Here is a 45087-nt window from a genome sequence, read left to right as displayed (position 1 = left end):
AGGAGGTGTCCACGGCCTCCGGGGACGCGCGCAACCTGGTGGGCCGCATCGCCTACGAGAGCTTCCGCCGCGTGCGTCAGCAGTTCTACGAGCTGGTGCTCAAGGCCGACACCGGCACCGTGGACGTGGCCTTCAGCCGCACGCAGGACAACGCGGCCACCATCCAGAAGATCGCCAAGGAGAAGAGCGACGCCCTGCGCGCGCTCGACGCCGAGTTCCGGGACGTCCTGTCGACCGAAGGGGGGGACTGAAGCGCCATGCGCCGCCCCCTCCTCGCCCTCCTGCTGACCCTGGCCCCCATGGCCCCCATGCCCGTCCACGCCGCGCCCGCGAAGGCGAAGGCCCGGACGCCGAAGGCCAAGGCCGCACCGCAGGCTCCCGCCGAAGCGCCGAAGAAGAACACCCCGCTGCCTGCCCCCGTCGCCGCGCCCGCGCCCCGCTACCTGGACGGCCTGGGCCACACGCCCGAACAGGAGAAGCTGCTGGGCGAGGTGAGCCGCGCGCTGGAGGCCTACGAAGCGGAGTCGCGCGACTTCCACCGGGAGGTGAAGCAGTTGGTGGAGCGCCGCTACAACCAGAAGCGCGCCGCGCTCTCCAACTCCTACGAGAAGTCGCTCACCACGCTGGAGTCGCAGGAGCGCACCAACCGGCTGGATGCCATCTCCCGGTTCGAGGACTTCCTCCGCCGCTACCCGAACGAGCCGCGCGCCACGCCGGACGTGATGTTTCGACTGGCGGAGCTGTACTACGAGCGCTCCGCGGACGAGCACCAGCTCGCGCGCAAGGACTACACGGACCGCGTGCGGACGCTGTCGGACGAAGCGGTGGCGGACCTGCCGCCGGAGCCGGAGGTGGACTTCACGCCGTCCATCGGGCTGTACCGCAAGCTGCTCGCGCAGTTCCCGGACTACAAGCTCAACGACGGCTCCCTGTACCTGCTGGCCTACTGCCTCTCCGAACAGCACAAGGACGAGGAGAGCCTCGCCACCTACCAGCAGCTCACCACGCGCTACCCGACCAGCCGCTTCGCCACCGACGCGTGGACGCGCATTGGCGAGTATTGGTTCGACGACGACACGGACCCCGCGGCGCTGCGCAAGGCCGCCGACGCCTACACCGCTGCCACGCGCGACACCGGGCACCGGTTCTACGACAAGGCCCGCTACAAGCTCGCCTGGACGTACTACCGGATGGACTGGTTCGAGGAGTCCGTGGACAGCTTCCTGCTGCTCTTGGACCACTACCAGTCGCACCAGCAATCCGGTGACAAGAAGGACGAGGGCGACCTGCGCTCGGAGGCGCTCCAGTACATCGCGCTGTCGCTGGCCGACGAGTCCTGGGGCGGCATGGCGCGGGCCCGGGAGCTCTTCGCGAAGCGCGGTGGACGCCCCTACGAGGCGGAGGTGTACCGCCGCCTGGGCAACGTCTACTTCGATCAGCTGCGCAACGCGGACGCCATCGCCGCGTACCAGCAGGTGCTGACCACGGAGCCGCTGACCGCGGACGCGCCGCGCCTCCAGCAGCGCATCGTCCAGGCCTACGAGCGCGACCGGCGCATGGACCTGTACGCCCTCGAATCCGAGAAGCTGGCCAACAACTACCTGCCCGGCGGCGCGTGGTTCGAGAAGAACAAGAACGACCCGAACGCGCTGTCCAACGCGCAGACGCTCGCCGAACAGAGCCTGTTCTCCGCCGCCTCCTACCAGCACCAGCAGGCGCAGGTGTTCCAGAAGGACGGCAAGACGGAGCAGGCCCAGGCCACCTACGCCGCCGCCGCTCGCGCGTACGGCACGTACCTGGAGCGCTTCCCGCGCAGCAAGAACGCGTACGCGATGCGCTTCTTCTACGCGGAGAGCCTCTTCAATTCGGACCAGTTCGACGCGGCGGCGCGTTCGTACGAGCTGGTGCGCGACTCCAACCAGGACGACACCTACCGCCACGTGTCCGCGCACAACGCGGTGCTCGCGTGGAAGGCCCAGCTCGACCGGGACGTGAAGGAGGGCCGCGTGCCGGAGCGCAAGCCGCTGCGCTCCTCCGAGCGTCCGAAGGACAGCGCGCACGCGCCCGTGGCCCTGGCGGAGACGGAGGCGCGGCTGGTGAAGGCGTCCGACGCCTACGTCACCCTGCTGCCGAAGGAGGAGGCCGCGCCGGCCATCGCCTACCAGGCCGCGGAGCTGTTCTACACGCACGACGACTTCGCCCAGGCCCGGCCGCGCTTCGAGCGCGTGGTCCAGGCGTACCCGAAGCACGCGGTGGCCGGCTACGCCACCAACCTCATCATCGAGTCCTTCCTCGTCGACCAGGATTGGAAGAGCGTGGAGGAGGTCAGCGCGCGGCTCGCGAGCAACGCGCAGGTGGTGGAGCCGAACAGCGACCAGCACCGCGAGCTGATGCGCTTCAAGCTCGCCGGCCGCTTCAACCTGGCTGAACAGCTGGCGGCGCAGAAGCGCTACGAGGAGGCGGCGAAGAAGTACCTCCAGTTGGTGGACGAGGCCCCCCGCCACGAGTTCGCCGACAAGGCGCTCAACAACGCGGCCGTGTCCTACGAGGAGCTGCGCCGGTTCGACTCGGCGATGAAGCTCTACGAGCGCGTGTACCGCGACTATCCGAAGTCGCCGTGGGCGCACACCGCGCTGTTCCGCGTGGCCATCAACGCGCACAAGTCCTACGACTTCGACAAGGCCGTCACCAGCTACCAGAAGCTGGTGAAGGACTACCCGGCGGCGGAGGAGCGCGAGGCGGCGCTCTTCAACGCAGCGGCCCTGCTCGACGGCCAGCAGCGCTACGCGGAGGCCGCGGCCGCCTTCCAGCGCTGCGTGGAGCTCTTCCCCAACAGCAAGAACGCGCCACAGAACCAGTACAAAGCGGCCCGCATCCTGGAGAAGCAGGGCGACACGAAGGGCGAAATCAAGGCGCTGGAGGCGTTCGTCCGCAAGTTCGCGAGCAAGCCGGAACAGGTGGAGCTGGTGGTGGACGCGAAGCGGCGCATGGGCAATGCGTGGGCGAAGCAGGGCAACGCGAAGGAGGCCCAGCGCGCGTACGCCGCCGCGGCCGACGAGTTCGACCGACGACGCCTGAAGCCCGACACGCAGCTGCTCGCCGCCGAGGCCGCCGCCTACAGCCGTTTCCAGTTGGCGGAGGCCGTGTTCCAGCGGTTCGACGCGATGAAGCTCTCCGGTTCGGGAAAGGCGTTGGAGAAGAGCTTCACGAAGAAGACGGAGTCGTTGAAGTCGGTGAACGAGGCGTACACGAAGGTGCTCCCGTACAAGCAGCTCGAATGGTCCCTGGCCGCGTTCTACCGGCAGGGGTACGCGCTGGAGCGCTTCGGCAACACGCTGCTGGAGGCCCCGGTGCCGCCCGAGGTGAAGCGCCTGGGAGATGAAGGCGTGGCGGCGTACCAGGGCATGCTCACCGACCGCACCGTGGAGCTGGAGGATCGCGCGGTGCAGAGCTACGCGGAGACGCTCAAGGAGGCGCGCAAGCACCGCGTCTCCAACGAGTGGACCCGCCGCACGCTCGAAGCGCTCAACCGCTTCCGTCCCAAGGAGTACCCGGTCCTCAAGGAAGCCAAGGGCGCCATCGCGCTGGAGACCGTGTACCCGGAGGGCCTCGTGGGCAGCCTCACCCCACCCGTGGCGCCCGCGCCCATCGACTCGGTCCAGGCCCCCCGGCTGACGGAAGAAGGCGCGCGATGATCCACGCCAGACGCTTCGCGCTCACCGGCCTCGCGCTCTGGCTGTCCGCCTGCGCCTCCGGCCCCGAGACGCGCACCGCGCCCACGCCCACCGGCCCCACGACGGACCCGCTCGCGAGCACGAGCACCGCCGAGAAGCCCGCCCCCGAAACGGCGCCCGAGCAGAAGCTCCAGGCGGAGGCGGCGCCGGCGCCCCGGTCGCTCTCCGGACAGGAGAAGGACTTCACGCGCGCGGTGGAGATCGCCCGGCGGGGCGAGCTGAGCATGGCGGAGACCGCGCTCAAGGCCCTGCTGGAGAAGTCGCCCAAGCTCGCGCCCGCATGGACGAACCTGGGCATCGTGCAGGAGCGACAGGGCCGCCTTCCTGACGCGGAGCGCTCCTACCGGCAGGCCCTGACGTTGGACCCCTCCCTGGAGTCCGCCTGGGACTGCCTCGTGCGGCTGGCCGCGCGCACCGGCCGCGCGGCGTCCCTGGAAGCGGAGCTGCGCGAGTCGCTGACGAAGCAGGACGCGGTGGCCCGGCGCACGGCGCTCGCGCTGTCGCTCATGCTGCAGAAGAAGCACGCGCCCGCCGTCGCCGAGGCCCGCCGCGCGCTCCAGACGGACGAGCAGTACGTGCCCGCCATGCAGGTGCTCGCGCAGGTGTACGCCCGCGAGGGCAAGTACGAGCTGGCGGCCATGGTGCTGGGCAACGCGCTCGCCATCGACGCACAGGACGCGGCCACGCTCAACGCGCTGGGGCTCGTGCACCTGGGCCTCAAGGAGCGCCCGCTGGCGCTGGAGCGCTTCCGTCAGGCCATCGCCCTGCGTCCGGACTTCGCCGAGGCGCGCAACAACCTGGGCACCCTGCTCAACGAGGGCGAGGACTACCCCGCCGCCCGCGTGGAGCTGGAGGTCGCCGTGCGCGCCGCGCCGGACTTCGCCTCCGCCCACCTCAACCTGGGCAACGCCCTGCGGGGTGAAGGCGACTTCGCCCGGGCCCTGGCCGAGTACGAGCGCGTGCTCCAGCTCCAGCCCGACAGCAAGGACCCGTACTTCAACCTGGCCATCCTCCACCTGGACCTGGAGCCCGCCGGCATGGACACGCTGGAGCGACTCCAGAAGGCCGTGTCCTACCTGGCCCAGTACCAGGCCCGGGGCGGCTCGGACGAGCGCACCGCCCAGTACGTGAAGGACGCGAACAAGGGCATCGACCGGGAGACGCGCCGCCGCGAACGCGAGCGCAAGGAAGGGCTGCGCAAGGCCGCCGAAGCCGCCGCGAAGCCCCCGGAGGCTCCCGCGAAGCCCCCCGAGGCCCCCGCGCCCACCCCGCCCCCGGGGCCCCCTGCCGCCCAGCCCGCTCCCTCGGCTAAGGTGCCCTCCGAAGTCCGGTAGACCCGCCCATGCGCCCCGCCCTCCTCCTCCTGCTGCTCGTCGCCGCCGGTCCGTCCCGGGCGGAGGATCCCGCGTCCGCCCCGAAGTCCGAGGGCAGCGCGCAAGCCGCCACGACGAAGAAGGCGCCCAAGGCCATCCACCTGGACGCCATCACCGTTGAAGGCCGCATCCAGAAACCGGAAGCCTTCTACTTTCTCGACCGCTCCAAACCGAGCTTCGACGACCTGAACCGCACCGAGAGCTTCGTGCCCAAGGTGGTCCAGAGCGTGGATCAGGACCCCTTCTAGCTCCATGGCCCTTCAAACCGCCCACAAGCTGCTGCGCGTCGGCGTCATCCAGGATGGCCGCATCGTCGAGGAGCATCACGTCCTCCACGACTCCGTCACCATCGGCGATGACGCCCGCAACACCATCGTCCTGCCCGCAACGCAGGAGCGCCCCGGGCGCTTCAAGGTGTTGGAGAACCGCGCCAACCAGTTCCACCTCATCATCGACGAGCACATGCAGGGCCGCGTCAACCTGGGCTCGTCCGACGTGGACTTCGACGCGCTGCGCACCCAGGGACTGGCCACCCGCCGCGAGGACGACACCTTCGACTTGCCCCTGCAGGAGAGCGCCCGCGGCAAGGTGGAGCTCACCGACGCCACGCTCTTCTTCCACTTCGTCCCCGCGCCCCCGGAAGGCTCGAAGCCCACGCTCCCGCCGGAGCTGAAGTCCAGCTCGTGGAGAACGCTGGACCAGCTCTTCTTCCTCATCCTCGCGGCGATGCTGGTGCTCTACGTCATCAGCGTCGCGTTCATCGTCACCCGGCCCAAGCCGGTGGAGGCGGAGGTCGAACTGGAGCAGTTGGAGGACCGCTTCGTGCGCGCCTTCATCCCGCCGCAGGCCCCCGTGAAGGAAGCGCCCAAGGACACCGGCGCCGCCCCGGACAAGAAGCCGGATGAGACCAAGGCCCCGCCGAAGAAGACCGCCGCCGCTGCCACCCCGTCCACGCCCACCAGCGCCGCGGAGCAGCGCCAGCAACTGGCCGCGAAGGTGTCCGGCACGGGCCTGCTCAAGATTCTTGGCAGCAAGGGCGAAGGCGGAGCCCTGGAGAACGTGCTCGGCGCTAGCATGGGCGGCACCAACGTGGCGGAGGCGCTCTCCGGCGCGCAGGCCGGCGGCGCGCTCACGGTCGGCTCGGGCGGCAATGGCCTGGCCAACCCCCAGGGCGACACCGGCGGCAAGGCCGCGGCCATCGGCGCCCAGGTCACCCAGGGTGCGGGCAAGGTGGACACCGGCAGCAAGCAGGCCATCAAGGTGCCCCAGGTGGCGGACGCGGCGGCGGAGGTGGACAGCGCCGAGGTCAACCCGAAGGCCATGGCGCGCTTCATCCAAAGCATGAAGGCGTCCATCCAGCGCTGCTACGAGAAGGAGCTCAAGCGCGACCCCACCCTCAAGGGTCGGGTGATGGTCCGCTTCAACCTCAAGCCCAACGGTCGCGCGGACAACATCGAGGTGGACGAAAGCACCCTGCGCTCCGAGGGCGTCAGCAGTTGCATCATCACCACCATCCGGGGCTGGAAGTTCCCTTTCACACCAAGTGACGACGTCCCCGTCTCCTACCCGTTCATCTTCTCGTCAGGAGATTAGGCTCGACCGTCCGGAGCCTCCGGATACGCCGGACCCGCGGGGAACACATGGAGAAGCTGGCCGTCATCGCCACATCCCCCCTCTTCGAGATGCTCGCGCCCCCGGAGCTGGCGCGGCTGGCGGAGCTGGCGCGGCTGTACCGGTACGCGCACGGCGAAGTGGTCTTCGAGGAGGGCGACCTGGGCGACAGCCTCTTCGTCATCGTTCGAGGCCAGGTGGAGGTGGTGCGCGGCAGCCCCGGCAACGGCAACAAGCCCCTCACCGTGCTGGGCCCCCCGGAGTTCTTCGGGGAGATGGGTCTCATCGACAAGGACCACCGCTCCGCCACCGTACGCGCCCTGGGCGAGGTGGAGCTGCTCCAGCTCACCGCACAGGATTTACGCACCTTCCGACTTGCTCACGCGGAGGGGTTCACCTTCATCGTGGTGAACATCGCGCGCAGCCTCTCCGAGCGGCTGCGGGACGCCAACGCCCGGCTGGCTCCACCGGACTGAGCTTCGTACGGCAGGACAATGGGGCATTGCGTTGACACCCCTCCCCCCCGCTCCTACGCTCGACGGCTGGAAGAGAAGGGGCCGGAAGGACTCGTGAGGCACATGCGCACCGTCGGAATGCTCGTCGTGGTGATGACCACCGGGATGGCGTTCGCGCAAGCACCCGCGCCAGCGCCCACCCCCGCCCGCCCGCCCGCCCCCGCCCTGGACAAGGCCAGCGACGTGCCGGACAGCGAGAAGGTGGCTCGCAGCACCCAGGCGTTGGGCGGCATGCGCGAAGCGCTGCGCCAGGTGCTGGAGAAGGTGGAGGAGGCGCGGGGCACCAAGGACGTGGTGAAGCTCAACTGCGCCAACGAGAAGCTCACGCAGATCAAGGGCCTCTTGCGCATCTCCGAACAGGCGGACGTGGCGCTCCAGGAGGCCGTCAGCAAGCAGGAGGCGGCGCCCGGTGAGCACGAATTCACCAAGGTGATGATCGCCCAGCAGAAGGTGGGGCAGCTGCGCTCGGCGGCCGAGGAGTGCATCGGCCAGCTCGCCTTCCGCACCGACGAGAACCTCTTCGTGGAAGTGGAGGAGCCCGACAACCTGCCCGGTGGCGACCCCACGCGCCCCGCGCCGCCGCCGGATCTCGTGGTGCGGCCCCCGCCCGCGAGCCCCATCGACTGAGTGTCTGGCCCGTCCTCACGCAGCGCATCACCGACCGTGGAGCGTTTGTTCCCGGTGGGGAAAATCGCGTGCTATGCCGGCCGCCTCCTCTTCCGGAACGCCTCTGACCTCATGACGCAGCCTGGGACATTCCGTCTGGCCCTCACGGCCCTGGTGCTCGCGGCGCTGCTGCCGCTGACCGCCCAGGCCCAGGTCATGGGCGGACGTGCCCCGGGTGGCAACGGCATCAAGGTGGGCAACGGGCGGCTGCACCCGACGCTGGACCTGGAGACGCGGCTGGACAGCGGCGTGGGCTACTTCCGCGACCAGGGCACCGGCCCGCTGTCACCGGACCTGTCCGGGGAGCTGGCCCTGCACGTGCGCCCCGGACTGATGCTGGACGTGCCGTCGCAGAAGCTGGCACTCTCGCTGCGCGGCAACCTGGACTACGTCGCCTACACCGGCCTGCTGACGGCGGGCTCCAGCGCGGCGTCCTACCTGGGAGGCCAGGCGGACCTAGCGCTGCGCTTCGATCCGGAGGGCACGCTGTCCGTGGAGGTTGGCGACCAGCTCACCCGTTCGGACCGCACGCGACAGGTGGCGCTGGGCGCGGGCATCCTGTCGCTCTACAACGAGGCGCGCGTCCGGGCGCAGTGGAAGCCCGGCGGTGGCGCGTTGGAGCTGACGCCCGCGCTCGTGTACGCGATGGAGTTCTTCGAACCCCTGGGCGGCCTGCCCGCGGTGGGCTGCACCGAGGCGGAGTGTGATCCGCTCGCCGCCAGCCAGTTCAACTACGGCAACCTGCGGCTGGGCGTGGAGGGCCGCTGGCGCTTCCTGCCCAAGACGGCGCTGGTGGCGGACACGGGCCTGACGTACCGGGGCTACTTCAACGACACCACCACCCCCAGCGCGGCCCTGCTGCATGCGATGGCGGGCGTCGCGGGGCTCGTGTCGCCGCGCATCACGCTGACGGCGAAGGCGGGCTGGAGCCAGAACCTGGGCGCGGGCGGAGGCGGCACCGTGGTGGCGATGGCGGAGGGCACGTACCTGTGGGGCCCGACGCTCACCTTGAAGGGCGGCTATCTGCGCGCCTTCGAACCCGTGGCCGCCTACGGCACCTTCCGCGACGACCGCATCTACGCGGAGGCCCGTTCGCTGATGGGCGCGCGGCTGGCGCTGCACGCGGCGGGCGCGGTGGACTTCCTCTCGTTCGCGGGCGACCGGGGCGACACGGTGGTGTCGCTGGACCTGGGGCCGGAGTACCAGCTCCGCCCGTGGCTGATGGGCTCGGCGGGTTACATGCTGACCAGCCGCTCCTCCTCCCTGGAGGCCAGCGGCCTCAATTACACCCGCAACGAAGTCTATGCGCGGCTGTCCGCCACGTACTGAGGCCGAGCGCATGCGCTCCCCGCGGACCGGCTCGCCCCTCGCTTCACGCCTGCTCGTCCCGGGACTGCTGGCCCTCCTCGTGGCCTGCCACGCGGAGACGCGCCCGCCCCCGCCCGCCCCCACGCCGGCCTCCGCGGCGGAGCGCGCGAAGACGGCCGGCGGAAGCCTGGGCCCCGGCGACGTGGTGGAGGTGCGCGTCTTCCAGGAGCCTGAGCACTCCGGCACCTGGCGCGTGTCGCCGGAAGGCACCATCGACTATCCGCTGTGCGGCAAGGTGCCGCTGTCGGGGCGCACCGCCAGCTCCGCGGCGGACGTGCTGCGCGACTGCCTGACGCGCTACCTGCGCCGGCCCCAGGTGGCGGTGCTGGTGCGGGAGTACAACTCGCAAAAGATTTTCGTCTTCGGGGAGGTGCAGAAGCCCGGCACGTTCCCGGTGGACGGCGAGGTGTCCATCATCCAGGCCATTACGCTGGCGGGTGGCTTCACCAAGCTGGCGGCGAAGAACAACACGCTCGTCACGCGCGTGGTGGACGGACAGGAGCGCAAGATTCGCGTGCCCGTGGAGGACATCGGCGTGGGCCGCGAACGCAACTTCCTGCTCCAGGCCGGCGACATCGTCTTCGTGCCGGAGAGCTTCTTCTAGTCGCGCGACGTCCAGTGCAGCTCCCCCAGGAAGCGCTTCGCCTGGGCCAGCAGCAGCGGGTGCAGCGCCGCGCCGCTCGCGAGCACGTCGCCCTTGAGCACGTCGAAGGGCCGCCCGTCGATGTGCACGATGACGCCGCCGGCCTCCGCCACCAGCAGGCCGCCCGCGGCGATGTCCCACGGCTTCAACCCGAACTCGAAGTAGCCGTCGAAGCGACCGGCCGCGACGTACGCCAGGTCCAACGCGGCACTGCCGGTGCGGCGCATGCCCTGCGCCAGGAGGATGAGCTGGGTGAAGAGGCCCACGGGCAGGTCCGGGCGCTCGCGCACGTCGTAGGGGAAGCCCGTGCACAGCAGGGCCCGCTCCAGGTGCTCCGCGGGGCTGGCCTGCATGGGCCGGCCGTTGAGGGTGGCGCCCTCCCCCTTCGCGGCGGAGAAGAGCTCGTCCAGCATCGGGTCATAGACGGCGCCGGCAATCACCCCTTCGGGCCCCTCCACCGCGACGCTGACGCAGAAGTGCGGCACCTGGTGGGCGTAGTTGGTGGTGCCGTCCAGCGGATCCACCAGCCAGCGGAAGGTGTCGGTGCCCTGCCACGCGCCGCTCTCCTCCGCGAGGATGGCGTGGTGCGGGTGGCGCTCGCGGAGGAAGTCCAGGAGCGCGGCCTCGGAGGCGCGGTCCGCGTCCGTGACCAGGTCGATGCCGCCCTTGAACTCGATGGTGCGGTGCAGGGGGAAGCGCTCCCGGAGGATGCGGCCGGCCATCCGGGCGCCCTCCTCCGCGGTGCGGCGCAAGGCGGCGGGCGTGTCGGAGTCCTGGGCCATGTGAAGGCATTCCCTCGGGGGTGGAGGTCAGCGGCCCTGGAGGGCCATCAGGGCGCGGGCTCGGCGAGCAGCGCTTCGATTTCCGTCTGGAACCGCTGGAGGAATTCCTCTGCGAACCCTTCGTGCACGTGCCGCACGACGCCCTTGCGGTCAATCAGGAAGGTGGTGGGCATCAGCCGGACCTTCAGCAGGCGCTCGGACACCAGCGCATTGGCGTCCAGGAGGATGGGCACCTCCACCTTCGCCTCCTCCAGGAAGGGCGGAATGGCGCGCATGTCCTCGTCCACGTTGAGGGCGTAGGCCTTGAAGCCGCGCGGGCCGTATTCCTTCTGGAGCGCCGCGTACATGGGCAGCGCGTCCTTGCAGGGCTCGCACCACGTGGCCCACACGTCCAGGAGGACGACCTGGCCCCGGTCGCTCTTCAAATCGTAGGGGCTGTTGTCCGGGTAGCGCTTCACCTGGAAGTCGAGCGGTGTGTTCGGACGGCGCTCCGACTCCAGGGCCGAAGCGCTGGAGCGAGGCCCACCGGCGCCCTGCGAGTCGGTGAGCGACGGAAGCGGCTTGGGGGCGGAGCAGCCGGCGACGAGCGTCAGCAGCCCCAGCGAGGTGATGAACGGAAGGCGCATGGGTTCAGGTCCCCTTCCCGGCCCGGGCCTTCAGGGCGGTGAGCAGCTTGTCGATGAAGCCGCCAAAGGCGCCGTTGCTCATGACGAGCAGCACGTCGCCAGCCTTCGCCTCGGAGGCCACGCGCTCCACCAGCGTGGGCACGTCGGTGGCGCCATCCGCGGCGATGCCCTGGGCCTTGAGCGCCTCGATGAGCTTCGGGACGTTGAGCTCCTCGCCCTCGGGCACCTTGTCATGGCGCTCAGGCACCTTGAGGCTGGCGCGCGTGGCGCCAGGGAAGGCGTGCGCGTAGTCCTCCTGGTGGATGTTGCGGCGGCTGGTGTTGGAGCGCGGCTCGAAGATGGCCCACAGGCGCCGGTCCGGGTAGCGGTGGCGGATGGCGGAGATGGTCTCGCGCACGGCGGTGGGGTGGTGCGCGAAGTCGTCCACCACGAGCACGCCGTCCACGTCGGCGCGCACCTCCTGCCGGCGCTTCACGCCCTGGAAGGTGGACAGGCCCTGCTGGATTTCAGCGAAGGTGAGGCCCAGGCCGCGCGCCGCGGCGATGACGCCCAGCGCGTTCTCCACGTTGTGCGCGCCGGACATCGGCAGCGTCACGGTGCCCAGCACCTGGCCGCGCTCCACCACGTCGAAGCGGGCGCCGTCCGGACCGAAGGAGAGGTTCTTCGGGGTGAAGTCCGCGTCCGCGCCCTCCTTCGCCACGTAGGTGACGACGGGCGCGGTGCCGCCGGCCCGCGCGATGCGCACGGCGTTGGGGTACGCGGCGCAGACGACGAGCTGGCCGTCCTGGGGCACCATGCGCACGAACTTCTCGAACGTGGCCTCGTAGTGGGGCAGGTCGCGGAAGATGTCCGCGTGGTCGAACTCCACGCTGGTGAGGATGGCGGTGCGCGGGCGGTAGTGGAGGAACTTGGAGCCCTTGTCCCAGTAGGCGGTGTCGTACTCGTCGCCTTCGACGACGAAGTGCGGTCCCTTGCCGACGCGGTAGTTGCCCGCGTAGTTCTGGGTGACGCCGCCCACGAGGAAGGAAGGGTCCTTCCCGGCGGCCACCAGCACGTGGGCCATGAGCGAGGACGTCGTCGTCTTGCCGTGGGTGCCGGCGACGACGACGGAGTGCGAGCGGTCCAGGAAGAGCGTGCCCAGGGCGGCGGGGAAGCTCATCTGCTTCAGGCCGCGCTCGCGCACGGAGGTGGCTTCCGGGTTCACGCGGCGGATGACGTTGCCGATGATGACGAGGTCCGGGTTGGCCGCGTCCAGGTTGGCGGGCGCGTACGGGGTGCGCACGGGGATGCCCCACGCCTGGAGCATGTCGCTCATGGGCGGGTAGACGTTCTCGTCGCTGCCGGTGACGTCGTAGCCAGCGGCCTTGAGCATGCCGGCGAAGGAGCCCATGCCGGTGCCGGCCACGCCCACCAGGTGGATGCGGCGCACGGACTTCGGGTCGAGGGTGTCGAGGACGTTGCCGTTGTCGTCAGCCATGCTGTCCCTTAAGGGAGTGCGGTGAGGTCGAGCGCCTCCACGACCAGTTCGTGGAAGGCGGGGCGGAAGTCGCGGATGCGCAGGTCCTGACGACCCTGGGCGACGCGGTTGGTGATGAGGGCGACGACGAGCGAGCGCCGCAGGTCCACCCAGAGGCTGGTGCCGGTGAAGCCCAGGTGGCCCACGGCGCCCGGGGGCGTGTCGCCGATGAAGCGGCCCGCGCTGGAGTGGCCCTTCGACGGCGAGTCGAAGCCCATGGAGCGGGTGCTGCCCGTGAGGAGCGGATCCGTGGCGAGCAGGCGGTGCCACAGGGGCGCGGGGGCCAGCGCGGCGTGCGTGCCCGCGCAACCTTCGAGCACGGCCTGACCGAAGCGGGCCACGTCCACGGCGGTGCCGAAGAGGCCCGCGTGCCCCGCGACGCCATCCAGCACCCAGGCGTTGTCGTCGTCCACCTCGCCGAGGCGGGAAGGCTTCGACGGCACGTCCTTCCACAGCGACTCCTGGCCGGGAGCGGGCTCGCGGGGGCGCATCGCGCCGGTGTGCGCGGTGGTGCCGTCCACGGGGAAGTCGGTGAGGCGGTGGAAGCGGGCGTTGAGGCCCAGCGGTTCCGCGACGTGGCGGGAGAACAGCGTGTCCAGGGGGGATTCCGCAGCGCGGGAGAGGATGTCGCCCAGGAGGATGAAGCCCACGTCGCTGTACGCGGTGCGAGTGCGCACGGGCGCTTCCAGCGGCGTGGCGGCGGCGGCGCGCAGCACGTCCTCACGGGCCTGGGTGCGCACGTTCGCGGAGCAGCCCGCGTCGAGCAGCTCCGGCCGGGCCTTGAGGGCGTCCGCGAAGAACGGCACGAAGGGGGGCAGCCCGGAGCGGTGGTAGAGCAGGTCCGCGACGGTGACGCCCGCGTCGCCGGCAGGGGTGCCGGGGTGGTAGCGGGACACGAGCGTGTTCGGGCCCACCTTACCCTCGGTCCACAGGCGCAGGAAGAGCGCGGTGGTGGAGAGGACCTTGGTGAGGGAGGCGAGGTCGAAGCGTGTGTCGCCGGTGGCGTTGCCCGCGACCCCGCCGAAGACCTGCATCCCCTTGTGGAGCACCACCGCCTGGGCGGCGGGGAAGATGCCCAGCTCCACGCCGTCATCGAGCACGGCCTGGAGGTTGGCGATGGGATGCGGGTTCATCCGGGGCTCACCGCGCCTTCGAGGAAGGTGAGGCGTGCGGCGTCGGCATCCAGGCGCACGTGCGTGCCGAACGCCACGGGGTAGTTGATGGCCCCGTGACCGATGGGGAAGCCCGCGGCGCAGGGAAGCTTCGCGTCCCGGGCCAGCTCGCGCAGCACGTCGGCGCTGGAGTACGGGGCGTCCTTCTCCTCGCAGGCGGTGAAGTCGCCCAGGACGATGCCGCGCACGCGAGCGAAGACGCCGGCGAGGCGCAGGTGGGTCCACATGCGGTCGATGCGGTAGGGGCGCTCGGTGACGTCCTCCAGGAGGAGCACGGCGCCGTCGAGCGGCGGCATGTAGGGCGTGCCCAGCAGCCGGGAGAAGACGGACAGGTTGCCACCCACGAGGACGCCCTCGGCGGTGCCGGGCACGTAGGTGGCGTTGCCCGTCAGGGGCGGCGGGGCTTCGGAGGATTCGAGGAGGCGGAAGAGGTAGTCGTGGACCTGGGACGACTGCCGTCCGAGCTGCGTGAGGACGGGCGCGTGGAAGGAGACGCGGCCCAGGGCCTGGAGCGCGCAGTGGATGGACGTGAGGTCGGAGAAGCCGGTGAAGGCGACGGGCCCGGCCTTGTCGAGCGGCAGTTCGGGTAGCAGCCGCGAGCTGCCGTAGCCGCCCCGGGCGCAGAAGATGGCGCGGGAGGCGCGGTCGAGGAACGCGTGGGACAGCTCCTCCTGGCGGCGGGCATCGTCACCGGCGAGGTAGCGGTGCGAGGCGCCCAGGTCGGGCCGGAGCACCGGCGAGTAGCGCTCGGAGAGGATCCGGAGGCCGGCCTCGAAGGGGGCCTGTTCGAAGGGCCCCGCGGGAGCGACGACATGCACCGTGTCGCGGGGACGAAGTGGAAGGGGCTTGAGCCAACGCACGCTGCGCTTCATAGCACCGGGGGCGGAGGCGACACGGTGATTCAGGAAGGGCCCGGCCCGAAGCGTTGAGTACCGCTGCCAGGCGGAACGAGGCCCCATGGAGCGCTCGGCCGGCTGCTTCCCATGAATCAGTCGGAGGGTGCCCTACCCCACCGGATCCGCGCGTTCGAGCACGGCGGCGAAGAAGGCATCCGTGCCGTGCCGGTGCGGCGTGACGAAGAGGCACCCGTCCTGGACGCACGCGTCTGGAAGCCACCCGGCGCCGGGGCGGACGGAGCGGAAGTCCGGGTGGGTTCGGAGGAAGTCCGCGACGACGTCCTGGTTCTCCGCACGGTTGACGGTGCAGGTCGCGTAGACGACCCGGCCGCCGGGGCGCACGACGTCGGCGGCACAGGCCAGGATGTCGCGTTGGGTAGCGGAGAACCGGGAAAGCACGTCCGGGTCGAGCCGGAAGCGAAGGTCCGGGCCCCGGCGGAGTGACCCCAGCTCCGAACAAGGCACGTCCGCGAGGACGCGGTCCGCGCCAAGACCGGGCGAGGGAGGCGTCCGGAGCACCTGGACCCGGGTGAGCCCGGCGCGGGAAGCGCGTTGCTGGAGCCGGTCCAACCGTTCCGCATCCGGGTCGTAGGCCATCAGGCGGCCCGAATCCGCCATCGCCGCCCCCAACTGGAGCGTCTTCCCCCCCGCCCCCGCGCACAGGTCCACCACGGTCTCCCCGGGACGGGCCTCCACGAGGAGCCCGAGGAGCTGGCTGCCTTCGTCCTGGACCTCGAACAGGCCCTCACGCAGGGAGGCAAGTCCATAGAGGTTCGGCCGGGGGCCCTCCACCTGGAGCGCCAGGGAGCTCCAGGAGCCGGGACGGGTCGCGACCCCTTCCGAGGCAAGACGTGCGGCCAGGGCTTCACGGGAAAGGCGGGCGGGATTCCCCCGGAGGGTGATGGGGCCCGGGACGTTGAGGTGGGCGCAGAAATCCTCGGCCTGGGGGCCCAGCTCCCGAGAAAGGTGGTCCGCGAGCCAGTCCGGCAGCGAAGCCCGGAGCGCCAGCGAAGGGGGCTCCCCGGTGCGAAGCGGCACTGGAGCCTCCAGACCGGCCCAGGACGCGGCCTCCCGGGCAGGAACACCGCCGAGGCCGTGCAGGAGCGCGAACAGGAGCTGAGGGGGAGACGCTTCCTCCGACTCCAGGAGGAACGCGAGGCGGCGGCGCCAGAGGCCCACGTTGAAGACGGCCTCCTTCAGGGCCTGACGTCCCTCGCGGGACAGCGAGGGGTGGGCGCGCAGGGTCCGGTCGAGGACGCGCTCCGCGGGGTCGCCCGCGAGGATCCGGGCCAGGGCCTCGGAGGCGACTGGGCCCCAGCCGTCGAGGGCGGACCAGGGCTGCGAGGAGAGTCGGGAGATCGGATTGAACGTGACAGTTGACAGGGCAGGCTCGGTTCTCTAGAAATCGCGTCCGTCACGGCAGCGCACCGCCGCGACGGGACATATTCCCCGATAGCTCAGCTGGTAGAGCGGGTGACTGTTAATCACCATGTCCGTGGTTCGAGTCCACGTCGGGGAGCTTCTTGAAAGGCCCTGCCAACCGGCAGGGCCTTTTTGTTTAACACGGGCCTCGCGATGAATATCGCGGGGCCTTCGTGCTTAAGCCGCTGAATCCCAAGGGATTTTGGCTCGCGGTGCTGAGGAGGGCGCTCTCGGCTCTCTACCCCGCAGAGCGAGACGCCCCCTCTCCTCCGCCGACGATTGGGCTCTCTGGACCGCTCTTTCACCCGTTTTGGGGAGAGAGAGGCCGAGAGTGGTTAACAGTTTTGTTAACCACCACGGGCGACCGATTCTAACAATCCAGGGCTTTCGATGTCGTACCTTCCAGGGTTACGTCATTTCCCTCTTTCAGAATGACGAATTGGGCCACCTGTTAAGCGAGAGAGCGAAACGCGGCTAGCCTTTACTGGGTACTCACGATTTCGTCGCGCGGCGCAGACTCTCCGAGACCGATCTCCAGACTGTCTCGCCCTTGTCCTCGGCAGACACAGCCCTCTGTCCGTACCTCTCTGCTCTTATCCACGCCAAGCTGCACTGCCGCCGGAGGAGGCTTCTCGGCAGGGAAGACGGCGCCGAGGATGCCCTCGCATCCGTTCTCTCTCCCTGAGTCTTCCGGTGCCGCGCAGAAGCACGCGGCAGGGGCAGCCTACAAAGCGCGCTGCGTACGCGCCCACGTTGGCTCGTGGCGCGCCGACCGCGCCGCCACGGGCGAGCTGGGGCATCGCTCGCGGACAGAACGCCCGTGAGAGCCATCGGGCGCGAAACATTGCAGACCGAACAACGGTCACGACGCGGTGCTAGGCAGCCACGCCCTGGGGACGAGTGCCTTCCCATCCCGCCACTCCTCGACGAGATGTACATCGACGTCACCCCATACCTGCTTACTGGCGTGGTCGAGCACGAGAATCTGCAGCCCGATGTTCTCCTTCGTCGCTGCAGCGAGCGTGATGAACACCCTACGAACAGCTGCCACGTCCTCATCATCACCAAGCGTCGGATCGTCGCCCTCCTTCGCTACCTTGGCGAGCGTGCGGGGAAAGTAAACTTGGCTCGGCTGGTCGAGAACTAACAGGCTAGGTACCGGGCTCCCAACTTGGCTCAGAAACAGATCGTGGAGTCCAATCATCGCGGCGACGTGATACGAAAGCCAGTTCGCGCCGCTGCCGATCTCCCAGAGAAAGTCGGGACGGCCTGAACTGCCGGTTACGCGGATCGTCAGGTCATCGATGTTCAGCTCGGCGGGGTCCTTGGCCCGTTCCGAGTCGAGACCAGGAAGGAGTCGCGCCATCGTTCTTGAGACGCGCTCCAGGGCTGCCTTCTGCCGGGTGCGCGCAGCAGCATCCGATAGACCGGCACGAAGCTCTTCGAGTCGTGCCTTCAGCACTGCGATCTCGGCAGCGAACGCGGGATCGCCCTCCGGCTCCTTCAGCACCTTCAGCGCTTGCTCCATCCGGCCGAGGAAGCGATCTACAGACGCTCGGCTCAGCCGCTCCTCCTTGATTCGTATCGAACGCTCCTCAATGGCCCGCTTCCGAGTTCGGATACCATTTAGGCTGTCGGTGATCCGGCGCGCCTGTGAGCGGACCTGCACCAGTTCCTTGTCGAACGCCGCCGGGACCGGCTCAAGTTGTCGGGCCGTCGCCTCGACGTTCGCGAGCGCATCGCAGAGGGCGTCAAGCTCGCCGTTGGCGTGGTCAAACGCGCCGCCACATACTGGGCATGTCCCCTGAGCTGTCTGCGCAAGGTCTCGTAGCCACCGAGAGAGTTGTAGCCGGTCTCGCTGCTTCTTCAGAGCGCCCGTATAGTCAGAAACAGCGGCTTGCAGCTTCGTCATGTTCTCAAGGCGCGTCTTCACCTCGGCGAGCTGCAACGAAACCGCCCCCTCCTCCCTCTCAAGCTCAGCGTTCTCCTTCGCAGCCGTGTCGAGTGTGGTGTCGGACACCTGGGCGTCTGCGGAAGTCTTCGTGACGATGCTCTCGAGCGCGGCAAGAAGCTCGTGTTCTTTGGCATCAGGTGGAACTGCGTCCGGCGAGAGAAGCCCGAGCGCGCGAGCCTCCGAAACCCAGCTTTGAAGCTCGGCGCGCCACTTCGTCGATGCAGTGCGCTGTGCCTCCAGTTCGCGCTCCTTGCGCCGCAGCTCGCGCAGTAGCTGCTCGACCTCCCAGCGCCGCGCCAACACGTCCGGGGTCACCGCACCAAGCACGTACGGGAAGATGGTGCGGAGCTTCTCCTTGTGCTCCATCGTGTCGGCCTTGAAGAACAGCACGTCGGGGTTGGCAACGATATTCTGCGGCTGGAACGCGAACGCGAGGAGGTCACGGAAGCTCGGCCTGCCCTTAAAGCCCCCTGCGAGCCCGCTTGGATCGAATCCGAGGTTCGACAGTCCCGCGAGCTTATCAAGCATCCGCTTCACGTCCTCGGCGCTCGTATTTTTCCTGGGCACAGTCAAAGGGATCTCGACAGTCTTTCCCTCAAGCAAGAACATTTCCCCAGTGCTCTGCTGACCGCCGGGCTCACGCCGCGCGAGCAGTTTCTCGCCCTCGCTGGTGATGATCACGATACCAAACCACGAGCACGCGTCGCGGATGGTCTTCACTGGTATGGCGCACCGCTCGGAGCCGAGACAGTAGTCGATAATTGGGATGACCGCAGACTTGCCGGTCTTCGATGCGCCTGTGATCACATTCAGCTTGTTGGCCTCGAACGACACGATGCGTGGTCCGAGCTTCTCGTTGTGCGGCCAGAGGACCAAGCTTTTGAGCTGGAAGTGCATCTCAGAACTCCACCTTGAGCAGGCCAGCCGCCTCGAAGAGCGACACGTCGCGACACCATGCCCCAAGCTTCTCAGCCGACTTCAGGAGATCTCCGACGGCCTTCGCGTCGGTAGGTGGCGCAGAGCGAGACCGGGGCCAGAGAACCGCCTCCCTGGGCACCAGCGTGAGCAGGCCGCTCCGAATCGCAATGCGAAGGGAGCGAAGCGACAAGTCTCGCATCGCCAACATTCGCGGCTGAAGGGAGAGAAGAACGTCTCCTCGGTCGTCGTCGCTGAACTTCGCCTCGAACTTTCGCAGCCCTGAAGCTGCCAGAGTGGCCGTCGCCTTCTCTACCGACTTCGCGTGAAAGGTCAGCGGCAGGACGACGAACGCCAATGGAAGGGGCGTACCGCTTGGTTTCGACTCTGGCGTGAACCCGCAGACAAAACGCCAGAGAAGCGCCGCGCCCAGCGCCGGGTTCTGCATTGCCTGAACCTCGTTAAGAATAGCAGTCACTCTCCGCCTCCCTTGTCGACAAGCTCGCCCCCGGCGACAGCAGACGGAGGAGCCGTCGAGTGCCTACGCTTCCGTACGGGATCCGCAGCAGGGGCAACGCCAGTCACTTCCTGCTCGTTTTCGGGTAAATCAGGAACCAGCGCAGCAACGGTCTCACGGTAGCGCGGATGCCAGCCGACACGCAGCGAGTTGGCCAATGTGTGGAAGCTTCCAGGCACGAAGAAGCCAGGGACATCCATCCCCTGGAGCGGCACCTTGAGCAGTTGGCACTTGGCGTAGAGAAGGCGCCCGCGCTCCTCTTCCGCCAGTGACTTCTGCTCGATGTCGACCACCGCCTTCTGGCTCTTCCAGGCTCGATCGATACTATCTTCGAACTCACCGAAACTGCTCTCGATGACGTCGCCGTCCTCGCTCCAATTGGTCCGGTGGGCGACCGAGCGAAGGTAGTCGTTCACAGCCTGAACCATTTCGCCGTCGTCACACCGCACGACTTCGAGCTGGCGAACATAGGTGCGATCGCGTAGCTCCTTCTGGAGTTCGGCCTCCGTCACCTCGACTGGATTTGCGGCGAGGACGTTCTCTGCACGGTCGAGCTTCTTGGCTGCCGAGACGAACTGCCTGTGAAACTCGTCCCAAGTGATGACTGCCGCGCGGCCCCCCTCGATCCTCTTGTCGATGACCTTCTTCGCCCATCCCAAGAGGAGCGTGAGGACTTCGTCCTTCTTTTCCTGGCTGATGGCGGCCATGCCGGGCAGCGCAGTCAGGTCATCGTTCGGTGCACCAGAGCCGTTCTCTAAGCTGAGGTTTGTGAAGAGCAGCGCTAGAACCTCGCTGGAAGCAGAGAGCACTTCGTTCACGTGCTCAGCGAGCCCTTTCGGCAGGTTCGCCTTCGCCGCGTACTTTGGCGGATTACCCCAGAACTTCGAGCGCAACGACAGGACGACCGCGTCGGCATCTGCCTTATTCTTCACCGCGTGGATGCAGTCGATTACGTCGCCGTGGTGTCCTTGGGCGACGTAAAAGAGGAACCTCGTGTCCGACTTCAGTGCGCCATCACGGATCGAGCGAACCCAGTTGGCGAGCGACTTCCACAGCTCGGGACTCCGGTCGGCGACGGGGTTGTGCGCCAAGCCGCTCTTGTCCTGCTCGGCGATTACGCCTTCGTCGGTGTGCGTAGCAACATCATCGAGATGCTCGATAGAAACCGACTGGCCCTGGCGTGCACGAAGAAAGTGGGCGACGACGCGCGTGATCTGAAGGGAGTAGCCGTAGAACTGGCCTGGTACCTGGTTACTGCGCCGCTTCTTTGGAGCCGACTTCTTTGCAGCATTCTTCATACTCCCCATGCATCCTCGCGAGGTTGGCACGCCCATCATCTCGCCAAAGCATCCTACCGCCCTCGTAGTGGAGGACAAGGTCGCACGATGATTGCGAGCCGCCATATGCTGCTCCCGTGAAGCCACCTTCTCTTCCGGGCCGCCTCATCAATCGCCTCTCCAGTCACTTCCCCGCGAAGGATGAGCGATTCCTTCGTACCTCCTCGCCCGACCCCGTCGTGACGGGAGGAGGATGACGTGCGGAGGTGAGCGCTCGAATCGAGGCAGGAGGAGCGCGTGGGGATGGAGTTGAAGGAGCTGGCAGGGAAGCTGAAGCAGGAGGTGGAGGCGCAGCGGAGCCGGGGGACTGCGTATTCCGGCGATGGTGAGCACCCATTCCAGCTCAAGCCGAGCAGCCGTTCCGGCCAAGGCGAGCAGTCGGAGCGTCAGCGACGCTGGGACGTTTCGTCACTTCACCTGCTTACGAGCCTTCGTCAAATTCGCGTCCGCCTTGCGGATGGAGTCTCCGGCGAGCCGGAGGCGGTGGGCGTTGTGGACGAGCCGGTCGAGGATGGCGTCGGCCAGCGTCGCGTCGCCGATGACGGCGTGCCAATCCTTGGGCTCCAGTTGGGAGGTCACCACCGTCGAGGACTGGTGGTAGCGATCCTCCAAGACTTCGAGCAGCTCCTTGCGCTCGGCCGAGCCCAGCGGCTCCAGGCCGAAGTCGTCGAGGATGAGCACCTGGGCCTTGGCCAGCCGCTTGAGCGCGTGCGGGTGCGTGCCGTCCGCGCGGGCCTGGTGGAGCAGGCAGAGGCCGTCTTCGACGTATGGCACCGCCTTCAGCGCGGGCGCATCCACGCATGGACCTTCGAGCGGTACATGGCCCCGGTGAAGCGCAACGTCCGCTCCTTGCTGGAACTCGGAGCAGCCCTCTCGCCCAGCCGCCCGCAGCGCTTTTGCAAGGGCTTCTTGAAGCTGTGGCCGGCGCTCTGGCGCTTCACACGGCTGGACGGCGTGGAGCCGACGAACAACCGCGCCGCGCGCGACGTGCGGCTGGTGGGTGTCCTCTGGCGAAGGGCAGCTTCGGTACGCACAGCGCGGCCGGCAGCCGCGTCATAGAGCGGATGCTGACGGTGACCGCGAGCCTCCGTACGCAGGGCCGCAGCGTGCTCACGTTCCTGCGTGAGGCGGTGACCGCGGCCTTCCATGGCAACTCCTCCCCCTCGCTGCTCCCCGCCCAGGCCTGAATCCCTCTCGCGCGGGGGCCTGAACGGTTGCCAAAAATGGGGATGCCTCAGTCTGCCCCGGGAATCATGTGGTGTGGTTGTCATATGGCTTGACAGGTGGAGCGCAGTCCAGTGCTATTGCCAAATGTCATCCAAAGCAGCATCCAAATCTGAGGCGCCGCACACAGCACAACCTGTCGCTGAGTCTCCGGGCGAGGTCGCTGCGGCAATGTCTACCACCTCCGTGCAGATCCAGTTCCACCGACCCAACTGGTGGGGATTCGAGGTGCACCTGAACCAGCGGGCCGTCGATGTGCTCACCACGCTCGAAGGCTTCATCGCTGACGTGGTAGGGAACTTTCTCCCGACAAAGGTGTCTATTGCCATGGATCTATACATCCGCGTGCGGCACTTGCGGATAGAGCGGGCGTCCCGGGGGCAAGGGGTGCGGTTGGTCTCCCCTTGGCCCATCCCGCTCATGCTCACGCCTCGCCCGCTGAATCATCCATCTTCTCTGGGCGATACCGCGCTAAGGTGGAGCGTATCCGAGGTCGGGGCCACGCTAGGGGCATGGAGCTCGCCGGAGCTATTCCCCAATCACCACAGCGCCACGAGCCCCGCGCTGGCCGTGTTCGGAGACCAGCTCGTCTGCGTACAGCGCGGCATCGGTAATGACGAGGGCCTGTCGTGGATGGCTTACGACCCAGAGACCGGCTGGAGCGACGTCACGCGGATCGGCACCCAAGCCTCTCGCGCCAGCCCCGCGCTGGCGACATACAATAACCAGCTCCATTGCGTGTATCGGGGCTCGGGCAACAATCAGCGGCTGTACTGGACGATCTTCAACGGGAGCAGTTGGAGCCCGGGCCAGCCCCTCCCGCACGATATTCAAAGCGACTCGAGCCCTGCGCTGGCGTCATGTGGCGACTCTCTCTACTGCCTCTACCGACGCCCAGGTGGCGGCGCCACCCGATTGATGTGGACGACGCACGTCCCGGGATTCGGCTGGCGTGCGCCCCGGGAACTCCCGCATAACATGCTCACCTCGACGGGCCCGGCACTGGTGGCCCTCCTTGGCGCCAATCTCGTCTGCGCCTACCAAAGCCCCTCGGATCAGCGATTGCTATGGACGGAGTTCAATGGGCACGTCTGGACGCCCCCACAACGGATAGGCGTCGCGATGACCCCAAACACGCCGACCCTGGTCAATGTCAACGGTAATGTGCTCTGCATACATCGCGGAACGGGTGACAATATTCTATGGGCCAGCACCCTCCATAGGCACCCGTCCATCCCTCATGGGACCTGGTCCGAGTGGTGGGATACCGGTCTGAGGAGCGCCGCTGAGCCTGCCTTGGTCGTCTACCGCGACAAGAACGTCGACTCGGGCGTGAATGATCAGATTATTGGCGCGTTCCGCGGGGAATGATCGGTGAGCGTCAAGGTAGTTGTCGCATGAAAGGGTTCAGCCGATGCGCTTCAGTTCCTGTCCTTCCGGTGAGGGGTTGAGGCGCACGGGGCCCGCGGGCGTCCAGTCGCGCGTGTCGCGGCTCCATCGCTCGGGGTGACGTGCGCGAGCACGCAGGTACACCTGGTGGCGCTGGGCGAGCAGGGCTGCGTCGAGGCCGAAGTGCCTGGCTTCCGGCGTGACGAAGCGGATGGCGGAGTGCCGGTGCTCGGTGTTGTACCAGGTGACGAAACGCGCCACCCACGTGTGCGCATCCTGCGTCGAGGCGAAGGCTCGCTGGGGGAAGCAGGGGCGGTACTTCAGCGTGCGGAAGAGGGCCTCGGAGAAGGCGTTGTCGTCCGAGACGCGAGGCCTGCTGAAGGAAGGGGCCACGCCCAGCCATTGCAGCGTGGCCAGCATCGTGGCGCCTTTCATGGGGCCGCCGTTGTCCGAATGCAGCACCAAGCCCTCGGGGCAGCCCGCCTCGTGCCAGCTGTCGCGGATGAGGGCCGCGGCATGCGCGGAGGACTCCTCCTCGTGGACGCGCCAGCCCATGATGCGGCGGCTGAAGACGTCCACCACGAGGTAGAGGTAGAGGAAGCAGCCCTTCACCGGGCCCTTCAAGTAGGTGATGTCCCAGCTCCACACCTGGCAGGGGGCGCTGGCCGTGTGCTCGGCCTTGGGGCGCGGCGTGGGCGGCTTCGCGGGGCCCCGGTGGGCCAACTGGCCCGCTGCGCGCAGCACCCGGTAGAAGCTCGCCTCGCTGGCCACGTACTCACCCCGGTCGGCGAGTCTCGGCACCAGCTGCTTGGGCGAGACGTCGCGGAACTCCTCGCTGTTGGCCACCGCCAGCATGCGGCGCTTCTCCGCCTCCGAGAGGCGGTTGGCGGGCCGGGTGCGCGGACCGCACCGCCCATCCTGCGCGGTGGCCGGCTTGCTCCAGCGTTGAATGGTGCGCGGAGCCACCCCGAGCCGCTCGCAGACGGCCTCCAGCCGCACGCCCTGCTGGAGGGCCTCCTGCACGTGGGCGAGCGTCATTTCTCGCGCCTCTCGTCCGCTGCGTCGTCCTCGTCGTCCAGGTGTCGCTCGTCCCAGCCCGTCGCCTGGAGTTTTTTTTCGAGCACCAGCAGCGCCGCCGTCTCCGCCAGCGCCTTCTCCTTGCGGCGCAGCTCGCGCTCCAGCTCCTTCACCCGCTTCTCCGCCGCCGCCAACCGCCTGCGCTCCTTGGCCGGCAGGGCTTCCGTGGCCGCACCCGCGAGGGCCTGCTGCCACTCCTTCAGCTTCTCCTCGTGCAGCCCCTCGCGGCGCAGCAGCACCCCCAACGCCTCGCCTGCGAGCCCCTGGGCCGCCACCAGCACGCGCAGCTTCTCCTCCGGCGTCCACTTCTTCGGTCCAGACGGCGGGGCGGGCTTTTCCTCGGGCGGGGGCGTCATCGCCGCCAACTTATTCGCCTCCCGCAACCACTGCGACAATGTCGGCTGCGACACGCCCACCTGGCGAGCCAACGCGGCGGCACTCACCGCGCCCGGGCCCACCATCCGCTTCACCAACTGCGCCTTGAATCCATCCGTGTACGGCACTGCGTCCTGCCTGCTCTCGCCCCCAAGGCGTGGTCATCCCGGCCGCTCAGCCGAGGCGACAACTTCCCTGACACAGGGGGTGATTCTCCCTACGGTGTCACGCGCGCGTCGCCGATCGGACGGGCCCGGAATGCAGCGCCCGGCTGCTGCCACAAATGCCACGCGGCGTTCTCGGGAGAGGATGCCCGTCCACGCTGGCACCAAGTGGTGTTGGCGGTGGGCTCCATCAGTTCCATGGAGGGAGCGCCGCTTGCGCGCCTGGCTTTGAGTGAGGGCCACCCGGAAGGTGTCGGTTTTCCGGGTGGCCGCCAAGCGCAACGCTCAAGCCTGAATCCCTCTCACGCAGGGGCCTGAACGGTTACGTCTGGCCTACCTCCATCCCCAACTTCAGCAACTCCCCGTGAATGCGCGGGGCACCCCACGTCGGGTTGGCACCGGCCATGCGCCGAATCAATGCGCGCAGTTCCGGAGTTGCCCGAGGCCGCCCCACCCGACTCCGAGACTTCCAGCGCCAGAAGAGCCGAAAGCCCATCCGATGCCACTTCACCACTGTCGCCGGCTACACAAAGCACAGTGGCCTCCGCCATCCCTGCCAGAGGCGTTGGAGAACGACCCAGAAGAGGCGGTCGCCCCGAGCAAGCCTCGGGGATGGGCGCTTCTCACGGAAGACTGCGAGTTGCTGGCGAAGAGCCAGGCTCTCCAGCGCCAGCTCTGAACGGCTCCGCAAGGCCGAGCGCAACGTTTGAGCAAGCGCCTTTACGATGGCCCGCAACCTGCCATTCTTGCCGACCGTAGCTGGCAGGCCAGAATTCTACCGCGACCTGTCACGAGCCGCCCGGCGCCACAGGGACAGCCGCGCACCCTTACAGACCTCCGCCCCTTCTGGCCCAGCATTCTTCGGGCGCCCATCCGCAGGACTGTGCATGCAATGACGCGTTCGCTGACGCGCGCTTCTCGCTGGCCCGAATATCAGGTAGCAACAGGTAGCGCCCCAAGCGCTCCTTGCGAGGGAGAGCCACGAAGCCCGGGCAAGCTCAGGCGGCGAGCTCTTTGCGTAGCGCGCCTCGCGCCGGTGAATCGAGCGAACTTCGCAACATCCGAGCGGCGCGGCTGGCACTCCACCATCGGAGGGCCCCGCGCCGCTTCCTGTTGGGCACCCGTGGCGGCGTCACAGCCGCCCAGCCCGCTCTCGCGGCTCAGCCATACAGCTCGCTCAGCGGTCCCGGCGCGATGCGCGTGCTGCCCTCGTGCCCGAAGGTGTTGAAGTCCGCATCTCCGAACGCGTGGCCAAGCGTGTTGAAGAGATTGGAGACCTGCCGGTTCCGGGCCGCGTCGTACTTCGGGTACACGACCGTGCGCCCGTCGGTCTTCAGGCCCAGCGCGTTGCCGCCCACCACGAGCTTCGGCCACTCGCGCGCGGTTGAGTGGTGCTGCTCGCCGTTGTCGGACATGAAGACGATCGCGGTGTGATCCAGCATCGAGCCGCTCGCGCCGACCTCGGGCGTGGCGGCCAGCGTCCTCGCCAGCTTCGCCACCAACTGCACGTGGCGGCGGGTGACCTCGGCGACGCGATCCCAGTTCTGCCCCTCATCCAGGCCGTGCTGCAGACTGTGTCGCGGGATGTCGGTCACGTCCGGGCCGTAGGCCACGTCGAAGCCCGAGGTGCCCGTCGCCAGCACCACCGTGTTCGTCAGCCCGCCCAGGAGGGACGCCGTGGCGATCTGGAACTGCGCCTCGAACCACTTCAGCGAGTCGGGCGGTGAGCCCGCGCCGGTGATGAGCGGGTTGTCCTTCGGCGCCAGCGGCAGGTAGGGCCGCACGCGGTCCGCCATGCCTGCGAGCTGATCCTCCCGCGTGCGCAGCGACTCGAGCGAGGAGAGGTAGCGCTCCAGTTTGAGCCGCTCGTTGGAGTTGCCGCTGAACTCCGCCAGCGCCTTGCGCGAGTCGGCCAGCGCGAAGTCGAAGAGCATCTTGCGATCGCGCCCATTCGTCGAGCCGCCCAGCAGCGAGCCGAAGGTGCTGTCGAACGCGAGCGACGGATTGACGATGATGCCCGCGGGCTTGCGGGGTCCGAGCGCGCAGGTCTCGTACACGATCGACACGCGCGCGGAGCTGGTGCCCAGGCGCAGCACGTCGAACGGTGCACCACGGCGCAGGCGAGGTGCGATCACCGCGTCGAAGGTCGCGCCCGCGCCGTTCACCGCGCAGCTCAGCGCGCCCGTCCCGCTGGAGTGCCCGCCGCCCGCGATGAGGCTCGAGAGCCCCAGCAGCACGGCGGAGCGGTTCACCAGGTCGATGTTTCCGGGAGACGCCGCCAGCGGTCCGAGACTGATCGCACTGGCGAGATTGTCGCCCTCACGAACCAGCGGCGTGTCCTTGTACGCGTCCCAGAAGAGACGGTCGGAGGTGTTGGCGCGTCCCCCCAGCGCCGCGCGGGTGCCCGTGCTCAGGAGCGCGCGGGGGTAGACGCCATTGCACTCGAGGACCAGCACCAGGCGCGCCGGCAACGCTGACGGCTGGGCATGGACGTCGTGGAAGTAGGGCGCGAAGAGGCCGGCGGCCATGCCCTTCAGGACAGTTCGTCGCGAGAACATGGCAGTCACTCTCCAGCCTGCGGCGAACGCCGCGTCTTCCAGGTGTCGCTTGTCATCAGCGTGGTCAGCATCTTGGAGAACGAGCCGTTGTTCTGGTCATAGGCCTGCTCCATCTGCGTCAGCGTGCAGGCGTCGCTCGGGTTCTCCGGGCGGCCCATGAAGTAGCGGAAGGCCTGTCGCACGAAGCAGCGTTTCACGTGCCGCGACGTCGCCAGGCGCTCGCTCAGTTCCACCGCGTCGCGCACCGCGCCGTCCAGCGAGGTGTCCGGCATCGACGTGAGCGTCGAGCTTCCGTCCGGCGTGGTCCAGCCTCCGCTGGTCGAGTGATCCCGCGCGCGCAGGAAGCCCGCGTGGTTGTAGATCTCGAAGGGCAGGCCGAGCGGATCCATCAGGCGGTGACAGCCCTGACACTGCGCTCCGGCGGTCGCCTCCTGCAGGCGGCGGCGCGCGTTCTTGTCGGCAGCGTGAGCGCCGACCTGGGCTGCCACCTGCACGCTGCTGAGCGGCGGGACGAAGCCGCACAGGAGGTTCTCGCGCACCCACTTGCCGCGGTGGACGATGGACGGATCGTCCTCGAAGTTGCCGCCGTGCGCGGCCAGCCACACCGGGTGGGTCAGCACGCCCGCGCGCTCGGCGTCAGGCAGCTTCGTCCAGCGGCCCGCGACGGTCGCCGGGAGGATCTCGCTGACGTTGTAGGGGTGCGAGAGGCCCTTATGCGAGTCGTACGCCGCGTTCTGCATGGAGGGCACGTAGAAGGTGCGCGTGGTGAGCAGGTTCGCCAGCACGTCCCGATCCTCGACGACCACCCTCGCGATCAGATCGTCGAACTGCTGGATGAAGGTCGGCTCCAGCGGATGGAAGTTGGTGAGCAGGTTGTCGTACGAGACCGAGCTGATGTAGCCGAGCCCCTCGATTTCAAAGCGCGAGGTCGCCGCCGGGGACTCCTTGAACACCGCGGACACGTGCTCGTAGCCGAGCCACTCGCGGAAGAAGCCCGCGACGCCGTCACCCAGCCAGTACTGCCCGCGCTTGGAGCGCTGCTCCTCGTTGTAGTCCTGCACCAGATCGAAGCGCGGTGTCCCGTTCTGGTTGGCGTCGACGCCGCCCAGGTACTTCTTGATAAGGGCGTTGGTCGTCGCATCCTGCGTGAGCGAGCCATCCTTCGCGGCAGTGGCCACGTCCGCCAGATGCCCCTCGAGGGGCGCGGAGTAGTACGGCCACACGAAGCTCGGCGTGGCCGAGGGCGCGCGCCCCGCGAGCGCGTAGGCCAGCTGCGAGCCCAGCTCGAGGCTGGTCAGTTCAACGCGACCGTCGGCTGGCTCGCCGCCCATCTCGCGGCGGAACATGGCGCCGGTCATCATCCACGCGGCGTTGGAGATCCGCGTGATGGAGTCCGCGCGGCTCTGCGGGGAGTAGCTCGGCTCCTGCGCGATGACCGCGGTCGCGAAGGCGGTGAGGCGGGTGAGCTCATCCTCGGTGGGCGGGCGGAAGAAGACGCCGAACTCGAGCATCTGTCCGAGGTGGAAGCGCTTGCAGGTGTCGCTCGGGTTCGCGTCGTTGAACATGCAGCTGAAGCGGTTGTTGGTGTAGACACGCTCCATCCGGTTGCCGTCCGGGTAGTTCATCGTCCACGGCGCGGCGGCCGCGCCGACCACCGGCAGGAAGAGCTCCACCGTGGCCTCGTCCAGCGTCTCGTCCGTGGCCCAGGAGCTGTACTGCTCGATGGCGCTGGGATCGAGCGGGTTGTCGTAGAAGCTGAACCCGGTCCAGCTGCGCTCGACCGAGCCACCGACGTTGCGGGTGAACTCGCGCCGGTTCATGCGGCGGATGCGCGTCGGCGCATCCGAGCGCACGCCGCCGGTACAGGTGAAGAGCGCGGATTGATCGAGCAGGTTGGGCTCGGACACTACGGTCACGGGCGGGCCGTCCGTGCCATTGCAGAGGGGCATCCCCTGCCCCATCCAGGTCTCGAGCGCGGTGAGCTCGGCTGCGCTCGCGCGCTCATGCGGGACCGGCGGCATCGGAGACGCGTCGTCGCGCATGCGGATGAGCGCGCGCTGGGCGTTGCTGAGCCTCCCATCCATCGCCGAGCTCACCCGCATGTCGTGCAGGGTGCGCAGCGGCATCGTCGCCCCCTGGGTCGGCAGCGCGCCGTGACAGCTGGCGCAGCGGTTGACGAGCACCGACTGCACCACGCACGCGGCGCCCAGGTTCCCACCGGGGTCACCGGGGTCACCGGGGTCACCGGGGTTGTTGGGGCCTCCGTTGTTGGTGCTTGGCTCGATGATGCCCTTGCACGCAATGAGGCTCAACAGTCCGGCCAGCAGGAGGACGCGGTTCATCCGGCCAGATTGGCATTGACGGTGGGGGGGATGGCAAGCAGGTCCTTCCAAATGGGCCCAGATCTGCCTGGGCCCCCGGTGGTGCCGCCGGTGGGGGCGCGCAGGTGCCCTGTGCCTACCCAAAATCCGGTCGCGGCCTCTACGGCAACCAGCGCCGCGGCACTCACGGCCAATTCCTCGCCCCGAACCCACGCGAACCGCGAAGCTGTGCGACTTCCATCCACCTCGATGAAGACGGGTGGAAAGCTGACAGCGGCCCTTCACCATGAAATCGGACGCACGGGAAGTAAAGTTCGCGGCGACTCAATCGGCCCCCAATTGAAGGGCGCCAGCAGTCCCTTCCTTGAAACCCTGAATACGACTCGGCTTTCAACCCTCAGAGAGTTTGAGCCCTCTCAGAGAAAAGCCGAGAACGAGTTCGCGCAGGGCTTCGTTCGGGGAGCAAAAAAGAAGGCCCTGCCAGTAGCTGGCAGGGCCTTTTTGTTTTCCACGGGCCTCGCGATGAACATCGCGGTGCTGAATTTCGTCGCGCGGCGCAGACTCTCCGAGACGGCTCTCAGACTGTCTCGGCCACGCATCTCGACCGCCACGGTTCCGTCCCCGCATCTCTGCTCTTCTCCACGCGGGATGCACCGCGTTCGCCCAATCCTGCGCTGAGTCTTCCAACGGCCCGCGCAACAGTCCGCCGTGTCCAGCCCACAACGGCTCCGCTGCTCTGCTGCGGCGGGGTTGCTCAGCCTCTCGCGAGGACAGCGCGTGAACAAGCCCCCAGCCCCGTTCAGCGCGGCACGAGCTCACTCACGATGGGTGCGAGCACTCCCATCAACCAGCTCATCACCACCCGCACGCGGCGCGGCACCGAGCGCCCGTGCGTATGCAGGAGCGCGATGGGCACGGGCCGCGCGACGAACTCTGGGAGAATCTCGACGAGCGTGTTGTCATGTCGCTCGACGCCATGACGTGGGACCTGCACGATGCCCAGGCCCGCGATGCCGGCCGCTTCATACGCCTCGAAGTTGTCGACCGTCACCATGCTCCGCATCGGCAGCTCCCGATAGGTCTCTCCATCGAGGTACTCGAAGTTGGGGACGGAATCCGCCGCGTAATGGACGACCAGATGCGAGCGCAGCGCGTCCAGCGTTCGCGGCGTTCCGTACTGGCGCAGGTACGAAGGGCTCGCGCAGTTCATCATCCTTGATTCGCCAATGCGCCGGCCGACGAGGCCCGCTTCGGCGACAGCGCCGATGCGCAACACGAGGTCGAAGCCTTCACGCAGCGCCGCGGCGATTCGGTCGCTCGCGCAGATCTCCACCTGGAGTTGCGGGTGCCGGGCCAGCAGTTCAGGCAGCCGGGGGATGACGAACTTGACCGCGACGACGACCGGCAGCGCCAGGCGCACCCGCCCGCGCAGCACGCGGCCGGCCTGAAAGAGCGCCCCGATTTCGTCTGCCTCCGCGAGAAACCCGGGGGTGCGCTTGAGAAGCAGCTCCCCCTCGGGCGTGAGCCGTACGACGCGGGTCGAGCGCAGGAGGAGCTGCGTTCCCAGTTCGGACTCCAGACTCCGGACTCTCGCCGACGCACGCGCTTTGGGCATGCCCAGCTGACGTGCCGCCTCGGTGAAGCTCCGCAGTTCGGCAACGCGGGCGAAGACCTTCAGCGAGTCGAGGTCGATGCTCATTGTCTCAATCTTCCAGACAGTGTGTCTGGATGCACGCCCTTTTTCGCCCTCGGCCCGGGCGCTACATACCAGACATGAACTGGAAGACCTCCAACATCCCCTCGCAGCACGGCCGTACCGCTGTCATCACCGGCACCGGAGGACTCGGGCTCGAAGACGCGTTCGCCCTGGCGCGAGCGGGCGGTGAGGTCATCGTCGCCGGACGGAACTCGCAGAAAGGTGCCGACGCCGTCGCCCAGGTGCTCGCCGAGGTGCCGACCGCGAGCGTTCGGTTCGAGCAGGTCGATCTCGCGAGCCTCGCCTCGGTGGCGGACTTCGCCGCGCGGCTGCGGAGCCAGACGGACAAGCTCGACCTCCTCATCAATAACGCCGCGGTGATGACGCCGCCGAAGCGTGAACAGACTTCCGATGGCTTCGAGTTGCAGTTCGGAACAAACTACCTCGGCCACTTCGCGCTGACAGCGAGCCTGCTGCCGCTGCTGCGCAAGGGCGCCCAAGCGCGCGTCGTCACCGTGTCGAGCGTCGCCGCGCGAGATGGAACAATGGACTTCGACGACCTGCAGTCGCAGCGCGGCTACGGACCGATGAAGGCCTATGGCCAGTCGAAGCTCGCGTGCCTGCTGTTCGCCTTCGAGTTGCAGCGGCGCGCCGAAGCGAATCAGTGGGGAATCACCAGCGTCGCCGCACACCCGGGCATCTCGCGCACCGACCTCCTGCACAACGCCCCTGGCCGCTGGAGTGCCGCTGGCATTCTCCGCTCGCTCTTGTGGTTTCTGTTCCAACCCGCGTCGCAGGGCGCACTGCCGACGCTCTACGCGGCGACTTCTCCCGACGCGAAGGGCGGGGGCTACTACGGGCCGGCCTCGCTGGGTGAGACACGTGGCTTCCCGGCGCCCGCGAAGGTGCCTCCGCGCGCCCAAGAGGAGGCAACCGCCCACCGCTTGTGGCGTGAGTCGGAACAGCTCACGCGCATCTCTTTCGGGTAACACCCATGCACAGGCACCTCATCTACGCCGCATTCGGTTGGCTGACCTTCGCCGGCACGATGCACTTCTTCGTCGACGTCGTGTCCCAACATCTGCGCGGAGTACGCACGCCGAGCGCGGAGACGACGCTGTATTACGGGCTGCACTCGAGCTTCGCGCTGGGCCAGGTGGTGCTGGGCGCACTGGGCCTCTTCCTGGCGCGGCGTGCGCCGGAGCTCCTGCGCGAGGCTCCGGCAACCGTCATCTTCCTCGCGGCGGGCATCGCGTGGCTGGTCATCGCGATGCTCTTCATCGAGTACTGGCAACCCAAGGCGAACGCGGCGCTCATCCTCGCGTTGATGCTGGCCGTCGCCCTTACCGGAAGACAGTGACGTCGAGAGCATCAGGCGCACGTAGAGCGCCGACGTCTTCAGGGGCCCTCTGAGCCTTCCCGGGTCTTGTGGACACCCGGGATGAGGTGACCGAAGGATGTCCACGACGATGCCGAGACGAGAGCGCAGGAAGTACACGCCGGAGTTCAAAGCCCGGGTGGTGAAGCAGGTGCAGGAGGAAAGCAAGTCCCGGGCGCAGGTGGCCAAGGACCTGGACCTGACGCGCAGTGCATTGGAAACCTGGTGAGGCAGGCGCGCGACGATGCGGACGCTGCCTCACAGGCAGCCGCCGGTGAAGCGCTCGGGTCCTTCCACGCTCATCCCGCTTTGCGACGGAAGTGGAGCGCCTGCACGCCGGACTTGAACCGCTGCGTCGAGAGGAGCTCGAGCTGCCGCGCACTCGACAGGCCATGAAACAACGTCGGCCCGCGGCCACTGATGATGGGATGAACGACGATGCGGTACTCGTCGATGAGCCCCAACTCCTCGAGCGCAGTCGCGAGCTTGGGCGCTCCGACGAGGACACCCCGCTCGGTCTTCGCTTTCAGCGCCGAGATCGCCTCGCGAAGGTCACCCTCCACCTTGATTGTGTTCTGCCACGGAAAGTCGCTCCGCGAGCCCGACACGACGTACTTCGCCTTCTCCTCGAGCTTCTGTGCCCACTCGCGCATCGCGCGCGGCGCCTTTTCGTCGCGTGCCACCGCGGGCCAGGCTCCCTCCATCAGCTCGTAGGTGTTGCGCCCGAAGAGCATCGCCCCGCTCTGGTCCATGAGCTGCGTCCAATAGTCGTGCAGCTCGTCGTCCGCGATGCCCTGGGTGTGATCGATGCACCCGTCCAAAGTCACGTTGAGACCGAAGGTGAGGAGGCCCATGGCGTGGGATTCTACGAAAAGCGCGCCCAGCGCGCAGCAGCCCGAGTCATCGACGCAATGCCCCATCCCCGGGTCGCGCCGTCCAATCTCAGCGGAGGGCCTTCTCCAGCTCCTCGCGGCTGAAGTCCCTCGAGAGGTTGTTCGGGTCCCAGAGGGCGGCCAGCTCGATGATGGCCGGCAGCAGGGCCTGGATGCGGTCCTTGAGCCTGGCGCGCACGTGCTCCTTGAACCGCTGGTTCTTCATGCGGGCCAGCTCGCGCACCTCTTCCGGGACGCGGTTGACCAGGTCGTCGATGGGGCGCAGGCCCCGCTCGAGCGCGCTGTCGACCTCGCTCTGGAGGTTGCCCGGCAGGGCCTTGAGCTTGCCCGCGGCGTCCTTGCGAGTGATTTCCTCGAGGTGCTGACGGAAGAGGTAGGACTCCGCGAGCTGCTCAAGGGTCTCGCTGCCCAGGGACTGGATGAAGATGCCCTTGAACTTGTCGCGGAACTTGTTGTCGAGCTCCTCGGTGAGCCTCCAGTCGGTGTCGATGGCCGAGCACACCTTGTCCTTGAAGCTGGAGGCCTCGCTTCGCTGGGCCGAGCTGGGCACGCGTGAGGCCCAGTCGGAGAGGTAGCCCTTGGCCTGGTCGAGCATGACCTTGGCCTTCCCCAGGTCGTTCTTGTCACGGTACGTGTCGACCTCCGCCCGCGTCGCGTTGAAGAGCAGCAGGACGCTGCCCTTCTCCGCCTGCACCAGGCTTTGGTAGGCCGACACCAGGTTGCGGTAGTGGCCCTTCTGCACCTGGTAGACTTCGGCGCCACCCTGCACGGCGTCCAGCAGGTTGCGGTCGATTTCGTCGGGGATGTCGACATCGAACAGCGTGGAGACGAGCTGCTTGGCCAGGTCCACGCCAATGCCGCCCAGGAGCTTGTCATCGAGCTTGAGGGCCACGTCGAGCGACTTCGCGGTGGCGCGCGAGACGCCCTCGCTGGTGCGCTTGAGCACGCCCGGGGCGAGCTCGTCGACGATGGACTGCGCCATCCGTGAGACTTGCTGCACCACCTGACGCTGGTCGTTCTCGAAGATGACGTCCTTGGACAGCAGGAAGGTCCACTTGTCCCACAGCTCGCCCAGCATCTTGTTGAGCAGGTCCTGGTGGACAAGCAGGTCGTCGTGGAGCTGGGGCGTCTGCACCTTGGCCAGGGAGTCGAAGAAGGCCATCTCGTGCTCCAGCGCCTGGTACCAGAAGAGCTGGAGGGCGGGCGAGAGCATGTTGTCCTTGGCGGCATCACCAAAGGCGCGGCTGATGTCGGCCGTGGCCGTGGCGCAGCGCTCCTGCCACTTGCGCTGCGTCCCCAGATTGCCGGCGCTGGTGCGCTCGCTGGCGTCGAGCATGGCCGAGAGGGCTTGATCGGCCGCGTTTCCAACCTTCACGATGGCGTCGCTCAAAGCGCGCTTCACCGTGTCGGGGGCGCCCTCCGAGGCGCGGTTCAACCGTTCGTTGAGTTCAGAGACGCGGCTTGAGTACCAGCCCATGGAGTGCTCCTTACAGGCTCTGCTCGCTGGTGATGCGCCAGGGGCCACCGTTGCGGCGTTGGACCGTCCAGCGCCGACGCACGTCGACGGAGTTGAAGGTGCGGGTCTGGCCCTCGAAGAGGCCGACGTGGTCCAGCTCCAACTCGACCTCCTCGATGCGCTGCAGGCCCGGGGCCTCGTCGCCCCGGATGACGACCCGTACATCGCCCATCCAGCGCACCCGCGCGTCGAGCACCTTGTTGAGCAGGAGTTGCCGCGAGCGCACCCACTCGCTGTCGCGGCCGCTCCAGGTCCAGACCGGGTAGTAGATGGGCCGGTCGGCGTCAGGCACGGCGCGCCAGTCCGCGAAGAGGCCGTTCCAGGTCTCCTGGTCACCGCGCTTCACGGCCGAAATCATCGCGGTGAGGACCTCGCGCGGGCTCGCGTCGTCGGCCGGAGCGCCGAAGCTCTCCTGGCTGAGCGTCTCCTCTCCGGCGAAGCGCGGTCCGCCCTCGCTCGGGTCGCTGACATCAACGCAGACCACGCCGCCGACCAGAGCGGCGACGGGCTCCACCTCCAGGCCGGCGGCGGTGCGGCCCGAGCCCGCGAGCAGGCGGGGATCCGGAAGGATGCGGCCGAGCACGGCGATGTCGAGCCTCACCGACGGGGCAACGCGCTTCTGGTAGCGCTGCATGGCGGAGAAGACCTTGTTCATGGCCGGGGTGTTGGCGGGGCAGAAGACCCAGGCGCCGGACTGGTTCCAGGCCAGGTAGCCCTTGCCCATGTCGACCAGCCACTCCCGTTGCGTCAGCGTCGGCAGTGAGACCAGCTTGCCGGTCACCGCCGAGCGGTCACCCCGGAAGGGGTCGACGACGGGGAAGGCGCCGAGCGTCTCCCCTGCACGCGCCTCCAGCAGGACCTTCCACGCCGCCGCGGCCTGGAGGCCGATGGCCTTCACCTGCTCCTCGCCCCGGGTGCGGAACTCGAGGGCATCCGCCGGGAGCGTGACGAGGTCTCCTTCGAGACAGGCACGCACCGTCTCCCAGTCCTCGCGCATCGCCGTCGCGAAGGGGCCGGGATGATGCTCGACGAGGGAGTCGACGCGGGCCTTGTGTCCGAGGTGATTCGCGAGCTCCGCGCGCGTCCCTCGCGAGGTGCGCCAGGCGCCGAAGGTGCTGTCGAGCAGGCGCTCCCAGTCGAAGACGCGCTTCTCGAGCCATGACATCCAGGCCTCGTCGAAGCCGTCGCGACCCATGCGCTCGGGTCCTCCCGGTCCGATGAGCTGCCGCGTCGTATCGGCGATGCTCCAGGTGCGTTCATGGAGCAGGGCGCCGCTGAACTCGTGCTCCTCCCAGCCCTCGCCGGGCTCGCGCCGGCGAACGATTCGCACCTGGACCTTGTCACCCTCCTTTCGCCCCTGTTTGTCCCAGGTCTGGTTCTCGGCGTACTGGCCGAGCATGAAGGGCACGGTGCGCTGCGTGGTGGCCAGGTCGGGTGGCTTGACGACGGGCTGACCGTCGATGGCGATGACCCGGTCGCCCACGCGCAGTCCCGAACCGCGGAAGCCGCTGTCCCAGGAGATCCACGCCACGTGGAGGTGGGGCGTCAGGGCGTCGAAGCGCGCGTCGAGCTTGAGGCCGCTGCGCAGGCCCTCTTGGAGGTATTCCTTCTCGGCGCCACGTGGGTTCATGAAGGCGTCCCTGCCCTGAATCCCCGCCCCCTGCGGAGATGAGGCGTCGTTCTCTACCTCGCGGGCCTCGGCGCTTCAAGGAAGGGGGACGCCGGAGCACCTTCGCCCGCGTCTCGACATCGGTGTCCGAGACGACTGGCTTGCTCGTCCACGTGGGGACCGATGCCTCGCGGTCACCTCGTGCTGATTCACTCCGCGACGAGCTGGTGAAGCGGATGATGGGCCCGAGCGCGGTGAAGGCTTCGAGGGCCGCGCGCCCCCCAAGGCCCCTCGGCCGGCAGCCACGCGTTGCCGGCCGAGGCGGACGCCCGAGTCGGGCGCTACAGGTGACACCCCAGATACTGCGATGTGGTCGAAGCTGTGTTCACGGAGCAGTACAACACCTTGCTGGCGCTGTTCCCCCAGGAGTCCTTGACGGTGACCGAGAACGGCAGGTCCGTCTGGATGGCCCCGGTGCCCGAGATGCTCCACTGATAGGAATAGGGCGCCTGGGTCAACGTGACGTTGAAGCCGGGAATCACCCCTCCTGAGAGCATGACGGACTGGACGCCGCGAGGGTCCGCCACCGTCCCCGCCGAAACGAGGTACGAGCGGCCCGCGCCGTACACCGTGAGGTTGTACGAGGGCGGCGTGTTGTCCGCCGTCACCGTGCGCGTCTCCGGCGCACTGGAGACGCCATTGACGTCGGTGCACTGGAACAGCACCGTGGAATCGCCGTCCACCCGAGCCGTGGTGTCGACCACGAACTCGTAGGGCGCGGTGGTGTCCAACTGGGTGACGAGGCCATTCTCACGCAACTCCACGTGGTGCACGCCCTCCGTGTCGGTGCACTGCACGGTGAACTTCGGCTTCTTCGGCTGGCTGTCGTCCCGGGTGATGCCCGTGATGACCGGCGGGGTGAGGTCCTTGACGAACGCCGTCTGGAAGTTCGCCGGGTTGCCGCACGCGTCACTCACGAGGGCCTGGAAGGTATGCGCGCCCGCGGCCATGGCATCGCCGAACTCCAGGACGAAGCTCGGTGTCGTGGGCTCCGCCACCCGGTTCCCATCCACGTACAGCGCATACGGGTACGTCAGGCCGCAGCCGTCCGAGACCCCCACGGTCAGCCGCACCAACGAGCCCACCTGCGTCTTCGTGAAGGTCACCTGGGGAGGACGGCGGTCGAGCGGCGCCGCGCGGGACGTCGTCCCCTTGTTGCCGAAGGTGTCCGTCACCTCCACGATGAGGTTGTGGGCCAGCGGGTCGGTGGGCGTGTAGCTGGCCTGGTACGTCGTCGCCGCGTTCGTCCGCGTGGCGAAGACCACGCCGTCCACCTTGAAGTCCACCCGCGCCACCGCCGAGGCATCCGTCACGGTGACGTTCACCGGGAAGGGGGCTTCGTCGCCGGAGCCCACCGTCATCGCCACGGTGGGCGGCGTGTTGTCCACCTTCAACGCGTGATGGAGGACCGTGGCGTTCATGAACTCGTCGTAGGCGCGGATGACCAGGTCGTGGGTGCCATCGGTCCAGGTGGAGGTGTCCAGCGTGGCCTCGTAGGGCGGGACGAACAGCCCGACCAGGTACTGGCTGCCGTCGGTGAAATCCACGATGCGGATTCCGGCGGGGTCCGTCGCGATGGCGGAGACGCGGGGCTGCTTCGGCGTACCGGAGACGGTGAAGGAGGCGACGGGTGGAGTCTTGTCCAGGGAGACCGTCACCGTCTGGGTGGCCAGGTTCTGCCAGTAGTCCCACGCCTGCAGTTGGACGGTGTGGTTGCCACTCGCCAGCGCGGCGCCCGGCAGAGTCTGGGTGAACTGCCAGCCGGACAGCGTCTTGATTTGCGTGCCGCCGTCCAGCACCAGGCGCGGCGCGGTGGTGTACTGCCCTGGGACTTCCGCGTCGGTGATGGTCCCCGTGCATTCGATGTCCTGGAGCACCTGCCGGCAGCTCAGCGTGGTCTGCGGCGGCACGGAGTCCGGCTTGTAGCCGACGTTGATGGCCGCGAACGCCCGGGCCACGGCCAGCATCCGGGGCCCTCCCTGGACGGCGTCGCGCGAGGTCGCCGCCGCGAGCGCCGCCTGGCGGGCCTGCGCATAGTCCGTGCCCACGGGCATCAGCTGCACCGCGAGCGCCCAGATGCGCAGCGCCTCCGTGGGGCCCACGCCGTTGAACCCCTCGGGAACCCGGGGGCAGTACCAGGCGCTCGTGGACAGGGGGCTACAGCCATATGAGAGCAACAGGAACATCCGACTCAGCGGGCCCGAGGAGTAGTGCTCGTCCTCGAAGCCGATGCCGTCGAACCACTCCCTGAACACGGGCGACAGGAGGTCGCGGGACGCGCTGCCCGTCTCCTCGCCCACGGTGAGGTTCGACGCCTTCACCACCACCGTGTCGATGTTGGTCGACGACGGCGAGATGCGCCTGGCGTCCCGCAGCAGCTCGGTGACGAAGCCGAAGATGTCCCCCGTGCCCTCGTTCAACCCGCTCTGCTCGGATTGATCGGACGGAATGTCCGAGGGGTCCCCCGCCAGCTCCCGGGCGAAGAAGTCATGGGCCAGCTCGTGGGCCACGATGTCCGTGGTCGTCATCGGGCTCTTGGGATTGGCCGTGAGGCTGCGATAGCCGAACCCCACGGCGGGCGAACGTCCATCCGGGTAGTAGAAGGCGTTCTCCGCTTGCAGGTGCAGCCGGATTTCGAAGCCCGCTTTCCCAGCCGGGCCATTGCGCCCCAGGAAGGTCTCGTAGACGGACCACGCCAGTCCCACGGCGTGGTAGGCATCCACCGCCGCCGTCTCCCCATTGGCGCTGAGGGAGCCAGCGCCGCCATAGCGCAGCCCGTCGCCGAAGGTCGAGTCCGCGCTGAGGTACTGCTCGAAGCCAAAGCCCCGGGGCGGCACCCGGATAAGGGCGAGGTACTCGTTGTTGTACGTGTCGGTCAGCCAGGAGGCCTCTTCCACGGAGTCATAGAGCACGGAGAGGGTGACCCTGCCCGCGTAGTAGCCGTTGCCGACGGCCTTCCGGCGTGTCTGGGTCGCGGCGGTGCGCTCGAGCGGTGCCAGGTGCAGCACCTCGCCGGAGCGGGCATCCACCTGCGCCATCCAGCGACGCCGGAAGCCTCCTTCCTCTGCATCGGTGGAGAGCTTCACCCGGTAGACGAGCCGCAGCCCCGTCACCACCCGCTCGAAGTCCTCGGCGTTGCGCGAGCCGGTGAAGCTCGGGGCGGCGTCCTTGCGCAGCCGGCGCTCTTCGCGGGGCAAGAGCACGAGCCGCGAGGACTCCACGCTGGCGGTGGCGTCCCGCATGGCCGCGAGGGCCGCGTCCCGGGCCTGGGCCTCGGTGAGCCGGGCCTCCGTCTCCACCGCGCCCGTGGCCTCGAAGCGGACGTTGGAGAGCAGGGTCTGCCCCTGCGACGTCTTCGCCTCCAGCCCCCAGATGGGGACGCCCCGGAAAAGGAGCGCGTGCCGCGCCCCCTCTCCTTCCGGTACCAGAGACACCTCGCGCAGGTCGAAGCCGCGCTCCACCGCGAGCCGCTCGGCCCGGGCTTGCGCCGGAGCCTTGTCAGGCGCCGGTTCTTCCGGCGAAGTTGGACCACAACTGGAGGCAATGAGAAACAGGCCGCTCAGCAGCCCTTGGCGCAACCGCATGGCACTTCCCCCTCTGTTGGCTGGGGACAAGTGTCCCCGTGTCTGGGATTGCCTGAATGTTTCCGTTCTGACAACCCCGTCCATGGCGTGACGCAGCCCGACATGGCGCCGCATCACGTCGCACGAGAGCGGGTCGTGACACAGCCCGCCCGTCCTCCGGGTTTCGCCGCGCAGATGGAACTTCTGCGCGGCGGAGCCATTGCAGTCCCAGAGCCGGAAGGGAGTGCGGTGGTGCGAATCTCCCCACCCTGGTTGAACGTCCACTGCTGGTTCGCGCCGCCGTGACACGTGGATGCCCACCCCAGCAATCGAAAATCCAGGTCTCCGTGCCGTCATACGGATAGGGGACGTCCAGGCACTTGCCCGCGTTGCCGACGAAGGCCAGCCCTTCCCGCCGGAACATCTGCGTCGAGGAGCCGTTGCACGAGTAGAACTGGAACGAGGTGCGGTTCGCGGTGCCAGTCGTCCTCAATCACCGCAGCGCCGCTGCTGCCAGGCTCCGTCCGGGAGGGTCAGCCAGAGAGGCCATCAGGCGAGGGGCGAACGGGCTCTGCGCCAGCGGGCACTGGGTGGAGGAAAAACCGGCCCCAACGACAGAGCGAAGCGGGGCACCAGGCGGAACCTGCTGACAAACTCGCGCGGCATTCCCCTCGGCTTCGTGGTCGCTGGCGCCAACACGAAATGCGCGCACAGCGCACCCGCTTTTCCAAGAATACCAGAGAAACTCGTCCGGGGTCCGTCAGCGCTTCTCCAGGAGCGGGCGCGGGTCGAAGGTGACGCGAATGCGGGTGATGCGGCCGTTCTCGACGTGACTCCAGTTGGCCACCGGCACCGACGCCCGTTCGGAGGGATGGATTTCGAACCAGGTCAGCACCTCGTCCCCATCCACGAAGCGGTGCAGCACCGTCACCTGAGGCGACACCTTCCACATGCCGTTGAGAAGCCCCTTCACGCAGGCCTCAGCGCCCTCCGCCGTGCCGAGCGCGCCCACGAAGCTCACGTCGGGTGCGAGCGTGCTGCGCAACAGCGACTCGTCCTTCAGGCCCCACGCATCGAAGTACGCCTCCACCACTTCCACGGGACTCTTCACGTTCGACCTCCTGGGTGCTCGATGGCGCGACCATCCCACCGAACGACGACAGCCCTGTGTCAGGTTTGCGCAGCCGCCGCCCTTCGGCCTGACGTAGAAAGGGCCATGGCCCATGCCCCCGGCCGGGTGTTGCTCTCCGTCACCATGGTGGAGGGCGGTGAAGGACTTGCCCAGCACCGCCGAGGATGCCGAAGCCATTGAGCGCGCCCTGGACAAAGGGAGCCCGTCCTTTGTTCACGGGGAGCCAGGTCCGATGAAGCGCCAGGGTCTCCGTCAGTGTATCTCTTCAAGCATGACCCCAGCCCCTTCCGAGGTCTCGCCCCCCAGCGCCGAGGCCCGTCCCGTGGAGTCCAGCGAGCGGCTGGCGCTTCTCGACACGCTGCGCGGCTTCGCCCTGTGCGGCGTGTTCATCTCCAATGTGATGGTGTGGTTCAGCGGCAGGGTGTTCCTGCCGCGAGAGCAGGTCCTCACGGCGATGAACAGCGCGTCGCTCGCCGACACCGTCACGTGGCAGGCGTTCTCGATGCTGGTGGGCGGGAAGTTCATCACCCTCTTCTCGTTCCTCTTCGGGCTCGGCTTCGCGGTGCAGATGGGCCGCGCCGAGGCGCGAGGGGCCTCCATCACGCCGCTCTATGTCCGGCGGCTGGGGGTGATGCTGGTGATGGGGCTCGCCCACCTGTTCCTCATCTGGTACGGCGACATCCTCAGCACGTACGCGGTGCTGGGATTCGGCCTGCTCCTGTTCCGGGGGCGCTCGAACCGGACGCTGCTCATCAGCGCCCTGCTGTTCGCCCTGGGGTGGTCCGTCGTCGGCGTGGTCATCCTCAAGCTCCCGCAGTTGCTGGCGGACACGCCGGAGGCCGGCGCGGCCATCGTCAAGGCGGCCAACGAGAACTCCGCGGCCATCAAGGCGCGAACGCTGACGGCCTTCACCCACGGGAGTTGGCTGGACGCGACGAAAGCGGCCAGTTCCTTCTTCTTTCGCGACTACCTGCCGCTGCTGCTGGTCATCACGCTCCCGACGTTTGGCCGGTTCCTGTTGGGCCTGCTGGCGGGCAAGCGCCGCATCTTCCACGACGTGCCCCAGCACCTGCGGCTGTTTCGCCGGCTCCTCGGGTGGGGGCTCGTGGCCGGGGTGATTGGCAGTGGCAGCGGTCTGGTGCTGCAGCAGCTCATGTTGAAGCAGGTCTTCACCCCGGAGACGCTGCCGACGTGGGTGTCCTTCGCCGTGGCGCCGCTGCGGAACCTGGGCGAGTTGGGCTTCGCGGCCGTCTATGTGTCCGGCATCACCCTGCTCTTCCAGCGAGCCACCTGGCAGCGAGCGCTGGGCCTGCTCGCACCGGTGGGGCGCATGGCGCTGACGAACTACCTGTCACAGTCCATCATCAGCGTGCTGTTCTTCTACGGGTACGGACTGGGCTTCATCACCAAGCTGGGCCCTGCCGCGTGCGTGGCGTACTGCCTGGTCGTCTTCTGCGTCCAGGGGGTGTGGAGCCACCTGTGGCTGTCGCGGTTCCGCTTCGGCCCCGCGGAGTGGGTGTGGCGGTCGCTGACGTATGGAAAAGCCCAGCCGATGCGCCGTGATGACGCCTCGGGCCAGCGCACGCCGGCGTCGGCGTAGCGCGCGTTGTCGCGTGAAAGGGTTCAGGCGCACAGGGCCTGCGGGCGTCCAATCGCGGTTGGCGCGGCGCCACCGCTCGGGGTGACGGGCGCGGGCGCGCTGGTGCACCTGATGGCGCTGGGCCAGCAGCGCCGCTTCACGACCGAAGTGGCGGGCTTCCGGCGTGACGAGCTACTCCCTCATGGCGAACACCCTCGGGAGTGCCAGGACGGAGTCAGGGGCATGGAGCGCTCGGGCGGCACAGGACGAGCCCCACGTCATCCGGGAGCGCGCCACTCGCAAGTCGAGGCAGCGCGGCCAGCGCGAGCACTGCGGCGCCTGCGTCGGCGAGGCTCACATGCTCCTGGATGCAACGGAGGTCGACGTACTTGAACAATCCGTCTGACGCTCCGAGGAGAACACCGCCTCGCCACGCGAGCTCGAAGGTGACGGGCCGCGCCTGCCCGCTGCCGAGCAGGGGCTTGCGGTGTTGATGCTCCGTCAGCGCGGTCGATTCGCCTCCCTGGAACAGCCACAGCTCCGAGTCCCCCACGCTGGCCCCCACCACGCGCCGCCGGGTGATACAGGCGACCACGGCGGTGGTTTCACCCCCCTGTCCCGAGGCCACCTGCTCCGCGTCGCACCGCACCAGCACATCGCGCCAGGTCTCCTCGCGTTCCATGTCGGCCCCGGCGTCCACGGCGTCCTGGACGCCACGCAGCACGGCCTCCGCGGCCTCGGCGCCACGTCGTGAGTTCCCCGCCCCATCCGCCACCACGAGCACCGTCGCGTCCCCTCGCGTCAGGACCAGCACGCGGTCCGCGCCCGCCTTGCCCGCCGGTTCCACATGCCACGCCGTCTCGAAATCGCTCATAGGTCGCACTCAGGGACGACCTTCTCATGTCATCGACAGACCGTCGCGCCGTGCCGGAAGCAGCGCCGGGCCGAACCGGGTGCCCCGACCTCATCAATTCGACAGTCCACCCGTTGGACCTGCCGCATCCGTCATGGCGCGCGTTACGCCAGAGGCGGGAAGGGTTGGGGTCGGGTCCGTCCGGATGACGCGCATCGCATACGGCAGCGCTACAGGAACTCGTCCCCTCCCCCGGTCTCCGGCTCCTGTGCGGAGAGGAGGACATTCCCGGACTGCTGCTCCACGCGGAGGCCCAGGCCCATGGCCGTCAACGCCTCGAGCGCGGCGAGGGCCTCCATGACGGGCTGGACATCGGCAACCCGGGCAGGCACGGCGATGCGCTCGAGACGCGAGCCCACCCGTTCCAGCAGCGCGTGCGGGGGGAGTGCCTCGATGTATCGGCCATACAGATAGGCGAGCGCGCTCAGATGGGCGACCTCGGAGGGCGAGACGGTCGCGACACTCGTATCGAAGCGCGCCCTCACCTCCTCCACCGAAGTGTCCTGACGCCACAGGCCGAGCAGGGAGCGCAGGAAGTCCATCAACGGTTGCGACCGGGACGAGCCCATCCGGGCCGAGGCGACCTCCAGCGC

The 45087-nt window shown here is 68.2% G+C and carries 34 protein-coding genes, 1 tRNA gene and 2 pseudogenes (1 of these 37 only partly in view); 15 read left to right on the top strand and 22 right to left on the bottom strand.

Annotation, left to right across the window (positions count from 1 at the left end):
• The 9 genes and pseudogenes from OV208_RS27130 to OV208_RS27090 form a co-directional block, all read left to right on the top strand.
• Window positions 1-251, top strand: a pseudogene (locus OV208_RS27130) (hypothetical protein); the annotation flags it as partial.
• A 6-nt stretch (window positions 252-257) separates the two neighbouring features.
• The gene (locus OV208_RS27125; protein WP_267576816.1) at window positions 258-3695 is read left to right on the top strand and encodes a tetratricopeptide repeat protein; all 3438 of its coding nucleotides are present in this window, start codon (window positions 258-260) and stop codon (window positions 3693-3695) included.
• A complete protein-coding gene (locus tag OV208_RS27120; protein WP_267576815.1) occupies window positions 3692-5068 on the top strand; it encodes a tetratricopeptide repeat protein in 1377 nt (458 codons plus the stop codon). The genes OV208_RS27125 and OV208_RS27120 overlap by 4 nt, the downstream gene beginning before the upstream one ends.
• Window positions 5069-5076: 8 nt before the next feature.
• Window positions 5077-5355, top strand: coding sequence for a hypothetical protein (locus tag OV208_RS27115; protein ID WP_267576814.1), 279 nt, complete (start codon window positions 5077-5079; stop codon window positions 5353-5355).
• 4 nt (window positions 5356-5359) lie between these two features.
• Window positions 5360-6700 (top strand): AgmX/PglI C-terminal domain-containing protein, encoded by a 1341-nt coding sequence (locus OV208_RS27110; protein ID WP_267576812.1) that lies wholly within the window; start codon window positions 5360-5362, stop codon window positions 6698-6700.
• A 47-nt stretch (window positions 6701-6747) separates the two neighbouring features.
• Window positions 6748-7194, top strand: a complete 447-nt coding sequence (locus tag OV208_RS27105; protein ID WP_267576810.1) for a cyclic nucleotide-binding domain-containing protein — start codon at window positions 6748-6750, stop codon at window positions 7192-7194.
• A 102-nt stretch (window positions 7195-7296) separates the two neighbouring features.
• On the top strand, window positions 7297-7860 hold the full coding sequence (locus OV208_RS27100; protein ID WP_267576808.1) for a hypothetical protein: 564 nt from the start codon (window positions 7297-7299) through the stop codon (window positions 7858-7860).
• Between the two features lie 111 nt (window positions 7861-7971).
• The gene (locus OV208_RS27095) at window positions 7972-9228 is read left to right on the top strand and encodes a hypothetical protein (protein ID WP_267576806.1); all 1257 of its coding nucleotides are present in this window, start codon (window positions 7972-7974) and stop codon (window positions 9226-9228) included.
• A 10-nt stretch (window positions 9229-9238) separates the two neighbouring features.
• A complete protein-coding gene (locus tag OV208_RS27090; protein ID WP_267576804.1) occupies window positions 9239-9871 on the top strand; it encodes a polysaccharide biosynthesis/export family protein in 633 nt (210 codons plus the stop codon).
• Here the strand turns inward: OV208_RS27090 and OV208_RS27085 are convergent.
• From OV208_RS27085 to OV208_RS27060, 6 genes are all read right to left on the bottom strand, one after another.
• On the bottom strand, window positions 9868-10692 hold the full coding sequence (locus OV208_RS27085) for an inositol monophosphatase family protein (RefSeq protein WP_267576802.1): 825 nt from the start codon (window positions 10690-10692) through the stop codon (window positions 9868-9870). The two genes, OV208_RS27090 and OV208_RS27085, sit on opposite strands and share 4 nt — an antisense overlap.
• A 47-nt stretch (window positions 10693-10739) precedes the next feature.
• The gene (locus OV208_RS27080) at window positions 10740-11318 is read right to left on the bottom strand and encodes a TlpA family protein disulfide reductase (protein ID WP_267576800.1); all 579 of its coding nucleotides are present in this window, start codon (window positions 11316-11318) and stop codon (window positions 10740-10742) included.
• A 4-nt stretch (window positions 11319-11322) separates the two neighbouring features.
• Entirely contained in the window at window positions 11323-12795 is a 1473-nt protein-coding gene (gene mpl, locus OV208_RS27075) for a UDP-N-acetylmuramate:L-alanyl-gamma-D-glutamyl-meso-diaminopimelate ligase (RefSeq protein WP_267576798.1), read from the bottom strand.
• Between the two features lie 8 nt (window positions 12796-12803).
• Entirely contained in the window at window positions 12804-13967 is a 1164-nt protein-coding gene (locus OV208_RS27070; RefSeq protein ID WP_267576796.1) for a serine hydrolase domain-containing protein, read from the bottom strand.
• Window positions 13964-14878, bottom strand: a complete 915-nt coding sequence (locus OV208_RS27065; RefSeq protein WP_267576795.1) for a S66 peptidase family protein — start codon at window positions 14876-14878, stop codon at window positions 13964-13966. The genes OV208_RS27070 and OV208_RS27065 overlap by 4 nt, the downstream gene beginning before the upstream one ends.
• A 132-nt stretch (window positions 14879-15010) precedes the next feature.
• On the bottom strand, window positions 15011-16195 hold the full coding sequence (locus OV208_RS27060) for an RsmB/NOP family class I SAM-dependent RNA methyltransferase (RefSeq protein WP_420715054.1): 1185 nt from the start codon (window positions 16193-16195) through the stop codon (window positions 15011-15013).
• Window positions 16196-16348: 153 nt separating this feature from the next.
• On the opposite strand from OV208_RS27060, the gene OV208_RS27055 reads away from it, so the two are divergent.
• Window positions 16349-16421 (top strand) — tRNA-Asn (locus OV208_RS27055).
• A 765-nt stretch (window positions 16422-17186) separates the two neighbouring features.
• On the opposite strand, the gene OV208_RS27050 is transcribed toward OV208_RS27055, so the two are convergent.
• From OV208_RS27050 to OV208_RS27030, 5 genes are all read right to left on the bottom strand, one after another.
• Entirely contained in the window at window positions 17187-19175 is a 1989-nt protein-coding gene (locus tag OV208_RS27050) for a DUF3732 domain-containing protein (RefSeq protein ID WP_267576793.1), read from the bottom strand.
• A 1-nt stretch (window position 19176) separates the two neighbouring features.
• Window positions 19177-19671 carry a three component ABC system middle component gene (locus OV208_RS27045; protein ID WP_267576791.1) on the bottom strand — a complete coding sequence of 165 codons (495 nt, stop codon included), beginning with the start codon at window positions 19669-19671 and terminating at the stop codon, window positions 19177-19179.
• Window positions 19668-21008: an ABC-three component system protein gene (locus OV208_RS27040; RefSeq protein WP_267576789.1), complete on the bottom strand. Its 1341-nt coding sequence runs from the start codon at window positions 21006-21008 to the stop codon at window positions 19668-19670. The genes OV208_RS27045 and OV208_RS27040 overlap by 4 nt, the downstream gene beginning before the upstream one ends.
• Window positions 21009-21455: 447 nt before the next feature.
• The gene (locus tag OV208_RS27035) at window positions 21456-21845 is read right to left on the bottom strand and encodes an ATP-binding protein (protein ID WP_420715052.1); all 390 of its coding nucleotides are present in this window, start codon (window positions 21843-21845) and stop codon (window positions 21456-21458) included.
• Window positions 21827-22195: a hypothetical protein gene (locus OV208_RS27030; protein WP_267576787.1), complete on the bottom strand. Its 369-nt coding sequence runs from the start codon at window positions 22193-22195 to the stop codon at window positions 21827-21829. The genes OV208_RS27035 and OV208_RS27030 overlap by 19 nt, the downstream gene beginning before the upstream one ends.
• 247 nt (window positions 22196-22442) lie before the next feature.
• Between OV208_RS27030 and OV208_RS27025 the strand changes: the two genes are divergently transcribed.
• Window positions 22443-23642: a hypothetical protein gene (locus OV208_RS27025; RefSeq protein ID WP_267576786.1), complete on the top strand. Its 1200-nt coding sequence runs from the start codon at window positions 22443-22445 to the stop codon at window positions 23640-23642.
• Window positions 23643-23678: 36 nt separating this feature from the next.
• Here the strand turns inward: OV208_RS27025 and OV208_RS27020 are convergent.
• The 4 genes from OV208_RS27020 to OV208_RS27005 all read right to left on the bottom strand — a co-directional run bounded on the left by OV208_RS27020 (window position 23679) and on the right by OV208_RS27005 (window position 31854).
• Window positions 23679-25240 (bottom strand): IS3 family transposase gene (locus OV208_RS27020; RefSeq protein WP_267575035.1). Its coding sequence is split into 2 segments (ribosomal slippage): window positions 23679-24778 and window positions 24778-25240, totalling 1563 coding nucleotides; the frame shifts between segments, so codons are not numbered across the junction.
• A 1196-nt stretch (window positions 25241-26436) separates the two neighbouring features.
• On the bottom strand, window positions 26437-27834 hold the full coding sequence (locus OV208_RS27015) for a DUF1552 domain-containing protein (protein ID WP_267576784.1): 1398 nt from the start codon (window positions 27832-27834) through the stop codon (window positions 26437-26439).
• Window positions 27835-27839: 5 nt separating this feature from the next.
• A complete protein-coding gene (locus OV208_RS27010) occupies window positions 27840-30176 on the bottom strand; it encodes a DUF1588 domain-containing protein (RefSeq protein WP_267576783.1) in 2337 nt (778 codons plus the stop codon).
• A 778-nt stretch (window positions 30177-30954) separates the two neighbouring features.
• Window positions 30955-31854 carry a LysR family transcriptional regulator gene (locus OV208_RS27005; protein ID WP_267576782.1) on the bottom strand — a complete coding sequence of 300 codons (900 nt, stop codon included), beginning with the start codon at window positions 31852-31854 and terminating at the stop codon, window positions 30955-30957.
• A gap of 74 nt (window positions 31855-31928) precedes the next feature.
• On the opposite strand from OV208_RS27005, the gene OV208_RS27000 reads away from it, so the two are divergent.
• From OV208_RS27000 to OV208_RS26990, 3 genes and pseudogenes are all read left to right on the top strand, one after another.
• Window positions 31929-32840, top strand: a complete 912-nt coding sequence (locus tag OV208_RS27000) for an SDR family oxidoreductase (protein WP_267576781.1) — start codon at window positions 31929-31931, stop codon at window positions 32838-32840.
• Between the two features lie 5 nt (window positions 32841-32845).
• Window positions 32846-33211, top strand: a complete 366-nt coding sequence (locus OV208_RS26995) for a hypothetical protein (protein ID WP_267576780.1) — start codon at window positions 32846-32848, stop codon at window positions 33209-33211.
• Window positions 33212-33320: 109 nt separating this feature from the next.
• A pseudogene (locus OV208_RS26990) lies at window positions 33321-33455 on the top strand (transposase); the annotation flags it as partial.
• Between the two features lie 73 nt (window positions 33456-33528).
• Here the strand turns inward: OV208_RS26990 and OV208_RS26985 are convergent.
• The 5 genes from OV208_RS26985 to OV208_RS26960 form a co-directional block, all read right to left on the bottom strand.
• Window positions 33529-34083 (bottom strand): dihydrofolate reductase family protein, encoded by a 555-nt coding sequence (locus OV208_RS26985; RefSeq protein ID WP_267576779.1) that lies wholly within the window; start codon window positions 34081-34083, stop codon window positions 33529-33531.
• A gap of 88 nt (window positions 34084-34171) precedes the next feature.
• A complete protein-coding gene (locus OV208_RS26980) occupies window positions 34172-35599 on the bottom strand; it encodes a hypothetical protein (protein ID WP_267576778.1) in 1428 nt (475 codons plus the stop codon).
• Between the two features lie 10 nt (window positions 35600-35609).
• On the bottom strand, window positions 35610-37268 hold the full coding sequence (locus OV208_RS26975; RefSeq protein WP_267576777.1) for a hypothetical protein: 1659 nt from the start codon (window positions 37266-37268) through the stop codon (window positions 35610-35612).
• Window positions 37269-37588: 320 nt separating this feature from the next.
• Window positions 37589-40891 (bottom strand): Ig-like domain-containing protein, encoded by a 3303-nt coding sequence (locus OV208_RS26970; RefSeq protein WP_267576776.1) that lies wholly within the window; start codon window positions 40889-40891, stop codon window positions 37589-37591.
• 739 nt (window positions 40892-41630) lie between these two features.
• On the bottom strand, window positions 41631-41981 hold the full coding sequence (locus OV208_RS26960) for a nuclear transport factor 2 family protein (RefSeq protein ID WP_267576775.1): 351 nt from the start codon (window positions 41979-41981) through the stop codon (window positions 41631-41633).
• A gap of 292 nt (window positions 41982-42273) precedes the next feature.
• Here OV208_RS26960 and OV208_RS26955 point away from each other — a divergent pair, with 292 nt between their 5' ends.
• Complete coding sequence (locus tag OV208_RS26955) at window positions 42274-43602, top strand: DUF418 domain-containing protein (protein ID WP_267576774.1); 1329 nt, start codon at window positions 42274-42276, stop codon at window positions 43600-43602.
• Between the two features lie 214 nt (window positions 43603-43816).
• On the opposite strand, the gene OV208_RS26950 is transcribed toward OV208_RS26955, so the two are convergent.
• On the bottom strand, window positions 43817-44455 hold the full coding sequence (locus OV208_RS26950) for a protein phosphatase 2C domain-containing protein (protein WP_267576773.1): 639 nt from the start codon (window positions 44453-44455) through the stop codon (window positions 43817-43819).
• Between the two features lie 209 nt (window positions 44456-44664).
• Window positions 44665-45087: the final stretch of a hypothetical protein gene (locus OV208_RS26945; RefSeq protein WP_267576772.1), read on the bottom strand. 606 nt of this gene lie beyond the right edge of the window; the window shows 423 of its 1029 coding nt (coding positions 607-1029); its start codon lies beyond the right edge, outside the window — the gene reads right to left on this strand; its stop codon occupies window positions 44665-44667.

Source organism: Corallococcus sp. bb12-1 (assembly GCF_026626765.1).
In the GTDB taxonomy this organism is placed as follows: Bacteria; Myxococcota; Myxococcia; order Myxococcales; family Myxococcaceae; genus Corallococcus; species Corallococcus terminator.
Note: the sequence above shows the minus strand (reverse complement) of the source record. Positions and strands in the feature narration are given on the sequence as shown.

Excerpts from the sequence above, each read along its gene's own strand:
- OV208_RS27125 (WP_267576816.1), top strand. The coding sequence starts at position 258 with ATGCGCCGCCCCCTCCTCGCCCTCCTGCTGACCCTGGCCCCCATGGCC.
- OV208_RS27120 (WP_267576815.1), top strand. The coding sequence starts at position 3,692 with ATGATCCACGCCAGACGCTTCGCGCTCACCGGCCTCGCGCTCTGGCTG.
- OV208_RS27115 (WP_267576814.1), top strand. The coding sequence starts at position 5,077 with ATGCGCCCCGCCCTCCTCCTCCTGCTGCTCGTCGCCGCCGGTCCGTCC.
- OV208_RS27110 (WP_267576812.1), top strand. The coding sequence starts at position 5,360 with ATGGCCCTTCAAACCGCCCACAAGCTGCTGCGCGTCGGCGTCATCCAG.
- OV208_RS27105 (WP_267576810.1), top strand. The coding sequence starts at position 6,748 with ATGGAGAAGCTGGCCGTCATCGCCACATCCCCCCTCTTCGAGATGCTC.
- OV208_RS27100 (WP_267576808.1), top strand. The coding sequence starts at position 7,297 with ATGCGCACCGTCGGAATGCTCGTCGTGGTGATGACCACCGGGATGGCG.
- OV208_RS27095 (WP_267576806.1), top strand. The coding sequence starts at position 7,972 with ATGACGCAGCCTGGGACATTCCGTCTGGCCCTCACGGCCCTGGTGCTC.
- OV208_RS27090 (WP_267576804.1), top strand. The coding sequence starts at position 9,239 with ATGCGCTCCCCGCGGACCGGCTCGCCCCTCGCTTCACGCCTGCTCGTC.
- OV208_RS27085 (WP_267576802.1), bottom strand. The coding sequence starts at position 10,692 with ATGGCCCAGGACTCCGACACGCCCGCCGCCTTGCGCCGCACCGCGGAG.
- OV208_RS27080 (WP_267576800.1), bottom strand. The coding sequence starts at position 11,318 with ATGCGCCTTCCGTTCATCACCTCGCTGGGGCTGCTGACGCTCGTCGCC.
- mpl (WP_267576798.1), bottom strand. The coding sequence starts at position 12,795 with ATGGCTGACGACAACGGCAACGTCCTCGACACCCTCGACCCGAAGTCC.
- OV208_RS27070 (WP_267576796.1), bottom strand. The coding sequence starts at position 13,967 with ATGAACCCGCATCCCATCGCCAACCTCCAGGCCGTGCTCGATGACGGC.
- OV208_RS27065 (WP_267576795.1), bottom strand. The coding sequence starts at position 14,878 with ATGAAGCGCAGCGTGCGTTGGCTCAAGCCCCTTCCACTTCGTCCCCGC.
- OV208_RS27050 (WP_267576793.1), bottom strand. The coding sequence starts at position 19,175 with ATGCACTTCCAGCTCAAAAGCTTGGTCCTCTGGCCGCACAACGAGAAG.
- OV208_RS27040 (WP_267576789.1), bottom strand. The coding sequence starts at position 21,008 with ATGAAGAATGCTGCAAAGAAGTCGGCTCCAAAGAAGCGGCGCAGTAAC.
- OV208_RS27030 (WP_267576787.1), bottom strand. The coding sequence starts at position 22,195 with ATGGAAGGCCGCGGTCACCGCCTCACGCAGGAACGTGAGCACGCTGCG.
- OV208_RS27025 (WP_267576786.1), top strand. The coding sequence starts at position 22,443 with ATGTCTACCACCTCCGTGCAGATCCAGTTCCACCGACCCAACTGGTGG.
- OV208_RS27015 (WP_267576784.1), bottom strand. The coding sequence starts at position 27,834 with ATGTTCTCGCGACGAACTGTCCTGAAGGGCATGGCCGCCGGCCTCTTC.
- OV208_RS27010 (WP_267576783.1), bottom strand. The coding sequence starts at position 30,176 with ATGAACCGCGTCCTCCTGCTGGCCGGACTGTTGAGCCTCATTGCGTGC.
- OV208_RS27005 (WP_267576782.1), bottom strand. The coding sequence starts at position 31,854 with ATGAGCATCGACCTCGACTCGCTGAAGGTCTTCGCCCGCGTTGCCGAA.
- OV208_RS27000 (WP_267576781.1), top strand. The coding sequence starts at position 31,929 with ATGAACTGGAAGACCTCCAACATCCCCTCGCAGCACGGCCGTACCGCT.
- OV208_RS26995 (WP_267576780.1), top strand. The coding sequence starts at position 32,846 with ATGCACAGGCACCTCATCTACGCCGCATTCGGTTGGCTGACCTTCGCC.
- OV208_RS26985 (WP_267576779.1), bottom strand. The coding sequence starts at position 34,083 with ATGGGCCTCCTCACCTTCGGTCTCAACGTGACTTTGGACGGGTGCATC.
- OV208_RS26980 (WP_267576778.1), bottom strand. The coding sequence starts at position 35,599 with ATGGGCTGGTACTCAAGCCGCGTCTCTGAACTCAACGAACGGTTGAAC.
- OV208_RS26975 (WP_267576777.1), bottom strand. The coding sequence starts at position 37,268 with ATGAACCCACGTGGCGCCGAGAAGGAATACCTCCAAGAGGGCCTGCGC.
- OV208_RS26970 (WP_267576776.1), bottom strand. The coding sequence starts at position 40,891 with ATGCGGTTGCGCCAAGGGCTGCTGAGCGGCCTGTTTCTCATTGCCTCC.
- OV208_RS26955 (WP_267576774.1), top strand. The coding sequence starts at position 42,274 with ATGACCCCAGCCCCTTCCGAGGTCTCGCCCCCCAGCGCCGAGGCCCGT.
- OV208_RS26950 (WP_267576773.1), bottom strand. The coding sequence starts at position 44,455 with ATGAGCGATTTCGAGACGGCGTGGCATGTGGAACCGGCGGGCAAGGCG.